This window comes from Thioalkalivibrio sp. AKL8 (assembly GCF_000380525.1).
Taxonomy (GTDB): Bacteria; Pseudomonadota; Gammaproteobacteria; order Ectothiorhodospirales; family Ectothiorhodospiraceae; genus Thioalkalivibrio; species Thioalkalivibrio versutus.
Window position 1 is genome coordinate 56,273 of sequence record NZ_AQYF01000003.1, and the last position, 54,886, is coordinate 111,158.

The window sequence follows — 54,886 nt, forward strand, 5'->3', positions numbered from 1 at the left end:
CGCGATCGGGAGCCCGCATCCACCCGGGAGGAGCTGGAACGGGCGGCGACCATCTGCCGGAAGTCGCGGCAGGCGATGACCTCGATCTTCGGCGAGGCACGCATGGGGCGCGCAGTGGACACCGAACTGGCGCGCAAGGTGGTCGAGGAGATCACCGACTCCGTGACCCGCAACTCCCGTGCCCTGGTCAGCCTGGCGCGCCTGAAGAACGCCGACGACTACACCTACATGCATTCGGTGGCGGTGTGCGCGCTGATGGTGGCGCTGGGCCGCGAACTGGGACTGGAGGACGCCGCGGTGCTGGCGGCCGGGGAGGCGGGGCTGATGCACGACATCGGCAAGGCCGCGATGCCGCTGGATGTGCTCAACAAGCCGGGCAAGCTGACCGCCGAGGAGTTTGCCGTAATGAAGCGCCATCCGGAGGAAGGGCGCCGCATCCTGCAGGCCGCCGAAGAAGAGCTCCACCCGATCACCCTGGATGTCTGTCTGCATCACCACGAGAAGATGGATGGTTCGGGATATCCCGAGGGGCTGACAGGGGATCAGATTACCCTGTACGCGAAGATGGGCGCGGTCTGCGATGTCTATGACGCGATTACGTCGAATCGCCCTTACAAGGCGGGCTGGGACCCGGGCGACTCCATCCGCAGGATGGCCGAATGGGCGAACGGCCATTTCGATCCGACCGTCTTCCAGGCGTTCGTGAAGAGCCTGGGGATTTACCCCGTGGGGTCCCTGGTGCGCCTGGAATCCGGACGCCTTGCTGTAGTCGTCGACCAGTCCGCCGGTTCGCTGCTCAAGCCGGTCGTGAAGATCTTTTACTCAACCAGCTCGGGGTGCCGGATTCCCCCGAAGGTCGTGGACCTCTCGGCGACGCACGTTCAGGAGGCTATTGCCGGGCGCGAGGACCCCACGGCATGGCCGTTCCCGGACCTGGATGAGCTGTGGTCCGGTCTGCCCGCCGGCAATGGATAAAGGAGACGCTTCGCCGCCGCCGGTGGCGGGTCGTCAGAACAGGCCGCAGGCGGGTCCTGTCCGCGCCGAGCGAACCCCGCGGATGTCCGGATGGGCCCGCAGCTCATCCATCATTTCGCTGTACAGGCCATCCGGGACATCCCGTGCAAAGGTGATGTCGACCCGGCCGCTGCGTCTCATGTTGTAGGCCGTAAAGGCGTCTGCATCGTAGTCGAACAGGATGTGGGACAGCGCATCCTCGGACGCTCGTGCCTCCGGCGTGGTCGCATGGGTGGTAGCGCAGCCGGACAGGGTTAGAGGTAGAGCGAGAACTAGGATCAGTACGAGGGGCGATAAAAGGATTTTCATGGTGGACCTCCGTGCCGGACGCGATCAAATCGGCGGTTCCCGGGTTGTGCGGCTTTCCTGCGTTACCGGGTGGGAGGTGGCAACCAGGGGCCATCATTCATCTTTGAGCTTCGCCATCAGCTTTCATTTATGTCAAAACATGAAGGAAAGCAAGGGTCGTGCGCGGCTTAAGCAGTGAGACCCCGGGGAGACGCGGATTCAATCCGCGCCTCCCTAGCCGAGCAGGCGCAGGACGAGCCGGGGTGCCAGGTTGGCCTGGACGAGGATGGCGATTCCGGCCTGCTGGAGGATCTGGGCACGGATCAGGGCGGCGACCTCGGCGGCGTAGTCGGCATCCAGGATGCGGCTGCGCGCGGCCTGGAGGTTCTCGCTGCCGATGCCCAGGTTGTCGATGGTGGACTCCAGGCGATTTTGCACCGCGCCCAGACGACCGCGCCGGGCGCTGATCTGGTCCAGGGCCTGGTCGAGTCGGGGGAGGGCGTCGCTGGCGCCCTGTGCGGTGCCCAGATCGATCCCGGCGAGGTGGCCCTCGACCGCGCGGGTGGCGGGCATGTCCAGGGCATTGAGACCGGCGTCGCCGCTGATGGTGATGGTCTCGCGTGCGGTGATGTCGAGGCGCCCATCGAAGCTGGCGGAGGCGCGGCTCGGGTCTCCGAGCTCGCGGTTGATGGCGGTGGCCAGGGCCGCGACCGAGTCATAGTCCCCGTCCGGGACGTCGATCGCCGGCCGCTCGCCGATGCGGATGCGGAAGTCGCCCGCCACCGTGAACGGGCCGCTGGCGAACAGCGCTGTCAGATCCCCCGACCGGCTGGTCGCGATCGCGCCGAGCTGGCGCGTGCCCATGCCGTCGCCGAGGTCCACGGCGAGGGTCTGCCCGGCGTTGGCACCAACCTGAAAGAACGCGGTGGGGGCGCTGCCATCGAGCAGGGTCCGTCCATTGAAGGTGGTCTGGGTAACCACCCGGTCGGTCTCGGCCAGCAACTGCCGGGCCTCGCGGTTCAGGGCCTGGCGGTCGGAGGCGGACAGGGTGCCGTTGGCCGCCTGCAGGGCCAGCTCGCGGATGCGCTGGATGTTGCCGCTCATGGAGCCCAGCCCGCCCTCGGCGGTGCGGGCCAGCCCGATGCCGTCCTGCGCATTGCGCATGGCCTGGTTCAGGCCACGAATCTGGGTGGTGAAGCGTTCGCTGATGGCCATTCCGGCGGCATCGTCGCGCGCCGAGTTGATGCGGCGCCCGGAGGCCAGGCGTTGCAGGGCCACCTGCAGGGCGCCCTGGGAAAGCCGCAGGTTGCGCTGGGCGTTGAGCGACAGGAGATTCGTGTTGATCACCTGGGCCATGTTGTCGGGTCTCACGGCCCGTCACCGGGCCTGTCGGTACCCGGTGCCATGCCGCCGGGATCATGCAGCCGAAGTTTCGCGGCTACAGTGCGTTAACGGCGGTCTTGAACCTAACTTTAGGCCCGGGAAACCCAATCATTTCCATGGTGGCCCCAACCTGTTCGGTACGCCCCATAGCGCTTGCAGGCGCTCCTCCAGGCCGCAATGGGTCACGTAGTCGGCGTAGCGTTCCGGGTGGTTGCGGTAGTAGTTCTGGTGTTCGTCCTCGGCCCGATAGAAGGGTGCAGCGTCCCGTATGCGCGTCACGACCGGTTGGTCGAAGCGGCCCGAGCGGTTCAGCTCGGCCCGTGAGGCTTCGGCGATGGCGCGCTGGGCGGCATCCTGCGGAAAGATGGCGGTTCGATAGTGGGGCCCGCGATCACAGAACTGCCCGTGGGGATCCAGCGGGTCAATACTGCGCCAGAAGGCCTCCAGGATCTCGCTGAAGCCGATGCGCTCGGGGTCGAAGAGGATACGCACGGCCTCGACGTGGCCGGTGCGCCCGGTGACCACCTGCCAGTACCCGGGATCGAGGGTATGCCCCCCGGTATATCCAAGCTCGGTTTCAAGCACGCCTTCCAGCGCATCGAAGGGTGCCTGCATGGACCAGAAGCAACCGCCGGCCAGTACCGCCTGTTCGGGTCCCTCGGCCTGTGTCAGGGCCGGCGCCGAGAACAGGAGCAGGGCGGCAAGCCAGAGCGTGCGAGCGAAGGACATGATGCCTCACGAATGCATGCGATCCGATCTTCAGACCCCGAGCCGCGTTCAAGGTGCCCGGTCCAGCGGTCGCGGGCGCCTGGATCAGTCCCTACTGGTTATCACGAGGGATGGAGGCGATGGACCAGACCCCGAACCTGGTGCCACTGCAGGACATCCGGTGGTGCTGGCCGATGATTTCTCCGCGGGAGTGGCCTACTGTTTTGGGAAAGAGCACGCTGGTATCGAGGATCTGGCCACGCGGGGTGAACTCGATGTGGCGACGACCTCGCGGATTGTGTCCCGCACGGCGTGATCCGTACTTTTCGTGGTGGGAGGGCGTCTGCGTATGCGGCGGGGATGGATGACATGACGAACCCCTTGCGGAAGGGTACGGCAACCGCCGTTGCACGCAATGTAAAAGGGCGGTACAGATTCATTGTGCAAGGAGCCAGGTAATGGATAAGCGTACACGGGCAGGGGTGTTGGCGGCCGTCCTGTCGCTGGGACTCGCGGTGTTGTTGGCTGGGTGCGGGGGAACCTTCCCGCAGCCCGGTCCGGATCCGGAATTCGACGACGGACTGAGTGCGGAGGCCCTGTTTCAGCGAACGCTTGCGGCCCACGGCGGGGACCTGCGCGAGTACCCGGGTGATCTGAATCAGGCGACCGATGGCGAGTGGGGGCGCGTGATCCAGCGCCTACAGCCGCTGGTGGCCGATGGCGAATACCGCGGCCAGGGTGAAGAGCGTTATCGCCCCGCCGATGATCTGTATGCGGTCCACTACACCGGTCCCGAGGGCACCAAGAGCGTCTTCCGCCACGGTGACGAATTCCGCTTGTACTACGATGGCGAGCGCAGTTCGGACCGCGACCGGATTCGCGCCAGCGCGATGACCACGGACGCCGGCGAGCTGTTCCACTACGGTCCGAGCTTCGTCAAACACCGGGCGACCGACATGGAGCGGCTGGCGGACCAGCGCGAGGGCGGTGTGAACTACCGCCGGGTACTGGCCACCATTGAGCCCGGGTTCGGCGAGGCGGACGAAGACCGGGTGGTGATGTGGATCCACCCCGAAACCGACCTGCTTTATCGCGTGCATGTCACCCTGAACGGCTTTGGCCCCACCCAGGGTGCCCACGTGGATACGACCTTCCTGGAGTACGCGGAGATCGAGGGGTACACCCTGCCTACGCGCTTCGAGGAACGGGTGCGCGGGCCGCTGCGGCTGTTCGTGCACGAGTGGTGGGTGACCGGTCGGGACAGCGGACGCGACTGGGCGCCTGCGGATGTCCGTGGGCCCGGTTTCTCGGGGGCTGCGGCGCCCCCCGCGGCGGACACTGCTGCACCGTAAGGGGATATGTTCGGGTGTGCCGTCATCGGCTCGCCATGAACGACGTGAGCCGACCCAGGGCCGATCTGCCGCCTCCGAATGCCCCTGCGGTTCCGGATGCGCCGGCGGTCGCCGATTGCTTGTGGGTCGCTGTGCGGCCGAGGCCTACTGGCTGGAGGTCGCGGAAGCGCTCGAATCCGCCCCCGACGGGATGTCGGACAAGCCACCTTCCTGAAGGCGCCGGACCACGGCCAGTGCCGTGCGGCGGCTGTAGTCGTGGATCTTCCAGTGATCCGGCATCCAGCCGACCAGGAAGCGGTAGAAGTCGGCCTGGGCAATGGGGAACAGCGCACGCCACTCGTGCTCGATGGCGTCGGCTTCCGTGCCCTTGCCCCGTTCGTTCAGGGCCTCGCGCAATGCCGCGAAATAGGCATCCAGCAGGTCGGCCTCCCAGTTCTCCTGTTCCCGTTCGTCCAGGCAGCTCCCGAGGAAATAGGCCACATCGCGCATGCCGCAGCCGCCCCCGACATACTGGAAATCCACGGCGGCAACGGCGTCGCCCTCTGGCGCAAAGCAGAAGTTGGCGACCTTGGCATCGCCGTGGACGAAGCTGCGGTAGCGGGCGCCGGTCAGGGCGTCGTCGAGGGCCGCTGCCGTCTCGCGAATCGCCGGGTCCTCGATGGCGGCCCATTCGTCCGGGCGGGTGGCCAGATGCCAGTAGCTGCCCTCGGGCCACAGGCCGGTGGGCTCCCGCCCCATGAAACGCGCGTGGAAGCGGGCAAGCCAGCGCAGGCAGAGCCGCGCCTCGGCGCGCGTCAGGTGGTCCCTGCGCTGCGGGAAACCGGCAGCGTCGAGGTCCTCCAGCACGATCAGGTGCTCGTCGCCGATGGTCGCGGTATCCAGACAGCGGGGCACACGGCTGGTGGCGTCGCATTGGTTGGCCCAGTCGCGGTACCAGGCCATCTCCACCTGATAGGAGCGGAGCTTGCGCTGATGCGAGCGGTTGTTGCTCCAGCCGCGCGGATGGTCCAGCTCGTCGGGGAACACGATGTGCTTGAGGATGACTGTGGGGGAGTCGCCGCCTTCAAGAAGGTAGCGCACGATCTCGCCGTAGCCGCTCCAGAGGGTCTGGATGACCGGGCCGCGCACCGCCGTGCGGGCACAGGTGGCCTGCAGGACGAAACGGGTCGCTGCGTCGGTCATCCGCGGTCGGGCAGGGCGCGACAGCTCCAGAACACGCCCAGCATCTCGAGCATGGCGGCGTCGTCGCGGGTCCAGAACACGATGTCGTCGGTGGGATTGGCGTAGCGCCCGCCGTAGGCCGTCTCGGTGGCTTGTAGTCGGGCGCGGGCCCCGTTGAAGGCCAGGACGGCCTGCTCGTCCTCGAAGGTGGCGGTGAGTTCGGGGCCGTAGGCGCAGATGTAGGCCACCTCGCGCGGGGCATCATCGCCCCGCGGCAGCGCGCTGCAGCCGGCGATCAGCATGATTCCTGCCAGTACGATTGCTAGGCGCACGCGGTGCTCTCCGGTTGGTGATGGTCCATCGTAGGGAAACACGGATCGATGTGCATGCTCGCTGCGTCGTCGCTTGGGCGCGCGAACATGGCGCGGGGAACCGCTCAGGCGCTGCGGCCCGGGTGCGCTGCGGCGGACGAAGCGGGCTCGGCGAGCATCCGTTGGCAGTCGGCGGCTGGCTGCGGGCGGGCAAACAGGAAGCCCTGCAGGGTCTGGCAACCGGCCTCCTGCAGGAAGGCTTGCTGCGCCTCGGTCTCCACGCCCTCGGCGACGGATTCGAGGCCCAGGTTATCCGCGAGGCTGAGGATGGTGCGCACGATGGCGCCCGCGCTCGACTCGGTCTCCAGGTCCGCGGTGAAGCAGCGATCGATCTTCAGCACATCCAGCGGAAAACGGCGCAGATAGGCCAGCGATGAATACCCGGTGCCGAAGTCGTCCAGGGCCACGCGCACCCCGCGCTCGCGAAACTGGCCCAAGGTGCGGATGACCTGGTCGGTATCGGCCATCAGCATGCTCTCGGTGACCTCCAGCTCCAGGGCGTCCGCATTCAGCTGGGTGTGTTCCAATACCCGGTCGATGCTGTGCGCCATCTGGCGATCCCGAAACTGGGGGGCGGCCAGATTGACGGACACGCGGACCGGTGGCAGCCCGGCCTGATGCCAGTCCCGACACTGACGGCAGGCCTCGGTCAGTATCCACTGGCCCAGTTCGACGATCAGCCCGGTCTCTTCGAGGATCGGGATGAAGGCGCCCGGCGAATGCACCGTGCCGGCGCCATCCTCCCAGCGCAGCAGGGCCTCGACGCCGACGATACGGCCATCGCCGGCCGCCACCCGCGGCTGGTAGTGGAGAAAGAACCCTTCCTGGTGATCGACCGCGCGCCGCAGTTGGCCCTCCAGCGAGACGCGTGTCCGCACGTCGTTGTTGAGCTCGCCGGAACAGAACTGGATGGAATTGCCCTCGGTGCGCTTGGCCTGGTGCATCGCGGATTCGGCGCGGCGCATCAGGTCGGACGCATCCTGGGTGTCGTGGGGATACACGGCGACCCCGACGGAACCGGGCACATAGAGCTCGTGCTCGCCAGCCTTGATGATCTGGCGCAGCGGCTCCAGCAGGCGGGTGACGGCGCCCGCGACCGAGCCGGGAGACTCCACCGGGAGCAGAGCGCCGAACTCGTCGCCGCCCAGGCGTGCCAGCACGCCACCGACCGGCAGACGGTTTTCCAGGCGCCGGGCCACATGTTGCAGGACCTCGTCGCCGGTGGCCTGGCCCATGCCTTCGTTGACGCTCTTGAAGCGATCCAGGCCGATGTGGGCCAGCACCAGTGGACGCCCCAGGCGCTCGGCATCGGCGACGGCCTGGTCGGCGCGTTCGGCAAAGCGGGTGCGGTTGGGCAGGCCGGTGAGGGCGTCGTGGTAGGTGATGAAATGGAGGTGGCGCTCCGCCTCGCGCCGTTCGGTGATGTCGTGCACCACGCCGGCCATGCGTTGGGGCCGGCCCTGGGTATCGAAGTCCACGCTCCCGCGCTGGTAGACGATGCGGACGGAGCCATCGGGGCGGACGATGCGGTGCTCGATGTCGTATTCCGGTCCTCCGGCGGTGAGGGCGTCGTCGACCGCGCGCTGCACGCGCTCGCGGTCGTCCGGGTGCACGGCCTGCATGAACGCCTCGTGGGTCGCACCCCATTGGTCGTATTCGAGGCCGAAGATGCGGAACACCTCGCTGGACCAGCGGATGCCCCCGGCGTCGAAGTCCGAGATCCAGTTGCCCAGATGGGCGATCTGCTGTGCCTCCTGCAGTTCCGCCTCGCGCCGTTCCAGCGCCTCGCGCGCCGCGCGACGCTCGGTGATGTCCTGGAACGAGACCACGGCGCCGGTAACACGGTTGCGGGCATCGAACAGCGGGGCGGCGTTGATCAGTACCGGGAACCCGTGTCCCGCGCGGCTCCAGAAATACTCCTCGCAGGCCTGCAACGGCTCGCCGGTGCGCAAGACCCGGTAGACCGGGCATTCCGTGGCGGGGAAGGCCTGGCCGTCGGGCCGGCTGTGGTGCGACAGTTCGTGCGAATTGTGGCTCAGGGCCTCGTCTTCGCTGGCGAACCCGAGCAGTTCGCAGGCCGCGGGGTTGAGAAAGGTGTAGTTGCCATCGGCGTCGATGCCGAAGACGCCCTCGGCCAGGCTCCCCAGCAGGTTCTCGCGCAGGAGTTCGCCCTGCTTGCGGTCCGTGACGTCGATTCCGAGGGTCTGAAAATGGGTGATCTCGCCGGCCTCGTTGAAAAAGGCGCGGCTGGTCCAGCGGATCCAGCGGTCGGCCCCGTCGCCGCGGCGCACCGGGTTCTCGATGGTGCGCACGGGCGCGTCGGGGGTATAGCGCAGCAGGTCGGCGCGGTTCTCGGGCTGCCGCTCTTCGGGGAGGTCATGGATCCAGCGGTGCCCGAGCAGGCTTCCGGGGCGCGCCGCGAAGTATTCGTGGTCCGCCCGGTTGGCATAGAAGATGGTGGTGTCGGGTCGATAACAGATGATGATGAAGGGGTGGTTTTCCACCAGGTCCTCGTACTGGACCTTCACCCCGGACGAATTGCTCATGCATTTCCCCTGTCGGACGCGTCCTGCTGGCCCCTTCCACCCGAACGCGTTGTCCCGAGTCTGTCAGGGGAATTCTGAAGGCGCAAACCGTATTCAAGAGGCAGATTTCAGGGGCGGCCAAGCGGCGTCAATGCGGCGCGGTTCAGTGGGGCGCGGGTACGGGCGGAGATGTCAGCGCGGGCGTTCGCGGGAATCGAGTTGATCCAGCGGGTCGTGGGCATCCTCGCGCTGGCGGACGCGTTGTTCGTGTGTCCGGGGGTCGGTAAGGGAGGGATCCGCCTGCACGTTTCGCACGACCAGGAAGGTCCATACCGTCGCAAACACCCACAGGAACAGACCGATTGCCAGCGGGAAGCCGCCGTAGCCGGAGATGCCGGCCAGGCCGGTCAGCAGGGCATAGGCGATCGACACGAGGGCGGCCGCCCAGGCAATGGCGATCGGCGCGGCGCAGCTGTGGGCGGCGGCGCCGTAGCGGTACGCCGCCACCGGCGGCAACACGATGCCGAGAAAACGGTAGAGCGCAGGTTCCCGCGCGGGTTGATGCAGGCTGGTCATGTCGATCCCTCTCTCCGGGGTGCCGCTTTCCCCGGAGTCTGGTCCGAATCCGGGATGTTTTCCACGTGGCCCAGCGACCGCTGCGCGAGGACTGGACGTGGATCACGGCCCTGGCGCTCGGCCCGGCCGCGGATGGACTGCGTTCCGGCCCCTGCGCGGGCGCGGTCCGGTTGCTATCCGTTCAGATCACCGGCGATGGGGATGGTTCAGGGCCTGGGTTCGGCGGTGTCGGCCGCGGCAATGGCGACCCGGTCGCGCCCACCGCGCTTGGCCTGGTACAGGGCGCGGTCCGCGGCCTCGACCACCTGCGTGGCGTGGCGGGTCTCGTTGGGGGTGAGGCAGCCGACCCCGGCGCTGGCGGTCAGTGTGGGGGCCACGCGGGAACTCGCGTGCGGGATCGCCTCCTCGCGGATGCGCTGCAGGCAGCGCTCGGCCAGCGCGTGGGCCGCGTCGATATCGGTGTCCGGCAGGATCAGTACGAACTCCTCCCCGCCCAGGCGTGCCAGCAGGTCCTGTTCGCGGCCGACGACGCCGGCGAGACAGGTGGCGATCCGCTGCAGGCAGCCGTCGCCGGCCGGGTGCCCGTAGCGGTCGTTGTATTCCTTGAAGTGGTCGATATCGAGCATGATGGCGGAGAGCGGGCGCTTGTCGCGCCGGGCGTGGGCCCACTCGCGTTCGAGTACGAGGTCGAACTGCCGACGGTTGGCGATGCCGGTGAGCGAGTCGCGGTAGGACAGGGCCTCCAGTTCGGACTTCAGGCGCAGCAGTTCTTCTTCCTGTTGCTTGCGCTCGCTGATGTCGAACATGAAACCGACCAGGGCCTCCACCTCGCCGTCCCTGCGCACCACGTGGACCACATCGCGGATCCAGATGTAGTGCCCGTCCCGCGTCAGCGCACGATAGTCGGCCTCGTGGTCGACCCCGGACTGCGACTGTGCCACGCAGAAGTTGACGACCGATTCGCGGTCGTCCGGGTGCATGCGCTCCACCCAGTTGTCGATGCTGACCCAGCTCTCCGGTGTCCAGCCCAGCAACGCCTCGATCTGCGGGCCGATATAGGTGAAGCGCATGGTCGCCCAGTCGATCCTCCACGGGATGGCGCGGGTGGATTCCAGCAGCGTGCGATAGACGGTGCTGTCCGGTTCCATCTCGGGGTGCGTGGTGGGCGATTCGATGCCCGGTCCCAGTGCCGTCCCTGTGTTCTCCGGCTCGTCGGCTGCGGTCGCGTTCATGGCGAATCAAGTCCTTCTTTGGGGCGCAGGCGGTATTGCGTGGTGGTTGGATTGATCAGCTGGCGGCGAGGGGCTGGATCAGCAGCTCGATCTGCGGGGAGAATGCCTCGCTGCCGAGGTTCCCGGCCGGAGTGGTGGTGCCGAAGACGCGCAGGACCAGGCGTTCGGGGGCGACCCCGGCGTTCTCCAGGCGGCGGCCCGCCGCCATCGCATCGTCCTCCGTGCCCTCCGACGAGGTGTCGGATGCGTCCATGCCGTGTCCATGCGCGATGACGGTCACCAGGCTGGCACCAAACTCGTCGAGCAGCCGGCCGATGGTATCCAGGGCGCGGGCCTGGTCGGCACCTTCCGGCAGGGTCACGCGGATACCCGAATCCTGATGATCGATCGCGCTGGGCTGTCCGGACAACTCCTGGCGCAGGCGGGCCCCCAGGACGTCCATGTAGTAGCCCAGGCGGCCGGGGTCCAGGGTTTCGTGACCCTGTTCTCTCAGGAAGACGCGTCGTTCGCTTTCGGCGCTGGACGAGCGGGCGATGTGCAGGCCCAGCGACGGTTCGGTGGGTTCCGTCGAGCGGGTTTCCGTCTCCGTCTCGGTATCCCTATCCGTACCTGCGGCCGTGTCCGTATCCGTTTCGGGCTGGCTATCGGTGTCTTCGGCTGGCGCCGTATCGGTTTCCGGCGCGGCGGGTTCGGAGGCGGGGCGGTCGTCGCCAGTGGGAGCCGGTGCATCCTGCTCCACCGGCAACAGGGCACAGCCCGAGGCCATCGCGGACAGTAACAGGGGGAGCGCCAGGATTCGGCCCGAGCGACGGGTGTTCGAAGATTGGAACATGGTCTCCTCAGTGTTGGCGGCACCAGTCGAGGAAGGCCTCGGCGGACAAGGGCCGACTGAAGTGGTAGCCCTGTCCGCCTTCCACGCCCTGCGCGCGCAACCATTCCACCTGGTGGGCCGATTCGATGCCCTCGGCGACGATCTGCAGATTGAGCGAGCGGGCCATCTCGATGATGTGGCCGATGACATTGCTGGTCACCGCTTCGTGGGCGATGGCATCGGCAAAGGTCTTGTCGATTTTTAGTGTATCGAGTTCGAAACGTTCCAGGTAGGAAAGGCTCGAATATCCTGTGCCAAAGTCGTCGATGGCGATGTGGTGGCCGCGCCGGCGCAGTTCCCGCAGGCGGGCGCGGATGGCGTCTTCGTTGAGCAGGGAGCGTTCGGTCAGCTCCAGCTTGATCGCGGAGGGTGCGACACCTGCCTCGCGCAGGGCCTTGCGCAGCGCATCCCCGAAGCGGTCGGAGGCCAGGTCGTGGCCGGTAATGTTGAGGTTGATGGTCTGCTCGGGATGCGCCCGCAGGTTGTCGCCCAAATCGCGGAGGATCGCGCGCAAGATCGCCAGGGTCAGATCGGTGGCCTGCCCGGTGTCCTCGGCGAGCGGCACAAAGACATCCGGGCGGATGGTCTCGTCGCCCTCGCGATGCCAGCGGGCCAGGGCCTCGGCACCCCGGCAACGGCCGTCGGCGAGGTCGACGATGGGCTGGTACTCGACACTCAGGCACTCGTTGGCAATGGCCTCGCGCAGCTCGCTGGCCAGGCTCAGGTGGCGGCGCAGGTAACGCAGGACCAGGAGTAGCCAGAGGGTCACCAAGAGCAGCCCGAAGATGCCCGCCACGATCAGGGTGGAAAGGTAGCGATCCCAGAAGGCCGCCAGCGGCTGCACGGCAATGATGTCGACAGGGAAGATCGTGTCCAGCGAGAAGCGGCTGACGATGCGTCCCTGGGCGCGGTCGACGCTCAGGCCAATGGGGGTGGCGGCGGGTGATGGCAGGTCGGCGTCAGCGGGATAGCGGCTCATGGGAAGGCCTTCGACCCACAGGCCGACCCGCTGCTTGTCCAGCAGGCCGGGACTGATCAACAGGCGTGGGTCGATCGCGACATCATGCTGGCCGAAGCGCATCAGGAACAGCCCCACACCGCCCACGGCGGTGTCCGCGCTCGGCCACCAGGCGACCACGCCGGTGTCGTAGATGCGGCTGGCACGCGGTGGTGTGAGGGCCTCGCCCTGGACAAACCCCGCACCGCACTGGCGTTCGGCCGCGCGCCAGTAACCGATGGCACGCACATGAGGCCGTGCGATGGCCGCGTCCTGAAGGCGTTCCAGGTGCTCCGGGGAGCAGGGTTCCAGATCCAGCTGGTTGAGGCTGTCCAGTAGTTCGCGGGCGTCTACCAGCGCGGCTTCGGTCTGTTCGCCCAGACGCTGGGAGAGTTCGGCCAGGCGCTTCTCCTCGGCGACCACGGATTCCTGCCACAGGAACCAGGCCAGGGCGGCGAGCGGCAGCAGGATGCCGAGCAGGGTCGCGGCGGAGACCGAGAGCAGGACCTTGTCGCGTCGGGTGACCATATTCACCAGGGGCCGGGATCGAACGGATTGAGAGTAGCACGGGGCGGACCTCAGGCCGGTACCCGTAATGTCACGGAGATTCGGCAACGTCTATGGTCAGAATGAGGAGTCCGTGTCGGGAGGTGTTGCCATGAACCAGGATCGGGAAGAGGGCGGAGATGGGGGCGCGACGACGGCGCACGAAACATCCGGAACGCGAATGGCGCAGGTCGTGCGCAGCCGGATCAGCATGCATGACGGTGTCACCGTCTGGTGCGACTGCTGTTCCTGCGAGGCCGAGCCGTACTGGGCGGAGGTGGCCGAGGAGCTGGGAATCGATCCGGATCCGGGCGTGGCACGTGGAGGGCGCGCCCGCGGGTCAGTCGCAGCTCCCGACTGAGTCACGGGCGCAGATGCGGCCGTCGGTCCAGATGCTGCGGCTTAGGTAAGCAGCGTCCAGCCGGGCACCGGAGAGGTCGGCATCGGTCAGGTTGGCGTGGGCGAGATTGGCATTCTCGAGGTTGGCGTCGACCAGGCGAGCCTGGATCAGGTCCGCGCCGGTCAGGTTGGCGCCAGCGAGATTCGCGCCCTCCAGTCCGGCCAGGGCGAGGTCCGCGAAACGTAGATCCGCGTCGGTCAGCCGTGCACCGTGCAGGCGCGCCCCGGCCAGGCGGGTGCTGTGAAGTGACGCGCCCGTCAGGTCGGCATCGCGCAGGTCGGCACCGGCCTTGTCACAGTAGTTCCAGTTGACCCCGGGCCCCGCGGCTTGTTCGCAGTTGGGTCCGGGGTCGCGCTCCAAGGCAATCCCGAAGGCGAGCAGCAGGCCGATGGCCAGGGTGACTGCAAGGCCACCCGCGATCCAGGGCCGCGGCCCGCGGACCCACTCACTCCAGGGCGGCGCCGGCCGTTCCAGGATCTCGGCCCATTGTTGGCGATGGGAGATCGTCGCGGGCGATTCGGGACAGCGGCGGTCCCCCTTGCGGCGTTCGCGGATCTCGGCGGGCGGGTTGTCGTCGCGCCGTTCCCGCCGGCGTTCGTCCTCGCGCAGGCGGGCCTGCTCCAGGCGTTCGCGGCCCTCCGGGGTGTGGGCGTTCTGCAACTCTTCGGGGATCAGGTGAGGGCGCTGGTCGATACGCCACCAGGTCTCGCGGTCGAGGCTGACCTGGTCATCCGGGCGCAGCCGGCCCAGGATCAGGAAGCGCCCGATCGAGCGCTGAGGGTAGGGCCCGCATACCTGATCATCGCGTCGGGTAAACCACAGCTCATGGCGTCCGTCGCCGGTTCCCGGGGGCGGATTTTTTGCGTCTGGCCGGGGATCGGGGTTATCGCTGGTCACGGTTCTTGCTGGCTTCCCTTGGCACCGCGTCCGTTACGGTGGATGCCGCGAGTATAGGGCATGGAACAGGGCTTCTGGGCACGGATTACCGGCTGGGGGCCGGGGGCTGGATGCCCCAGGTATCGAGCTGGGCGCGGAGTTCCCCGGCGGCGGGCTCCGCCTTCTCCAGGATCTCGTCGATCCGGTTGAAGTGCAGCAATCGGATGCCACCGGTATCCGGTACCAGGTAGAGATCCGGCGGGTCGAGGCGGGTCATGTGGCGGATGATGGAGCCCTGCATGATGCTGAAGCTCTTGAACAGCAGGTCGGTGATGCCGATGTCCTCGGTGGCGTTCGGCGAGCCATTGCCGGACACGTCCACGGCGATCACGTAGTCGTATTCGCCCTGCAGCAGATCATAGGGCAGCGGACTGGAGGCCCCGCCGTCGATCAGGGTCTGGCCGTCGTCGTGCCGGACCGGTTCGAACAGGCCGGGCACTGCCATGCTTGCCTCGATCGCCAGGAACAGGTCGCCCTGGTCGATCACCACGCTCTCGCCGGTGCGAAAGTCGGTGGCGACCACGGCGAAGGGGATGCGCAGGTCGTCGAAGTCGCGCGCCTCGGTGTGTTCGGCGAGGAAACGCAGGAACTCGCCCGAATCGAACAGGGCATTGCGGCCCAGGCGCAGGGGGACAAGGTCCAGCAGCTTGATCTCGGAGCGCGCCAGCCCGGTCAGGGCATCAAGCTCGGATCCGGAAAAGTCGTCGAACAAGTCGAAGATCTCGTCGGCATCGAGCCCCGCGGCGTACAGGCCGCCGATCACGGCGCCGATGCTGGTGCCGGTGATGCGGTCGGGCAGGACCCCCCGGTCGTCGAATACCTGCAGCATGGCGATATGCGCCAGCCCTCCGGCCCCGCCCGAGCCCAGCGCCAGGCCAATGGTGGGGGTGGGCGGTTCAGCGGTGTCCGCAGCCAGTGCGACCGGGGCGGTGGCCAGGAACAGGGCGAGGAAAAGGAACGACAGCCGTCTCATGGGGCGATGCGCTTCCGGGGCGTGTGGGTGTCATGCTGCTACCCTGAGCCCGAATGCACGGACGGGCAAGCAGAGGGTCGCGCATGCGGGTCAGAACAGGGAGTGGCGAGAGGGTCCCGCGCGGCTTCAAGTGGAGCTACCTCGCCTTCGTGCTGGTGCTGGTTCCGGTGTATGCCGTGGTGCACGGCTGGTTCAATTTCCTCTGGTTTTCCAATGTGGCGTTACTGGGCGGGCTGCTGGCGGCCTGGCTGGAGAGTCGCCGGATCGCGAGCATGATGCTGGTGGCCGTCGTGCTTCTGGAGCTGGGCTGGGTGCTGGATTTCCTGCTGAGCATGGCGGTCTGGGGCTGGGCCCCGCTGGGGGTTGTGCACTACATGTTCAACCCCGAGATCCCGCTGTTCGTGCGCCTGCTGTCGCTTTACCACCTGCCGCTTCCGTTCGTGCTGATCTGGATGGTCTGGCGTCTCGGGTATGACCCCCGTGCCTGGCGTTACATGGTGGGGCTGGGCTGGGTCATCCTGTTGCTGACCTTCGCGCTCGCGGATGCCGACAACAACGTGAACTGGGTGCTGGGTCCGGGTGGGCAGGTGCAGGAGTGGATGCACCCTGTTGCATGGCTGGCGGTGGTCATGGCGGTATGTTCCGGGGTGTGGTGGCTCACGCATCTGCTGTCTGCCTGGCTGTTGCCGCAGCGCAGCATCGCGCGCTGCGGGCGGGCTTGGTAGGCTGACGGGCTTCCCCCAGGCGAGGAAACGGGAGCGGAAATGATCGAGACTACGCCGGTAGAGCGGGTCGGGCTTGTCGAACCGGACACGTTCCTGCGGCAGTACAAGGCGGTCGCGCAACCGGTGATCCTGGAGGAGCTGACCCGAGAGTGGCCGGCACGGGAGCGCTGGACACCCGACTATTTTCGCGAGGTCGCCGGGGATGCCGTGGTGCCGCTGTACGACAGCCGGCCCGCGCGCGACAACGAGCATCAGCACGCCGCGTCCCTGCACATGCCGCTGGCGGAGTATCTGGACCTTCTGGAAGGGGGCGAGCGCGATCTGCGCCTGTTCTTCTTCAACCTGTTTGCCGCCCGGCCGACGCTGGCGCGCGACTTCGAGTTTCCCGACATCGGTTTGCGACTGTTCCGCAAGCTGCCCGTGCTGTTCATGGGCGGCAAGGACGCGCGCGTGCAGATGCACTTCGATATCGACCGCCCGGATATCCTGTTGTGCCACTTTGGCGGGCCGAAACGCGTACTGCTGGTCGCTCCCGAGTACACGCCGTACATGTATCACGTGCCTTTCTCATTCAGTGCGCTGGCCTCGGTGGACTTCGAGGATCCCGACTACCAGCGCCATCCGGCGCTGCGGCATGTGCGGGGCCACCTGGCCGAATTGCACCACGGGGACGTGCTCTATATCCCGCCGGGGTTCTGGCACTACGTGCTGTATGACGACATCGGCTTTTCCATGGCACTGCGGGCGTTTCCGCGTGACCTGCCGAATGTCGCGCGGATGCTGAGCAACCTGCTGGTGACGCGGACTATCGAGGGCACCATGCGCAAACTGGTCGGGCAATCCTGGAACGACCGCAACGAACGCCGCGCGGTGGAACGCACCGAACACTTTCTCGCCCGACATCCCGCGGCCTGATGGATCCAGGCACGCGCTCGCGGAGTAAGATCAGGGGGCTGGCCTTTTCTTCTTCTGCCTGGAACGAGGTGCTGCCGTGAGTGAAGCCCTGCACGTGGTCTGTCCGCATTGTGACGCGGTGAATCGAATCCCTGCGACACGGCTGGGTGCCGGCCCGAAGTGTGGCCAGTGTCATCGGTCGTTGTTCGGCCAGGATCCGCTGGAACTGACCGCCACGAACTTCCTCCGCCACCTCGAGCGTAATGAGATCCCGCTGTTGGTGGACTTCTGGGCGCCGTGGTGCGGCCCCTGCAAGATGATGGCCCCGCAGTTCCGCCAGGCCGCGGCGGACCTCGAGCCGACCGTGCGGCTGGCGAAGGTGAATACCGAGGCGGAGCCGGAGCTGGGCCGGCGGTTTGCGATCCGCAGTATCCCGACCCTGGCGCTGTTCCGCGGCGGACGCGAAGTGGCGCGCCAGGCGGGCGCGATGGGGGCGGCAGATATCGTGCGCTGGACCCAGAGCCAGGTTTAGCCGGGCAAAGGTGGCTTCGTCGCGGTCGTCAGCATCGTAGGGTGCCGACGGTAATCAATCAGCGGCTGCCCAGTTCGCGCCAGGCCTCGTGGCCGCAGCTCATGCAGTGGTATTGCGCCTCGAAATGCCCCGGCTGGTTCGCACGTTCCCGGATCGTACCGTCCTGGAAGGTGAAGCTGCGCAGGGTGCAGCGCGGGCATTTTTCGACCGGGTCGCGGGGCGCACGTGGCTCGCTGGCCGCAGGCGTGTGGGTGCCATCGGTCCTGTCGGCGGCGTCCTCGATTGCCTGATTGAGCTCCCGGGTCAACTCGGCCGTGACCCGGTGGGCGGCCTCTGTGGTGTCCTCGCGGGCCATGGCCTCCAGCTCGGCCAGACGGTCACGGATGTGCTTTAGACGGGTTTCGAGTTCGGTCACGGGCGCCTCCAGGGTGGTATGCCCAGCATAGTCGGTTCGAGTTCGACGGGGGTTAATCCAGCCGGACTACTGTACGGCCGCGGATCTGGCCCTTCAGGATCGCTTCGCCGTAGTCCGGCAGGTCTTCCAGGCCGATCTCGCTGGTGATGGCGTCGAGATCGGCCCCGGGGAGCAGAGCGGCCAGGCGCTCCCAGGTGCCCCGCCGCCGCTCGGCGGGGCACAGGACCGAGTCGATCCCCAGCAGGTTGATCCCGCGCAGCAGGAACGGCAGGACCGTGGTCTGGAGCTGCGCGCCGCCGGCCAGGCCACAGGCGGCCACCGAACGTCCGTACGCCATCCCGGCGAGTACATGGGCCAGCATGTCGCCGCCGACCGTGTCCACACAGCCCGCCCAGCGTTCGCCCAGCAGCGGCTTGGCCGGCGCGTCGGCCAGCGCCTCGCGATCCACGATGGTGCTGGCGCCCAGTTGGTGCAGGTAGTTGGCGTTCTCCGGGCGTCCGGTCACGGCGGTGACCGTGTAGCCTAGGCGTGCCAGGAGCCGCACGGCGATGCTGCCCACGCCGCCGGAGGCACCGGTGACCAGAACCTCGCCGGTGCTCGGTTGCAATCCGTGGTCTTCCAGGGCCTGCACCGCCAGCATGGCGGTAAAGCCGGCGGTGCCCGCGGCCATCGCCTGGCGCGCGCTGTAGCCGGACGGCTGAGCGATCAGCCAGTCGCCGCGGACGCACGCGCGCTGGGCGTAACCGCCCCAGTGGGCCTCGCCGACACGGTAGCCGGTCAGCACGACGGGATCGCCCGGGCGGTAGCGCGGGTCCGCCGATTCGAGCACGGTCCCGGCCAGGTCGATGCCCGGCACGTGGGGATAATCCCGCACCAGGTTGCCCCGCCCCTGCAGGATCATGCCGTCCTTGTAGTTGAGCCCCGAATAGTGAACCTGGAGCAGGACTTCGCCCGCGGGCAGGTCGTCGAGGGTGAGTGTCCGGATCGTGGCCACCGGGCCGTCGGGCTGCGGTTCCAGGAGCAGGGCCTTGAAGGATTCGGTCATGCGAATCAGCGTCTCGTCAGGGAATGCAACGGCAGCCTAACAAACGGCCGTCTTTTCTGGCGCGAAGGGCGGGGAATGTTGCTAACCTCATTGAGATGGGCGAACGGGATTGCGCGTGTTCGCCGGGCGGCGTTGCGCCACGCGCCGATTGTTTCCCGTTGCGAGGATCATCATGGCGGCAGACCCCTCCGGGTGTTTCCATTCACAGATCATTGAATACGCCCCGGTCTGGGTGAATACCCTGGATCCCGAGGGGCGGGTGACGCTGTGGAATCGGGCGGCGGAACGGATCAGTGGCTATAGCCGCGAGGAAGTCGTGGGACACGCGAGTATCTGGGAATGGCTTTTCCCCGACCCGGACTATCGCGTAGCGGTCTACGCCGAGGGGCAGGCCATCATTCACGAAGGCCGCGAGATCGCGGGCCTGGAGTCCACCATCCGCACCCGTAGTGGCGAACAGCGCACGCTGTCCTGGTATGCCCAGCGGTTTTTCGATACCGAGGGCACGCTGCTTGGGGCCAGCGTGATGGGCGAGGACATCACCGAGCGCAAGCAACTGGAACTCAGGGCACAGCACCAATACCGGTTGCAGGAGGTGGTCTCGGCAATCTCCGCGCAGTTTGCGGACCTGTCGGCGGACGCGGTGGACGCGGCCGTTGTGCAGGCCCTGCAACGTCTGGGCGAGTTCTTCCGGATGGGGCGAGCATACGTGATCTGCTTTCGCCCGGACCATGAGACGATGGACCTGGTGAGCGAGTGGTGCGCGCCCGGGGTCGCCCCCTTCCTCGACGAGATGCAAGGGATACCCATGGAGGCGCATGGTTGGGTGACCCGCCAGATTCGGCAGGGACACCCGGTGCACGTCCCCGATGTGGGTGCGCTCCCCGAGACTGCGGTGGTGGAGCAGGCCGAGTTCCGGCGCCAGGATATCGAGTCCCTGTTGCTCATCCCGTTGATCAGTGATCAGAAGGCCTTCGGGTTTTTGGGCCTTGATTCGGTGGCCCGGCACTACGAGTGGAGCCCCGAACAGATCGCCGTGCTGCAGGTGGTAGCCGATATCATCGCCGGCACCTTCGCGCGCAAGGAGGTGGAGGCGGAGCTGGCACGCCAGGCGCGGGTAGATGGCCTGACCGGCCTCGCCAACCGGCGCGAATTCGATGCCGTTCTGGAGCGCGAGTGCGGTTCGCGGCGCGAGGTGAACCTGGCGCTGTTGATGATCGATATAGACCACTTCAAGCCGTACAACGACCGCTTTGGCCACCAGCGTGGGGATGACTGCCTGCGCCAGGTCGCGGAGGTATTGCGCGCCGCGGCACACCGGCCCACCGATCTGGTGGCGCGTTATGGCGGCGAGGAGTTTGCCTGCATCCTGCCGGACACCACGCTGGAGGGTGCGCGGGCGGTCGCCGAGCGGGTGCGCCGCAAGGTCGAATCGTTGCAGCTGGGCCACCCGGATAATGTGACGGATGCGGTGACAGTCAGTCTCGGGGTATCCGCGGTCGACGGGGGGCGATCCGTGGCGCCGGAGGATCTTCTGGGGGAGGCGGACCGGCAGCTTTACCGCGCCAAGCGCGAGGGACGCAACCGGGTCTGTGCGGCGGGGCTCTGAATACCCCCGCCGGGGTTATTCAGAGCCGGCGGCGCGCGTCGGGCGTTCGCGCGGATCGGCGGAGCGGGCATCTTCGCGCTCCAGCAGGGTGACGACCGGTACCGACTCGCTGTCTTCGTTCACCAGCTGATCGCCTTCCATCCACGGTGGCGGCAGCTGCGGACGCATGTCCTGGACCTGGGCGAAATTCGGTAACTCCACCTTGGAGAACAGTTCCGCAGCGGATTCCTGCGCCAGCGGGTTTTGCAAGGTCAGCACGAAGCCGGTGGCCAGCACCAGCAGGGAAAACTGGAAGCGCTGATCGCTGTAGGTGGAACGTGAACGCAGCAGGTCGAGCATTGGATGGTCTCGCGGGAGTCTTGCCTGCATAGACAGTACGCCCGGACGAGGGTTTCCATCAAGCAGGCCCGGTGCGGAGCGGGGCTTTGAGTTGCCACCGACCCGGGTCGTGTCAGGGGCAGCCGGGGGCGTGTTGCTTCAGGATGCGCGGCGGCAGACCAGAAAGACCTCTTCGACGCCGTCGGTGGCGACCATGCCGGGGGTCAATTCGAGGGGCTTTTGCAGGCGCAGTCCCAGGGGCATCAGGAAGCGGTTGTAGACCTTCATCGCGACCGGCCGATGACGTTGCAGGAACCACATGCCGAGGTCATTGAGGCGCGAGGATTTGGGCTTCATGCCGAAGATTGCGCTTTGCTCGATCTGCAGGTGGTGGCGTTCCAGCAGTTGCGTCAGCTTGGCCGGTTCATAGCGCCGGTAGTGGCCGACGATGTCGTCGAACGGCGTCCAGTATTCCGGGTGTAGCGGGGTGGAGAGCAGTACCCGGGCCCCGGGTGCCGCCACCCGCGAGAGCTCGGCCAGGGCCGCCTCGTCGTCTTCCACGTGTTCGACGATGTCCAGCGCGCACACCAGGTCGAAGCTCTGGTTGGCGTAGGGCAGGGCGGAGATGGGGGCGGTGTGGGTGATGCCGCCCGCGCTTTCCAGTGCCGCCAGGGCCGGTGGGCTGATATCGACAAAGTGGGTGCCGGCGATCGGCAGGCGCGGGCGCATGCCGGGCCCTACTTCGAGCCGGCGGGTATGCGATTCGGCCAGGCTGGATACCAGGCTCCAGGTGTTGAAGCGCTCCGGGTGCACCAGACGCGTGTCCGCCCACAAGCCATCGTAGAAGCGCTGGTTGACGTCGCCGATGTCCGAATGTTGCTGCGGGGCAGTATCGTGGGTCACGCGGTGGCCGGGCTTGAATGGTGCGCAACAGTGTAACCAACCTGACGGGTGGTCACAGGCTGGCTGGGTAGACTCCGGGAAGCCGTTCTCGGTTTGGCGGGCGGGTCAGCGCCATCCGCTGTGTCATTCGTCGGTCTCAATGCGCCGTGAGTGGCGGCGCTGAATCCGGTGGCGCAGCGCGGCGCCCAGTAGCAACAGCACCGCCAGCGCAAACAGGGGCAGGAGGGTTTGCGGTTGCAGGGCCTCGCCGCTCGCGAGGGCGTCGGTGGTCCCGTGGATGGCGGTGGCGTACACGCCCCACTTGACGGCGAGCCCGAGCACGGCTGCCAGCAGGAAACGGCCAAGTGGAAGGCCCAGCGCGCCGCCGGCGTAGTTGACCATCGAATGGGGAAAGCCGGGGAACACGCGCAGCGCGATCTGCGTGGCGAGGCCACTGTGGCGGTGCAGGAAATCGGCCAGCCAGGCGTCTTCGCGGCGTTCGTGATCGGGATGGCGCGCCAGGCGGGCGGACACGCGGTACGCACCCCAGGCACCACTGACGCTACCTGCGAGGAGCAGACCGATTGCTAACAGGGGCGGATGGAACGGGGCGATCAACCAGAGGATGAGCGTGCCGGGCAGGGCAAAGGTCAGCATCAGGGCCATCAGGAGCACCAGCCCTGCCGTGGCCCAGGGGCCGCCCGCGACGGCATCGCCCCAGGCCAGCAGGCGGACCGGATCGCCGATCCACAGCGCGATGCCGATGCCCAGCGCGATCAGCAGCACCAGCAGGCCGCGCCCGATGTTGGCGCGGGAACAACTGTAGGGTCGGGGGCGGGGGTGCGTCATTGAGCGGGGCCTCCGGGGAGCGTCCGGCGTGATGCGGTCAGAGTAGCGGATGCGCAATCACAAGGTTCGGTGGGCAGGTCGCATCGGCGCCGCGGATCGGTACACTCGGCTCAGGCACCCGGGGAGGAGACGCGCATTGAGCAAGAAGCTGGAGAATCAGACGGCACACAAGATCCTGCGCGGGCTCAAGTCGCACTATCCGGTGTTCTACCTTCTCGGCTGGGACGAAGATCGCATGGAGCGGCTGCTGCGTTCGGTCGCACGCTCGTTCTACGGCGAAGACGGCCATCTGGAGGTCTGGTCGGCGAGTCACGGGTTTGGCGAGCACGACGACCCGAATGCACCGACGACGGACCCGGTAGCGGCAGTGGCGCGGGTGGCGGCCGGCGAGACGGATGCCCCGCGCATGGTCCTGCTGAAGGATCTGCCCATGTGGTTCGATGACAACCCGGCGCTGGTGCGCGGAGTGCGCGACCTGTACTACCACCTGAAGAAGGGACGCAACGTGGTGTTCCTCAGCTGCCCGTTGCTGAAGCTGCCGGAGATCCTGAAAAAGGAGGTCTTCCTGGTCGAGGTGGAGCTGCCATCCGAGGCCGAGGTGCTGGAGCAGCTCGAACACACCCGCGGCGCCGAGGCGCTCCCGCGCGAGCAGTTGTTCCGGGTGGCGGCGGGAATGCGCGGCCTGTCGCTCAACGAGGTCGGGCACCTGAGTGCGCGGCTGTTCCGCGGCAAGCCGCTGCCCGAGGCCGAGATGCTGGCCGAGATCCAGGAGGAGAAGGGCCAGATCCTGCGCAAGGAGAGCTGCCTCGAGTTCTATCCGCCACAGCGCTCGCTGGAGGATATCGGCGGTCTTGATAATCTGAAGGAATGGGTGCGCACACGCGCCGACCTGTTCACCGAGAAGGCCTGGAACGACAACGTCCCGCTGCCGGCCGGGGTGCTGTTCATGGGGGTGAGCGGCTGCGGCAAGAGCATGGCCGCCAAGGCGATCGCCACCGCCTGGAAGCTGCCGCTGGTGCGGCTGGACATGAGCCTGGTGCTGTCCGGCAGTTTCGGCACACCGGAATACGCCTTTGCCCGGGCCACCCGGATCGCCGAGGAGATCGCGCCGATGGTGCTGTGGGTGGACGAGCTGGAGAATGCCTTCGGTTTCGACAGTCACGCCGCGGGCAGCGCCGGCAATGTCAACATCTTCTCCAGCTTTCTCACCTGGCTGCAGGAGAAGTCGCCCCGGGTGTTCGTGGCGGCGACCGCGAACCGCATCCAGCAGCTCCCGGCCGAGCTGATGCGCAAGGGGCGCTTTGACCAGCTGTTCTTCCTCGACCTGCCGAATGTGGAGGAGCGCAAGGAGATCCTGCGCATCCACGTCGAGCGTCACGGCGGCAACCTGGAGGACTTCAACCTGAACTACATGGCGGCCAGCACCGAGGACTGGAGCGGGGCCGAGATCGAGCAAGCGGTGAAGTCGGCGCGGATCGACGCCTACCAGGAGGGGCGGGTGTTCAACCAGCGCGACGTGATCCGCAACGTCATCAACACGGTACCGCTGTCGCGGACCATGGTGGAGCAGATCCGCGAGATCAAGAGCTGGGTCTTCCAGCGCGCGATCAATGCGTCGAAGCCGGAGCCGAAGGGCGCCGCATCCGGCCCGACAAAGCCGCCCGGCTGACCGCCCGGCCTGGTTTTCCGGGCGCCGGAGAGTGGGCCCCGGGTGGCCTATACTCCGGTCAGGGGGACGCCAGAGCCGGTACGGGTCCCGGTCCCCCACGGGTTCGGATACGGGTCGCCGGTGGAGGAATGCTCATGTGGCGCAATGTTTCTTTCGCGATTGTCCTGGCGGCGGTCCTGGGTTTCGGCGGCTGTGCGACCTATCAGGGGTCGCAGGAACAGGCCGGGATGGTGATCGGCGGCGTGCTGGGGGGCGTGCTTGGCTCGCAGGTCGGCTCCGGGCGTGGCCGGACCGCGGCGATCATTGCCGGCACCCTCGCGGGCGCGGCGATCGGTGGCTCGGTGGGCCAGTCCATGGACGAGGTCGACCGGTTGAAGACGGCCCAGACCCTGGAGAGTGTGCGGACGGGTGTGCCCTCGCGGTGGGTCAACCCCGACAGCGGCAACCAGTACACCGTGGTGCCGACGCGGACCTACGAGACCACCGCCGGCCCGTGCCGCGAGTACACCATCGACGCGGTGATCGGAGGCCAGACCGAGCAGGTGTACGGGACCGCCTGTCGGCAGCCGGACGGCAGCTGGCGTATCCAGGGCTGAGTGGCGGGCCTGGTCCGCGTCTCAGACAGACGGTTCCGGGGTCGGTTGCACCGGCCCGGGCGAGTCGGCGGCGGTGTGGATGTCCTTGCAGTCGGATTCGGCTCCAGCATCCAGGGTGCGCGAGACGACGCAGTCACGCCCCTCGCTCTTCGCCTGGTAGACGGCCTGGTCGGCGACCCGGAAGAGGTCGTTCATGTCCACCTCGCGACCGCAGGGACGACTGGTCACGCCGAAGCTGGCGGTAATGGTCAGTCCGGCGGGCTGGAGTTCGCGCAGTTGCTGGCGCAGCTCCTCGGCACGGGTATGGGCATCGAACAGGTCGCACTCGGGCAGGACCAGCAGGAATTCCTCGCCGCCGAAGCGCAGGGCGACATCGACCTCGCGCCCGGTGGTACGTAGCAACTCGCCCACACCAACCAGGACCTCGTCGCCCACCAGATGGCCGTGGCTGTCGTTGATCTGCTTGAAATGGTCGATATCCAGCAGGATCAGGCTGAGGGCCATGTCCTTCTGGTTGGCTTCGGTGAAGAAGCGTGCGGCGCATTCGGCCAGGACATTGCGATTGCGCAGGCCGGTGAGGGGATCGATCATCGCCATGTCGTAGAGTTTCTGGCGCTGGCCTTGCACTTCCTCGAGCAGGCGCTTGTTCGCCAGGAGGTTGCCGATGCGGGCGCGGACCTCGTCTTCCAGCACCGGCTTGGTCACGAAGTCGTTGACCCCCAGGCGGAAGAGCTCGGCGCGTCGGTTCGGGTCGTCGAGGCCGGACATCGCGACGATCGGCAGGCTGGTCTTGTCGGGGAAGCGGTGGCGCAGGCGGCTGACCAACCCCATGCCGCTGATGTCGCCCTCGACCAGGATATCGCTCAGGACCAGATCCCAGGTGGCCTCGTCGAAGGCATTCAGGGCGGCGGAGGCGCTGCGAAAGTGCGCTACTTCCAGACCCATGCCTTCGAGGATGCGAGTCATCACCCGGGCGACGGTGGGGCTGTCCTCGACATACAGCACATGCCCCTCATGGGCGTGTTCCACCGGCCGGCCGTAGCGTGCGGCCTGGTGGAACAGGTCACGGATGTTGGTCTTGTCGTGGAGATCGGTGGCGCCGGCCTCGAAGGCCGCGCGGCGTATGTCGTGGTCCTGCTTGGTGGTCAGCAGGATCAGCGGCAGATCATGGCCGGCGGATTTGGCGCGTGCCTGGCGGCAGAACTCGATTCCGCTCATGTCGGGCAGGGTAATGGAGGCGCAGACCAGCTCAAGGTCGTCTTCCTCGATGCGGACGAGGCCCTCCGCGCCACTTGCGGCCATGATCGGCTTGTGTCCGGCGGCCAGGACCATTCGGCTCCACAGCGCCCGGAATACGCGGGAGTGGTCGACGACCAGGATCTTCATGGCGGGCCGTCCATTGGGCGGTCTCGCCGGGGCGCGGCCGTGCCCGGCGGTCGGAGCGTGTCTGCCGTCATGCTGGGTCCTGACTCCATTCAGTGATCCGCAGGCAAACCAGGATAATGCGCGTCTTCGCACCGGGCTTCAAACGAGCCGTCAAGGCGCGCTGGACAGCGCGTGCGGGCACGGGAACAATGAGGCCATCTGGCGTGCGACGAAACACTACGCCCAGGGGAAAGGAGTCCGGCATGAGCTACATGCAGCGAATGGGGAGTCTGCTGCGGTTCGGCAAGGCTGGCGAGCGGCGTACAAAGGCACGCCAGGAGGCCGCTCGCGGGCTGCGGGTGTTGGTGGTGGATGATTCGCGCACGGTGGTCGCGCTGCTCACCAGCATGCTCAAGCAGAACGAGCTGGAGCCGATTGGCGTCGGCGATGCCGAGGAGGCGCTGGCTTTGGCGCGCGAGAATCCACCGGACCTGATCTTCCTGGATATCCTCCTGCCCGGGATGACCGGGTTTGCCATGCTGCGTCAACTGCGCCGGGACCCCGCCACCGCGAAGGTGCCGGTGATCATGATCAGCGGCAACGAGGACGCGGTCGAGCAGTTCTTCCTCGATCGCATCGGCTCCGACGACTTCATGAAGAAACCCTTCGGCCGCGGAGAGGTGTTCACCCGCATCGAGCGCCTGGTGGCGAAGGGGCGTCTTCCGGCCCGCCCGACGCGCTTCTCCGGGTAGGAATCCCGGACCCGCTCTCGCGGTTCAGGCGGCCTGCCGGGCCCGCCAGTCGCCGATCTCGTCGTGCAGGCGCTGTTTTGCGTTGGCTTCCAGGAACGCGGCGTCGACGGCGTTGCGTGCCAGTTTTTCCAGGTCATCCAGGTCCAGCTGCAGGGCCGCGGCCGTGGCGCGGAAGTTTTCCCCCACGTAGCCGCCGAAATAGGCCGGGTCATCCGAGCTGATGGTGACGCACAGCCCCGCGTCCATCAGGCGCTTCAGGTTGTGTTGTTCCAGGCGCTCGAACACGCACAGCTTGATGTTGGACAGCGGACAGACGGTCAGCGGGATCTGCTCCCGCGCCAGGCGCTGCATCAGGTTGGGGTCCTGCTCGGCCTGGACGCCGTGGTCGATGCGCGCGACCTTGAGCAGGTCCAGTGCCTGCCAGATGTAGTCCGGTGGTCCCTCCTCGCCGGCATGCGCCACGGCGGGGAATCCCTCGGCCCGCGCGCGCTCGAACACGGCCTGGAATTTCTCCGGCGGGTTGCCCAATTCGGCCGAGTCCAGCCCGACTGCGTGGATGTGCTCGCGCCAGGGCAGGGCGGTCTCCAGGGTCTCCATCGCGGCCTCGGCGCTCAGGTGGCGCAGGAAACAGAGAATCAGGCGGCTGGTGATGCCGAGCTCCCGTTCGCCGTCGGCCAGCGCGCGGTGGATGCCGTCGATGACCGTCGCGAAGGGCACGCCGCGTTCGGTGTGGGTCTGCGGGTCGAAGAAGATCTCGGTGTGGCGGACGTGGTCGTCCCGGCAGCGTTCGAGGTACGCCCAGGTCAGGTCGTAGAAATCCTGCTCGGTCAGCAGGACGCAGGCGCCCGCGTAGTAGATATCCAGGAAGGATTGCAGGTCGTGAAACTGGTAGGCGGCCCGAACCTCCTCGACCGAGGCATACGGGAGCTCGACATTGTTGCGCTCGGCCAGGGCGAACATCAGCTCGGGTTCCAGGGAGCCCTCGATGTGCAGGTGCAGCTCGACCTTGGGGAGCGTGGCGATGGCGTCTTGCATGGCGGGATCCTGCGGTGTCGGGGAGGAAAGTGCGCAGAGGCTAGAACTGCCCGGGGCGCCCGACAAGTAACCGGGGTCACCCGAGGGGCGAGAGCAGTTCCTGGAAGAATCGCGCCAGCAGGCCGGGTTCCAGCCACAGCATGAAGGCGATGCCCCAGGCGCCGCCCCACAGGTGGGCGCTGTGGTTGATGTTGTCGCGGTTCTGGCGCTGGGCATAGAGCGAATAGCCGACATAGAGCGCCGCAAACACGATGGCCGGGACCGGGATAAAGAACACGAACAACAGCGACCACGGCTGCAGCAGGATGTAGGCGAACAGCACCGCGGAGACCGCGCCGGAAGCGCCCAGCGAGCGGTAGCCCGGGTCACGCAGATGGCGCAGGTGGCTGGGCAGGCTGGCGAGGACGATGGCGGCCAGATAGAACAGCACGAAGCCGCCCATGCCGATCGCGGGCACCAGCACGCGCTCCATGGCCATGCCGAAGAAAAACAGCGTGATCATGTTGAATGCGAGATGGGTGCCATCGGCATGGATGAAGCCGTGGGTCACCAGGCGCCAGTATTCGCCGCGCTGCACCGATGGCGGGTGATGGATCATCGCCTGCAACCAGCGCGGGTTCTGCCATGCGAGCAGGGAGACCGCGACGGTGGCGACGATCAGGTACAGCGTCACACTCGGTTCAAAGTTCACCGGCAACCTCCAAGGACCCGTAGCGCCAGGCCTGCAGGCCGTCGGGCCAGCCGCCCGGCGCCAGCCCGGCCTTTTGCAGCAGGGCATCGAGGAAGGTCTCGGGGTCGGGCAGTTGTTCCCAGACCGCAGGGAGGAAGGTGGCGCGGCGCGCTCCGGCCTGAACGACCAGGCCGTCCCGGCCCGGTTGTAGCTGATCCAGCAGGCCCTTGCGCTGCGCGGCCTCCATGGGTCGCGACGCGGTCAGCAGCGTGACCGAGTAGGCGAGACCGGCCAGTTCCGACGTGCGCAGCGGCGGAAAGCGCGGGTCATTGAGCGCCGCCGCGCGAGCGTTGTGCAGGACGTCCGCGGCCAGGGGCCGGTGGGCCTCCAGCGTGCCGATGCAGCCGCGCAGGGTTTCCCCTTGCTTCAGGGTGACGAAGCTGGCGCCGGGATCGGGTAGCGGGTCGGGCTCCTGTTCCAGTGCAATGGGGCGGGCGGGGGCATGGTGCGCGGCCCGCCGGATGGCATCCGCGGCCAGTTCCAGCAGGCGCTCGCGCGCCGGCGCGGGCAGGTCGATGGTGTGCGTCATTGCAGCATCCAGGCGCCGTAGCCGACCACCTGGTCGCGCGGGCCGGCGGTGTCGCCGGAGTTGCGCTGGTCCAGTGTGGTGATGGTGAGACCGCGCTGCCGCGCGAGCCGCAACAAGCCCGCCAGCGGCCGGCAGCCGCAGGCCTGTTCCGGCCCCAGCGCGTGTTCGTCCAGCTGTTCGATGGCACGGGTGGTGGCCGTGTCCAGGCGGCACGCGGTGGCATAGTCGTGGAAGTGGGAGAGATCCGAACTCACGACGATCAGGGTCTCCGGGCCGCCCCACAGCCGTTCCAGCACGCTCGCGACCTGCTCGGACGAGGCATCCCCGACCACCAGCGGGACGAGTTCGAATGTCCCCAGTGCCACCTGCAGGAACGGCAGGTGGGCCTCCAGGCTGTGTTCCGGTCCGTGGGCGATGTCCAGTAACTGGACGCCGGGCAGGTCCGCGATGGCTTCCAGGGCTTTGTGGTCCACGGGGAGGTCTCCCAGCGGGCTGCGGTAGGCCGTTGCCGTAGTGGTCGCGATGCCGCGGAAGGGCACGCGATGCGACGGACCCAAGAGGATGACGCGCTGGATCTTCCCCGCCAGGGGGCGGATGTGCGCATAGACCGAGGCCGCCACCGGGCCGGAGTACGGGTAGCCGGCATGCGGCGCGATCAGGGCCTTGGGCGGCGCCGCGTCCGCTACGAGTGGGACGGCATCGAGCAAGCGGGTGACCGTGGCGCGCAGCTCCTCGGGATCGGCAGGGTAGAACTGGCCCGCGATGGCGGGCTCGCGGATGCGGGGCTGTGCCGTCATTGGGGGGCTCCATCAAGAATTATGTTGTTGAATATTGGGATTGTGTCCTCATATTCAAGACCATGAATCACGGTCTGGACTGGATATGAACGACATCCCCGAACACGACGCATTCACCGTCCCCACGCGCTACTGGCATGCCCTGGAGGATGGCCGCGTACAGTGCGATCTGTGCCCGCGCTACTGCAAGCTGAAGCCCGGACAGCGCGGCGCATGCTTTGTGCGCGCCAATCTCGACGATGCCGTGGTGCTGACCAGCTATGGGCGTTCCTCCGGCTACTGCGTGGATCCGATCGAGAAGAAGCCGCTCAATCACTTCCTCCCGGGCAGTCCGGTGTTGTCGTTCGGCACGGCCGGCTGCAACCTGGCCTGCAAGTTCTGCCAGAACTGGGACATCAGCAAGTCGCGCGAGATCGACACGCTGGCCGATCGCGCCGATCCCGAGACCATTGCACGTGCCGCCGAGGCGCTGGACTGTCGCGCGGTGGCCTTTACCTACAACGACCCGGTGATCTTCCACGAGTACGCCATCGACGTGGCGGCGGCCTGCCGCGCGCGGGATATCCGCACGGTGGCCGTGACGGCCGGTTACATCACCGAGCAGGCGCGCGGCGAATTCTTTGCCGCCATGGATGCGGCGAACGTGGACCTCAAGGCATTTACCGAGCGCTTCTATCACAAGCTGACCGGGGCCCATCTGCAGCCGGTACTCGACACCCTGGAATGGCTGGTGCACGAGACCGCTACCTGGGTCGAGATCACCACGCTGCTGATCCCGGGAGAGAACGACAGCGATGTGGAAATCACCTCCATGGCGCAATGGGTCCGGGAGCATCTGGGGCCGGATGTGCCGCTGCATTTCACCGCCTTCCATCCGGATTTCAAGATGACCGAACACCCGCGCACGCCGATCGAGACGCTGCAGCGGGCGCGGCGCATCGCTCGCGAGCAGGGTCTGCATCACGTGTACACCGGCAATGTGCATGACACGGAGGGCCAGAGCACCTGGTGCGCGGGGTGCGGGCAACGCGTGATTGGCCGCGACGGGTATGAGCTGTCGGACTGGAACCTGACCGCCGATGGCTGTTGCAACGCCTGCGGGGCATCGGTGCCCGGGGTGTTCGAGGCGCGCCCCGGCAACTGGGGCGCCCGGCGTCAGCCGGTGCGGCTAGCCGATTTTCGGGGGGCTGATTCGCAGGGCTTGAAAAGGCCCTCTCCGCGACCTAGTTAACTCGGTAGACAGGATTTGCAACGGAGGTGATCACCATGGACCTGCAAAAGCTCAAGCCGTGGAACTGGTTCAAGCGTGAGGAGACCGCGAGTCCGGAGGTCGTGCCGGCTCGGCGCGAGGGCGCCGACCCCTTGATGCGCATGCACCGCGAGATGGACCGGATGCTCGAGGACTTCTTTGGCTCGGCCCTCGGGATGCGCGGGGGTGATGCCGCCGCCTCGCTGCTGCTCAAGCCCAGTGTGGATATCGCCGAGACCCGCAAGGCCTACCGGATCACGGTGGAGGTGCCGGGGATCGACGAGGACGCGATCGACCTGACGGTGGATGGCTACGACCTGATCATCTCCGGCGAGAAGCGCCAGGAGACCGAGGAAGATGACGCGGGCTATCATCGTGTGGAGCGGGCCTACGGACAGTTTCGCCGTATCCTCAGCCTGCCCGGGGACGCCGATATCGATGCCATCCAGGCACGGTTCAAGAACGGTGTTCTGAAGATCGACATCCCCCGGCGCAAGGATGACGCCCGGCCGGGCGTGCGCCGGATCGAGATCGGCTCCTGAGGGGGGCATCACACGGCGGCCTGCCGTGCGCTGAATGATCGCCGGGACCGCCCGACGACAAGGATGTGAGACCAGCGAATGACACGACGGATCGTGATCTGTGCGGACGGAACCTGGAATCGCCCGGAGGAGGACGTCGAGTCGGACGTGCCGACCAATGTCCTGCGCCTGGCGCGGGCCATTGCGCCCGTCGATGCCATGGGCGACCCGCAGCAGGTCTACTACGACTGGGGCGTGGGGGCCTACTACGCAAAGATCTCGGGTGGCGTGACCGGACGTGGCATCCACAAGAACATCCAGGATGCCTATCGCTACATCGTGCAGAACTACGCCCCCGGCAGCGAGATATTCCTGTTCGGTTTCAGCCGCGGGGCGTACACCGTTCGCAGCCTGTGCGGCTTGATCAACAACTGCGGGGTCCTGAAGCGCCCGGATGCACGGTTGATCGAGCAGGCCTTTCGGCACTACAAGAACACCGGCGCCAGCCATGCGCCCGAGGGCGAAGCCTCGCGTACCTTTCGCGCGAAACATGCACATCCCTCGCGGGAGATCCGCTTTGTTGGCGTCTGGGATACGGTCGGCGCGTTGGGAATCCCGTTCTCTCTGCTGGGAATGTTCGATCGTACGGACGAGTTCTACGACACCAAGCTGGGGCCCAACGTGCGCATCGCCCGCCATGCCATGGCGATCGACGAGACACGAGCCGACTTTGAGCCCACCCTGTGGGATCCGCGCCCGGGGCTGGACCTGAAACAGCTGTGGTTCAGTGGCGTGCATGCCGACGTGGGCGGCGGCTACGCCCCGGATGCCGAGGGGCGTCTCGCGTCAGAGGCCCCGCTGGCGTGGATGATCGAGCAAGCCCGGATGGCCGGACTGCAAGTGGAGGGGTATCTGCCGGATAACCTGCGCCCCGACCCGCTGGCGTCGCTGCACCGCTCGCGGCGGCACATCTATCGCCTGCGACGGCGCTATCGGCGTCCGTTGTACCAGTCGGGTCACCCGACCGAGGTGCATCCAAGTGCCCTGGAACGCTACCGGCAGGATGTCGACTACCAGCCCGGGAACCTGCGCACGTTTCTGGACGAATGGGGCTGGCCGGACGCCGACTGAATTCCCCCGGACGGAGTAAACGCTCGCGTTGGGAGGCCGGGTCTCCGTTATCCTGTAGGAATAGCAGACGGAGATTCCCTCAATGCAGCCATTTCCCTCGAAGAACGTGTTTGGCGGGGCCCTGGAGCCCTGCAGTCGCGGACCGGTCACCGGGTTTTATCGCGACGGTCGTTGTGCCACCGGCTACGACGACCAGGGCATGCATACCGTGTGCGCCGAGCTCACCCGCGAGTTTCTCGATTTCTCCCTGGCACGGGGGAATGATCTGATCACGCCGGTTCCGGAATTCGGCTTCCCCGGCCTGGAGGCCGGGGATCGCTGGTGCCTGTGCGCCGCGCGCTGGCTGGAGGCCTACCGGGCGGGGGCGGCGCCCGGGGTCTTCCTGCGCGCGACGCACGAGGAGACCCTGGCGGTGATCCCGCTGGACATCCTCAAGGAACACGCGCGCGACCCAGCTGATTGAGATGGAGGCCCTCCTCGGAGGGTCGGTAGGGGGCCGGGGTGGGCCCCGCTGAAATACAGGGAGAAGACGGATGGATCCGTACATGGTGGGGCTGACAATCGCTCGGGTCGATAACGTGGGCATGGGGAATCGGGGGGTGGCCGGTGGTTGACCGCATGGCCGTGCCCGAGATCGAACGCTTCCGGATCACGCGGACGCTGGGTACGAGTGCCCGCGACGGGCTCTATGTCGCACACGACCCGCTGCTGGATCGGCAGGTCGCGATTCGAACGCTGACCAACGTCGCGGCGGACGCTTCGACCCGCCAGGCATTGCTTGAAGATGCCCGCCGGTTAAGCCGCTTTCGACACCCGAACATCGCTCCAATCTTCGAGGCGGGGGACTACGCCGAGGGCGTCTACCTGGTGTTCGAGTACGTCGAGGGCGAGACCCTGGAGCAAATCCTGGCGCGCGGACCCTTGCCGATCGATCGCGCCCTGGCCCTGATGCGCGAGCTGCTGGATGCGGCGGCGGCGGCGCACGAGCAGGGCATCCTGCACGGGGCCTTGCAGCCGGCGAACGTGACCGTAAACCCCGAGGGGCATGCGCGCATCACCGGGCTGGGCATGGCGTTGCCCGACGTGGCCGCGCGCGGCGAGAGCCACCTGCCGGATACACCCTACTATCTGGCGCCGGAACGGCTGGCAAACGAGGCCGCGACCGAAGGGTCCGACGTGTTCTCCCTGGGGGCCTTGTTCTTCGAGATGCTGACGGGCGAGCGCGCGTTTGCCGGTGATACCCCCGCGGCGATCCGGCAGGCGATGCAGGCGGGGGCGCTGGAGCCACCCTCCGGTCGCACCGGCAATGGCGACGAACGCTTCGACGCCCTGGTACTTCGGGCCACCCGCCCGGATCCCGCCGAGCGTTTTGCATCGGCCCGCGAGTTTCGCGAGGCGCTGGTGGTGGCCGTCGAGGGCGAAGGCCAGACGGGCGACGGATCGCAGGACTTCATCCTGCGGCGGATCCGACGCAAGCCTGATTTCCCCGGCATCTCCAGCCATATCCGCGAGATTACCCAGTGTTCCGACGACACCATGAAGCGCTCGGTGGCCGAGCTGTCGAATGCCGTGCTAAAGGACTACGCTACCACGCAGAAGCTGCTTCGGCTGGCGAACTCCCCCTTTTACAGCAACTTTGGCGGCAATATCCGCACCGTTTCGCGCGCGATCGTGCTGCTGGGCTTCGAGCAGGTGCGCACGGCGGCGCTCGGGCTGGTGCTGTTCGAAAACCTCAAGGGCGGACGTCATTCCGGACGCCTGATGGAGGCGCTGGTCGGCACACTGTTCAGCGCCATGCTGGCGCGCGACCTGGCGGAACAGGTCGGCGGGGTGGAGAGCGAGCAGGCCTTTGTCTGCGCTCTGTTCCACGATATCGGCCGCATGCTGGTGTTGTACTACCTGCCGGAGGAGGCGGACGAAATCCGCATTCGTGTGGGTCAGGGTACGAGCGAGGGCAGTGCCGCCCGTCAGGTCCTCGGTATCTCCTACGAGGCCCTGGCGCGCAGCGTGCTGGAGGACTGGAACTTCCCGCGCGAGATCGTCACGTCGGTGGAACGGGCTCCCTCGGGCACGCTGCCGGCAGCGCGGGATGCCGACCAGCGCCTGCACCGCATCGTCACCCTGGCGTCGGAGATGGGGCAATGCATTACCCAGGCGGATCGCGACCAGCAGGGCGCCTTGCTCACCGATCTGCGCAAGCGCTACGAACGTGCCCTGGGCGTGGATGCCCGCGGCATGCAGCGGGCCATCAAGTCCGGGCGCGAGCACATGGATCACTTCCTGACGGTGGTCAAGCTGCCGCCGGAGGGCCGCGAGCCGCTGAACCGGCTGAAGGCGAATCTGGGTGTGCAGATCGATGACAGCGACGCGGCGGATATCGAGCCCGCGGGGGCGAGCGGCGAAGCGGCGGTATCCGCCACCGCCGATCCCGACGCACAGGCCGCGGCACTGATGGAGACCCTGACCGACATGCTGGACAGCATGGTGGGCGAGTTCGAGCTGAACACCTTGATGCAGACAACGCTCGAGACCCTGTACCAGACACTCGGTCTGCGCCGGGTAATGCTGATGCTCGCCGATCGCGAGCATCGGGTGCTGGTGGCGCATACCGCCTTCGGAAAGGATGCCGAGACGCTGTCCGGACGGCTGCGACTCACGCTTGCGGGCAAGGGCGACATTCTGTCGCTGGCCCTGGAACAGAAGAAGGACCTGGTCATCACCGACAGCCACGAGGCCTCGATCAGCCGTTATATCCCCGACGAGTTCCGCCAGGCTCTGGATGCGCGCAGTTTTCTGCTGCTGCCGCTGGCGGTGCGTGATCGTTGTATCGGGCTGCTGTATCTGGAATTGCCGGCCGGCGCCGCCGTGGAACCGACGGTCCTGCGGGCCCTGAAAGCGGTGCGCAATCAGATGGCTCTGGCCATTCGGCAGGCGCGCGACTGACGCCGCCTTCACCCGCGCACGTCCGCGGGTGGCGGCGGCCGCCGCAGTGTCGAGCGCGGCCCTCTGTCCGCCGGATTGGGCCAGCCGGTGCCGACATTTGCGAACGCCTAGCGGGTTCTGTACTAAAGCGCTGTTCCGCCTCGGGGAGCGGCGCTAAGGTAGAGGTGATGCAAAGCTGGCCGAACATCGTCGCGGCCAGATGCGACAGTTGGACAACAGTGGTATGCCTTGGGGACTGTTACAGCAGGAGATCCCGGTTTCCGACCTGCAGGTTGGTATGTACGTCAGCCGGCTCGATCGCCCGTGGCTGGAGACGCCCTATCTGGTCGAGGGGGTGCGGATTCGCTCGCAGGACGATGTCGACGAGCTCGCCCGGCATTGTGTGCATGTATTCGTTGATCTGGATAAGAGCGCGCCGGAGTCGTTGAGCCGGCTGCCACCGGCCGCGGGATCCGCGCGGGCTGCCGCGACGGCCTCGAGCCGGGCCGAGGCCGCCCAGTTCCGCGGTATGACGGTGTATCGCGATCACTGCTCGGTGGAGCAGGAGCTCCCGGCGGCAAAGGAGGCTCAGGCGATTGTCGGGCGTGTTCTGGAGCAGATCCGTGCCGGCATGGAGCGTAATCCCGGGGTCCCTCTGTCGGCGGCCCGGGAGGCGTCCGAGGCGTTGCGCGAGAGCGTGGAGCGCAACCCGGACGCCCTGCTGCTGCTGGCCAGGCTGAGCCACTCGGACGACGTGCTGTACGCCCACTCGCTCAATGTCGCGATCCATCTTCTGGCGCTGGGTCGGCACATGGGGCTGGATCGAGCCGAATTGTCGGTCCTCGGGCTGGGGGGGCTGCTGATGGATATCGGCAAGATGCAGATGCCGCGGACGCTCCTGGGGCGCCGCACGCGGCTGTCCCCGGATGAGCGGCGCGAGATTCAGCGGCACGTGGAATATGGCGAGACCATTCTGCAGTGCTCCCACGGGATCCCGGAGGGCGTGCGCGACATTGTCGCCCAGCACCACGAACGCGAGGACGGGCGTGGCTACCCACGGGGTCTGGTGGCCAACCAGATCAGTGCCTATGCGCGCATGGCGGCTATCGTGGATTCCTACGAGGAGATGCTGACGGAAGGCGGTCTGGCCGGGACCCCCTTCGAGGCCCTGAAGGAACTGCGGGAGAACGCGCGCTGGGGGCTGAATTCGGCGCTCGTGGATCAGTTCACCCACTGCGTGGGGCTGTTTCCCGTGGGCAGCCTGGTGGAGCTGGATAACGGTGAGGTCGCGATCGTGCTGAGTCACCGCCGCACGCAGCGCTTCATGCCCCGGGTGATGCGCATCCTCGATCCGTCCCATATGCCGTATCCCGACCCGTGGGAGCTGGATCTGGGGTCGCACGCGCCGGAGTCCGAGGGGGCGCGGCGCCAGATCCTGCGCGACCTTCCGGCGGGTGCCTACGGGGTCGATCCGGCGCGCTATTATCTTTAAGTAGATGCGCATTCCGTACATGGGATCCGCATCTACTGATTTCGCCGCATGGGCGTAGCCGCCGGAACTCTGCCGATGTCGAAGCTGTTGGATTATCAAGATTTTCTCCGTGCCCTGGATGGGGTTTCCCCGTGCCCGCAGGACGCCGGGGCGCAAGCAGCCGTGACCGTCATCGAACTGGAGGGGCTAAGGGACGTGGACGCGGCCCTGGGGTATGCCGCGGGAGACGAGCTGATCCGGAACGCGGGTCAGGCACTGGCCCGCGCCCTGGCGGACGGCCTGGTCGGTATCACTGGACGCCATCAGATCACCTGTGCGCAGCTGGCCGTGGCCGGGAGCGGGTTCGCCGAGCTGGCGGCCCACAAGATGCTGCGGGTGTTGAGTGAACCGTTTGCCTGTGGCGAGCGGCAGGTGCTGCTTTGGCCGCGTGCCGGGCTGGCGCTGGCGGGCCCCCGGGTGGTGCGCCCGCAGGAGTTGCTGGCCCATGCCTATGCCGCAGTTCGGCAGGCGCGGCGGGCTCGGGCGCGCCTGCGCCTGTATGCCCCGGAGGCGGCGGCAACCATGCTGGAGGGCGTGGATCTGTGGTCCCAGCTGGGGCAGGCCATCGAGGAGGGAAGCCTGCACCTCGAGTATCAGCCACAGGTCGCGCTGGCATCGGGCTGCGTGCAGTCGGTGGAAGCTTTGTTGCGCTGGGATCACCCGCAGTACGGCTCGATCCGTCCGGACACCATGGTGCGCGCGGCGGAGGGAACGGACCTGATGCCCCGGCTGACGCACTGGGTCTTCAACACGGCCCTGCGCCAGTGTGCCGAGTACCGCCAGGCCGGACTGGACGCGGGGATCTCGGTGAATTTTTCTGCCGATGACCTGCAGGAACGGGAGGTGGTGGATCTGGTGGCCCAGTCACTGGAGGTCTGGCAGGTGCCGGCGGAGAGCGTCACGGTGGAGCTGACCGAAACCGCGGTGATGGAGAGTCACGACGCCGAGGCGCGTGCGGCCCTGCACGGGATGAAGGACCTGGGCTTGCGGGTGTCCATGGATGACTTCGGTATTGGCTATTCGTCGATGGAGCGGCTGCTGCGCATGCCGCTCGATGAGCTCAAGATCGATATGACCTTTGTCCACGAACTGGTGTCCAGCCGGCCGCACCAGCGCATCGTGGAATCCATGATCGGGCTCGGCCAGAAAATGGGCTTGAGCGTGGTGGCCGAAGGCGTGGAAGATCAGGAAACCCTCGAGCGCCTGCGCGCTCTGGGCTGTGATCTGGTACAGGGTTTTTATCTCGGGCGGCCGGCGCGCCTGGCTCAATTCATGGAACAGACGCGCTCGGGCCATGGCCCGAGCGCGTTCTGAACGCGCCCACCCCGTCCTCGTTCGGCGCGCCAGCGCACCGATCCCGTAGTCCGGAAGCCTGTCGCGTGCTCCCGGGACAGGCAGTCGGTGACGTCGACCCCCGGCCCGTGGAGTGTCATCCAGCAGTGGCAAGGCGGGACTTGGCGGGCCCGTTCCCCCTGGGTGATTGCTGGATGATCATGCGCCGCGCCTGCCGGCATCGCGGGAACGCAGGTACCAGTGGATGACGATCCAGTCGTACAGGGCATGGGTGACGATCACCACCAGCAGGTTGCCGGTCAGGTGATAGAGCAGCCCGAGGTAGAGCCCGATGACGGTGGCGAACACGAAGTACAGGCGGCTGATCGAATGGGCGAGTCCAAACACAATTGCCGCGGCGACGATGGCCCACTCGGGTGACCAACGTTCGGTCAGCCAGCCCTGCAGCACGCCCCGCACCAGCAGTTCCTCGCCCACGCCGGCGAGGATGGCGATCAGCAGCACGGCGCCAGGCAGGGCGTTGCGAAAGAGCTGGTGCACGAAATCGCGGACCTGGTCGGCCAGTGCGCGGTAGGGCTCCCAGCCGCTGAGTGCGAGCGTGCCGAGCAGCATCAGCATGGGCAACACGGCAAGGGCGCCCAGCGCTGCGGCCTCCAGGCTCCAGTCGATTCGCTCGTCGAGCGGGATGCCGGCCACCCGGGCCAGGATCAGGGCGAGCGGGATCAGCGCGGCCTGAAAGGCCATCCCGGCCAGCAGCGGGTGTCGCGCGACCGCTTGACGGAAGCTCATGGGTGTTGGGCCGGGGCGTGTGGACTCATCCGCGAGAGGATGCCCGATTCCGGGGGTGGTTGTCCCGAACGGAACGGCCCCCGCGGCGCCGAGACCGGCGGGCGCGGGGGCCGGGTGGGGAGGCTGGATGGCCTGTGGTGACCATCCAGACGGCGGCCGGCGTCAGGTCTTGGCTTCCTCGATGCGGATCAGGGCCAGTTCGTGGAACAGTCCCTTCATCAGGCTGACGCACATCAGCAGCAGCACGACGACGAATGGCAGGCCGGTGCTCACCGCCCCCGCCTGCAGTGCATTGAGGGCCGCCGCGCCGCCAACCGCCAGCAGGACCCCCGCGACCACGCCCTCGGTGGTGGCCCAGAACAGGCGCTGGGATTGCGGGGCGTCGGTCTTGCCGCCCGAGGTGATGGAGTCGATCACCAGGGAACCGGAGTCCGAGGAGGTGATGAAGAACACCAGCACCAGGGCGATCGCCAGGAACGAGGTGATGGCGGTGAACGGCAGGTGCTCCAGCATCTGGAACAGGGCCAGGGAGGAGTCGGAGATGCCGTCCGCCAGGGCGCCAACGCCGTCGCGTGCCTGGGCCAGGCCGGAGCCGCCGAAGGCACTCATCCAGACGACGGTGACCAGGGTCGGCACTAGCAGTACGGCGGTGACGAACTGGCGCACCGTACGGCCGCGGGAGACGCGGGCGATGAACATGCCGACGAACGGCGACCAGGAGATCCACCAGGCCCAGAAGAAGATGGTCCAGGCGTGGTAGAAGGTCTCGTCCTCGCGCCCGACCGGGTTGCTGAGCGGGATGAAGTACTGCACGTACCCGGTGACCGTGGTGCCGATGCTGGAGAGGAATGCGAGGACGCCGCCGGCGATCATCACGAACAGCAGCAACAACGCGGCGAACACCAGGTTGATGTTGCTGAGAAGCTTCACCCCACCATGGATGCCGCGCATGATCGACAGCAGGGCGATGATGGTCACGCCGATGATGATGGCGACCTGAGTGTTCAGGCCGGAATCGATGCCGAACAGGAACTCCATGCCCGAGGCGGCCTGCTGCGCGCCGAGGCCCAGTGAGGTCGCCAGGCCGAACATGGTCGCCAGCACGGCGAGGGTGTCGATCACGTGGCCGATCGGGCCCCAGATGCGCTCACCGAGGATCGGATAGAACGCCGAACGGATAGTCAGTGGCAGGCCCTTGTTGTAGGCAAAGAATGCGAGCGCCAGGCCGACGACCGCGTAGATCGCCCAGGGGTGCAGGCCCCAGTGATACATGGTGGCCCCCAGCGCCGCCTGCCGGGATTCTTCGGTCCCGCCTTCGATCCCCAGCGGCGTGCCGAACCATTCGGTGAAGTAGCCCACCGGTTCGGCTACGCTCCAGAACATCAGACCGATGCCCATGCCGGCGGCGAACAGCATCGAAAACCAGGAAATGACCGAGAATTCCGGCTTGGCGTCCTGGCCGCCGATGCGGATGCGCCCGATGGGCAGGACGACCAGGGCCAGGCAGAACAGGACAAATATGTTGCCGGCCGACAGGAACAGCCAGTCAAAGGAGCGGCCGATCCACTGACGCGTGTTGTCGAGGTGCTCGTTGGCCTGTTCCGGAAAGACCAGGGACAGGATGACGAATACGACAATCAACAGGGCGCTGGTGACGAAGACCGGATTGTGCAGGTCCAGCCCAAGCGGGTTGATGTTCTGATCACCGATCTCGTGCTCGGTGTCGTATTCCGCTTCCAGTTCCTTTTTCTGCTCTTCGAGATCGTGCGGATTCTCGCTCACCGTCTTCTCCTCGCTTCTTGGTCTTGTATGGCGGCCACACCAACTGCCGCGGTGGCAATCTCGTTGAGTAAAGACCGGCAATCGGCGGATTGCAAAGGCCGCGGCCGGTTCTTGTTGTGCCGGCGTAAGAAAACACTGATCAGTGTTTCCCTAGCGGCGCGGGGCCTCACAAAGCGCGCGCACATGGGCCGCCGCACTTCGGCCCAGGGCCGGGAGGGCGTAGCCGCCTTCCAGCATCGAGACCAGACGCGCGCCGGCATACCGCGCGGCGATGCGGGTGAGTTCGTGGGTGATCCACGAAAAGTCGTCCGCGTCGAGGTTCAGGCCCGCGAGGGCTTCGTCCCGATGCGCGTCGAAGCCAGCCGAGACGAGCACCAGTTGGGGGCGGAACTGTTCCAGTGCCGGCAACCAGTCGTGGCGGACCGCCGCGCGGAACTGCGCCCCGGTCGTGCCGGCGGCAAGCGGGGTATGTATCAGATGGTCCCGTTCGGCTCGCGGCGTGTCCGGGTAGAACGGGTGCTGAAAGCTGGAGCAGTAGAGCACTCGGGGATCATCCCGGAAGATGTCCTCGGTGCCGTTTCCGTGGTGCACGTCGAAATCGGCGATGGCCACGCGCGACAGCGCGTAGTGCTCCAGGGCATGCGCAGCGGCCACCGCGATGTTGTTGAACAGGCAAAAGCCCATCGCGCGTTCGCGTTCGGCATGATGGCCGGGCGGACGGATGGCGCAGAAGGCATTGTCCACGTCCTCCTCCATGACGGCCCGCACGCCCTCGATGCCGGCCCCGGCGGCGCGCAGGGCGGCCTGTAGCGAGTGTTCGCCCATGGCCGTGTCCGGGTCCAGCAGCGCGTGATGTCCTAGGGCGGGGGCGTTGGCGCGAATGCGGGCGACGTGCGTCGGGGTGTGCACCCGCTGGAGCTGCGCATCGGTGGCTGGCGGGGCATCCAGAAGGTGCAGGCCTTCCATCAGGCCTTCGTCGAGCAGGGCGTTGCGAACGGCGTGCAGGCGGTCGGCCCGTTCCGGGTGGTGGGGCCCCGAGTCGTGCAGCAGGCAGTCGGGATGCGAGATATACGCCGTATGGGTCACGGGAAAGCCTCCGCGCGATCATCTCCAGGGAGTATAGGTGCATGCGGAGTACGTGTGCGGTGGCCGCGCGGCCGCCGGACCTTTACCGTGGTACCGACGATGAACCACCCGTGCAGAGGGGAACCGCATGAAGGCCTTGTTGATTGATCCAGAGCAGCAGACGATCGAAGCCGTGGACATCGAAGGACGCGACGACATCGCCCGGCTGATCGGGTACGACACGCTCGAGTCCGACGAGATCGGGCCGGATGGTGATCGCCTGTTCTTCGACGAAGAGTGCTTCCTGCGCGGAACCACCGGGCGCTTTCAGATCGACAGCGTGATCCCGGTTTCCGGCAAGGGGCTCGTGGTTGGCAGTGACGACGATGGCGCGACCCTTAAGGACGTCGCATCCGATCTGGAGTCCATCCGGGGCCGGATGAAGTATCTCTAGGGCGAGCTCAACGAAGCTGGCTGTCCTTGGAGGCCCGCCGGTTGTAGGGGCTGGTGGCCTGCTGTGCCGCGTCCTCCGCCTCCCGGCAGCCTAGGCACAGGCGCACGCCCGGCAGGGCCTGGCGCCGGCCTTCGGGAATCGGCGCCCCGCATTCCTCGCATTCTTTCAGACCTTCCCCGGTGGGAATCTGGCTGCGCACCCGTTGCAGGGCGTCCTCGACCGTGTTGTCGATCTGCTCCTGCTCCGCACCGTCTTTTGCCCATCCGCCTGCCATCGCGAGGCCTCCGCCCGTGGTCAACAAGACTGAGACCGGCGCAACCGGGCCTGAAGTTCCCGTCGCGCCGCCTTCGAGCCGTATTGGCGAGGCGGGCTATCCGTGTCCGAACTCGCGGGCGACGTAGTCGATGTCCTTGTCGCCACGACCGGAGAGGTTGGCCAGGATCGTCGTGCCGGGGTTCTCGCGGCCGTGCTTCATGGCCCAGGCGACGGCATGGGCGCTTTCCAGGGCCGGGATGATCCCCTCGGTGCGCGAGAGCTGGTAGAAGGCATCCAGGGCCGCGTCGTCGTTGATGGCGTGGTAGGCGACGCGCTGGGTGGTCTTGAGGTAGGAGTGCTCGGGGCCGACGCCGGGATAGTCCAGCCCGGAGGCGATGGAGTGGACCGGGGCCGGGTTGCCCTCCGCGTCGGCCAGCAGCATGCACTTGAAGCCGTGGATCATGCCCGGCTTGCCGTAGGTCATGGTGGCGGAGTGCTCGCCGAGCTTGGTGCCGCGCCCTAGCGGCTCCACGCCGTTGAGTTGCACCTGGGCGTCCTCGATGAAGCCGGCGAACATGCCCATGGCGTTGGACCCACCGCCGATGCAGGCGACCACGTGATCCGGCAGCTCGCCACCGCTCATCTCCAGGTACTGCTCGCGGGCCTCGATGCCGACCACCGACTGGAAGTTGCGCACCATCAGCGGAAACGGGTGCGGCCCGACCACGGAACCGATTGCGAACAGGGCCTCGTCTGCCTGCGACAGGTAGGACTGGAAGGCGGAATCCACGGCCTCCTTCAGCGAGCGACCGCCGAAGGAGACCGGCACCACCTGGGCCCCCATCAGTTTCATGCGGGTCACGTTGGGCGCTTCCTTGGCGATGTCGATCTCGCCCATGTGGATCTCGCATTCCATGCCGAAGTAGGCCGCCGCAGTGGCCAGCGCCACGCCGTGCTGGCCGGCCCCGGTCTCGGCGATCAGCTTGCGTTTGCCCATGTGCTTGGCCAGCAACGCCTCGCCCATGCAGTGGTTCAGCTTGTGCGCGCCGGAGTGGTTCAGGTCTTCGCGCTTGAGATAGATATGCGCGCCCACCGAACGGCTCAGGTTATGGGCGTAGTACACCGGCGTCGGGCGCCCCTGATAGTGCTTGCGGATGTAGCGAAGTTCGTTCAGGAAATCGCCGGAGCGCGCCAGGGTCCGATAGGCGTGGTTGATCTCGGCGAAATGCGGTTCCAGCTCCGGCGGCAGGAAGGCGCCGCCGAATTCGCCAAAGTAGCCTTCCGGGTTGGGGTAGTCCTTGAGATACGACATGGGCGGTCTCGGTGCCAGGTTGGTGGGCCGGGTGGAAGTGGCCGTTGGGTCGGACAGGGTTTCGTGACCCGGCACGACCGGGTTGGGTCCATATCATCCGTTCCCCGAACCCGATTGCCAACCCGGGCGGATCCCGGTCCGCGTCGTCCTACGCGGAAAAGGGCAGGTCGTTATAGCGGATTACGCGGTCCAACTGGGTCGCGTCGAGCTCGAGGCCGTAGTCCTGCTGCAGACGGGTGTGCAGCTCGGCGGCGGTGGTCGGGGGCGGGTCCATCTCGCGGGTGAACTGGCCGACGTCCTCGATGACGGCCCAGGGGTAGAGGATCCAGCGCCACTCCTGCACGGCCTGACTGTGGAAATCGGCGGGGCACTGGGTGCTGGCCTTTTCATGCAGCACGGCGGTGCGCACGGCGGCCGGCTCGAAGCCCTCCAAGTGGGGGCGGGCGGCCACCAGGGTGTCGCCGGAGTCGTTGACGTCGTCCACCAGCAGGACCTGTTCACCGCGCACATCTCCGGCCAGCGGGACCGTCACCGCCGCTCGCTGTTTTTCACGCGCCCCCGAGGTGTAGTGTTCGACCTTCAGGCTGAGCAGCTTGTGCACGTGGAGGAAGTCGCACAAAAAGCGCGCCGGCATGAATCCGCCGCGGGCGATGGCCACGATCGTGTCCGGCCGAAAGTCGCTGGCCCGTATCTGGCGTGCCAGGTCGTCGGCGGCGCTGACCACCTCCTCGACCGAGATCAACTGCACGGGCATCTTGCCGGGTTCAGCCATGCTCGGCGATCTCCACGCCCGCTGCCTTCATCTTCGCGCGCGCCTCCGTGCCGCCCTGCGGCGAAATCGGCAGCGAGGCATAAGGGATCAGGTGAACGTCAAATCCTTCCTCGCGTGCGCCCAGGGCGGTTGCCGCAACGCATACGTCCAGGGCCAGTCCGCCCATCCAGATGCGTTTCACACCCCGGTTGCGCAGTTCGCCCGCCAGCCCGGTCTGGTCGAAGGCGGAGTACTGGTCCTGGTCGAAGCGTACCCCCGTGGTGACCTTGACGGTGCCGGCCGGCAGGGCCAGATCGGCGTGGAAGCGTGCCCCGGGCGAATCCTGCAGGCAGTGCGGGGGCCAGGGCCCGCCTTGTTCCACGAAGCTCGCATGCCCGGCTGGGTGCCAGTCGCGCGAGGCATACACCGGAATATCCAGCGCGGCGGCCGCCTCCAGCCAGCGGTTGAGTACCGGGATCACGGTATCCCCGTGCTCGATAGCCAGCGCGCCGCCGGGGCAGAAATCGTTCTGTACGTGGATCACCAGCAGGGCGTCGCCGGCTTGCAGGTGATTGCGCGGATCGTCAGTCATTTGAGTGGTCTCCGTCTCCAGTTTCGGACGTTCGACCCGATGCGGCGTAGCGGGCCTGGATGGTGCGGGTCACTGCATCCTGGTGTGCCTGCAGCGCGGGACTGATGGCTACGGGATACGGCGTTTCGGCGGGCTCGATGGCGCGGATCCCGGGGGGCAGTTGTTCCAGCTGCGCCCGGGCATATTCGCGCAGTGTATCCAGGTCACGAGAATGGCCCGGCAGGCGCTGGCCGTCACGCATCACGGGCTGCAGCAGCGGCTCCCCGGGCTGGGTCTCGTCCTGGCGTCCGATGGTGTCGCCCGCGAACCGGTTGCCTTCCCGGCGGCGATAGATCTGCTTGGCACCGGGCAGGATGGGCTTGCCGCTGGAGAGCTTGAGACGCCCTTCGCCGGCGTATTCGGCCAGCTTGTAGGCAATGTCCAGGTCGGGGGCATCGGGGGCAATGCCCATGCTGGTGCCGACCCCGAAGGCATCGATCGGTGCGCCGTGTGCCAGTAGCTCGGCAATCAGGTGTTCGTCGAGCCCGCCGCTGGCGAAGATCCCGACCTGTTGCAGGCCCGCTTCATCCAGCATCCGCCGCGCCTGGTGGGCCAGTTCTCCCAGGTCGCCGGAGTCGAGGCGGACGGCGTGTACGCGGAAGTCATCGCCCAGCTCACCGCTCAGCTCGATGACCCGGCGCACCCCTTCGAGGGTGTCGTAGGTATCGACTAGCAGCACCGTTTCCGGATAGAGACGGGCAAAGGCGCCGAAGGCCTCGGCTTCGTCATGGTGCGCCTGGATGTAGCTGTGGGCCATGGTGCCACTCACCGGTACGCCGTACTGCTTGCCCGCCAGTACATTGGAGGTGCTGGCGACGCCCGCGACATGGAAGGCGCGTGCCCCCTTCAAGGCAGCATCCAGCCCGTGCATGCGGCGCGCCCCGAAATCGACCACCGGCCGCCCGTCGGCCGTGGCCACCAGGCGGGCGGCCTTGCTGGCCTGCACCGTTTGCAGATGAATCTGGTTCATCACCAGGGTCTCGATCAGCTGGGCCTCGGGGAGTGGCGCGGTGACCTCGAGGATGGGCTCGTTGGCGAAGACCGGGGTCCCCTCGGGCACGGCGCGGACCGTGCCGGTGAAGCGGAAAGCCTCCAGCCAGCGCAGGAACCGTTCGGAGAAGCGGTCGAGGGCGGCCAGGTAGTCGAGATCCGACGGCTCGAAACGGAGGCCTTCGAGTTGTTCCAGCACCGTATCGAGTCCGCAGGCCAGGAGATAGTTGCGCCGTTGCGGCAGGCGGCGTACGAACAGGCTGAAGACCGCTGGCTCGTACAGGCCTTCTTCGAAATAGGCCTGAAGCATGGAGAGCTCGTAGAAGTCGGTGAAGAGCGCCAGGCCATCGTCGTTTGGGGTTGCGCTGCGCCCGGCCGCGATCATGCGGTCAGTTCCTCCAGGATCCGGACGTGGATGTCGTGATCATCCTTGGTGTGCAGCACGAAGCGGACATGGCCGACGGCATCCAGTCTGGGCGTGGCGGCGATCACGGTTTCCAGGGCGATGCGCGCGGCTTCCTCGACGGGGTAGCCGAAGGCCCCGGTGGACAGCGCGGGAAATGCGATGCTGTAGGCCCCGGCTTCTTCGGCGCGGGTGAGGGCGTTGCGATAGCAGGCAGCCAGCAACCGGCTGGCCGGTTCGTCGTGCCCGTAGACCGGTCCCAGGCAGTGGATCACGAAGCGATTGGGCAGGTTGTGGGCATCGGTCAGTACGGCCTGGCCGGGCTCGATCGGGGCCAGGGGCTGGCATTCACGCTCCAGGCCGGGCCCCGCAGCGCGGTGGATGGCCCCGGCCACGCCGCCGCCGGGCCGCAGCCAGGCGTTGGCGGCATTGACGACCGCGTCCATGTCGCGCTGGGCGGCGATGTCGCCCATGGTGCATTCGATGGTGACGCCGCGAACCTTGACGCGCATGTGTCTCTCCCGTGCTGAATGGTCTCGGCTACTACGGCCCTTGTCTCAAGCATAGGGTACGCATTCCGGTCAGGTGAACCGGCGACCCGTGCTTATCTAGCGATGCGGTCGCGCACCTCCGCGGTCAGTTCCAGCGAGCGCCGGCGCGCCGCATGGTCGAAGGTGGAGGTGGTCACGATCAGTTCGTCGGCGCCGGTCTGCTCGAGAAACCGGCGGATCTCGTCTTCGACCGTATCCGGCGCGCCAACCGCGGAACAGGCCATGGTCTGTTCGACGATCGCGCGTTCGGCGCGGTCGAGGCGTTCGCGGTAGCCCTCGATCGGCGGCTGGATCGGTTCGGGCCGACCCCGCCGCAGGCTGACAAAGGCCTGTTCCATGGAACTGGCCAGCGTCCGCGCCGCGGCGTCGGTGTCGGCGGCATACACGTTGTAGCCGAGCATCGCATAGGGGCGATCCAGCCATGCGGAAGGCCGGAACTGGCTGCGGTACAGCTCCAGTGCGTTCATCAAATGCCCGGGGGCGAAGTGCGAGGCAAACGCATACGGCAGGCCCATCTGCGCGGCCAGCTGGGCACCGAACAGGCTGGAACCGAGGATCCAGACGGGCACGTGTTGGCCGGCGCCGGGGATGGCGCGGATCACCTGGTCCGGCTGGGGGTCGTCGAAATAGCCCAGCACCTCGGCGACGTCACGCGGGAACTGGTCCGGGTCGATATCCGGGGCCCGGCGCAGGGCGCGCGCGGTGGTCGGGTCGGTGCCGGGTGCGCGCCCCAGCCCGAGGTCGATGCGGCCCGGGTACAGCGCGTTCAGGGTGCCGAACTGTTCGGCGACCACCAGCGGGGCGTGGTTGGGCAGCATGATACCGCCGGCGCCCACCCGAATGCGCTGTGTGGCGGCTGCCACCTGGCCAATCACCACCGCCGTGGCTGCGCTGGCGATGCCGGGCATGTTGTGGTGTTCCGCCAGCCAGTAGCGCTGGAAGCCGAGGGCCTCGGCGTGTTGCGCAAGATCGAGGGTGTTGTGCACGGCGTGGGTGGCGTCCCCGTCAGCGGTGATCGGGGCCAGGTCGAGTACGGAAAAGGCAGTCATGTGCCTGATTGTACCGACCTGCTCGATCCGTGCAGACGTGGGCGATCCCGATGGGGTCTATAGTCGAAGGAAGACACTGCGGAGGGTGCGCCATGAGTATCCCCAGGACCCTGAACAACTTTCTGGACGAACATGCGGTGACCTACCAGCTGGTGCCCCATCCGCATTCGAATTCGGCCAGCCGCACGGCCGAGGCGGCCCATGTCCCGGGCGACGCCGTGGCCAAGGCGGTGTTGCTGGTCGAGGAGGATGGACAGTACCGATTGGCCGTCGTGCCGGCCACGCGCCGCGTAAAATTGGGGCAGTTGCACCGGTTGTTGGGCGAGCACGTGGGCCTGGCTACCGAGGACGAGGTGGCCAGCGTCTTTGCTGACTGCGAACGCGGCGCAATCCCCGCTCTGGGTGCCGCTTACGGGCTGGAAACCCTGCTTGATGACAGTATGCTGGAACCGCGCAACGTGTATTTCGAGGCTGGCGATCACGAGTCGCTCGTCCGGCTGCGCGAAACGGATTTCCTCCATCTGCTCGGCCAGCCGCGGCGGGGCCAGTTCAGCGCCCACATCTGACGCCCGCTCCATCGGCGTCTCACGCGTGGGTCGGATCGATCTTGCAATGCCATATCGTCTACCGTCAGCCTGAGTTCGTTGCGACAACTGGGTGACGACGATGGATCCGTTTCTGGAGATGGCGCTCGACGAAGCGCGTACGGGGCTGGGCGAGGCGGGGATCCCGATCGGGTCGGTGCTGGTGCACCGGGGCGAGGTGATTGGGCGCGGGCACAACCGGCGGGTGCAGCAGGGCAGCGCGATCCTGCATGCGGAGATGGATGCGCTGGAGAACGCCGGCCGGCAGTCGGCGCAGGTGTATCGCGAATGCACGCTCTATACCACACTCTCGCCCTGCGCGATGTGTAGCGGCGCGATCGTCCTCTACGGCATTCCGCGAGTGGTGATTGGGGAGAACGAGTCGTTCCTGGGGGAGGAGGCGTGGTTGCGCGGTCACGGCATCCAGGTGGACGTGGTCCAGGACCCGGGCTGCCGCGAACTGATGCGTTCGTTTATCGAGACGCACCCCGAGCTGTGGCACGAGGACATCGGCCACTGAGCCTGATAGCCGGCGCAAGAGCCGCGCCCCGGCGTGTCCCTCAGCGTCTCCTTCAGGGTGTCTCGAGCCGCTGCTGATCGGCGTAGGGGTAGTCGCTGGCCTCCAGGTTTTCCTGAAAGGTCTCCAGGCGTTCCACGGCGAGGTCCGTACGGTTGAACTGGGCGATGTGGAACAGCGCATCGCCCTCGTTGATCAGCGGCAGGTTGAGCTGACCAATGATGATGCCGGAGGCCGGGGCGAGGATCTCGGTCTCGGTTTCGCCAAACGGGTCGGAGATGATCGCCAGGCGGGTCTGGTCGCGGACCACGCGGTCCCCGTGGCGCACGAAGGTGCGCAGGATGCCGCTTTGGGGCGCGCGGACCCAGCCGCTGGTGCGCGCCATGATGGGTTCCTTGCGCGGGCGCCGGCGTACGGCCGGCAGCATGCCCAGATGGCGCATCACCTCGATGATGCCGTGCACCCCGCCGCGGATGGAGAGCTCGTCGAAGCGCAGGGCCTCGCCGGCCTCGTACAGCAGGATGGGGACTTCCCGTTCCGCGGCGGCCTCGCGCAGGGAGCCGTCGCGCAGGGCCGAGTTGAGAATCACCGGGGCCCCGAAGGCGCGCGCCAGATCGAGGGTCTCGGCGTGATCGAGGTTGGCGCGGATCTGCGGCAGGTTGGAGCGGTGGATGGCGCCGGTGTGCAGGTCGATGCCATGGGTACTGTTCTGCACGATTTCGCGCATGAACAGGCGCGCAACGCGAGCCCCCAGTGAGCCCTTCTGCGAGCCGGGGAAACAGCGGTTCAGGTCACGCCGGTCGGGCAGGTAGCGGCTCTGGTTGATGAAGCCGTGCATGTTGACCACAGGGATGGCAATCAGGCTTCCCTTCATGCGCCGCAGGGCCGGGACTTTCAGCAGGCGGCGGATGATCTCGACGCCGTTGATCTCGTCGCCGTGGATGGCGGCGCTGACAAACAGCACGGGCCCTTTGCGCCGACCGCACAGCACCTGTACCGGCATGTTGGTCGGGGTGTGGGTGTACAGCGCTCCCAGTTCCAGTTCCACCGTGCGCCGCTCGCCGGGGCGGACGGTGGTGCCACCAATGGTGATCGGCTTGTTGCGCAGCGACCGGGGTATGCCGGGCATCAGGGCGCCACCGAACAATGTGCAAACGCACGCGCGGGTCGTTCTTGCGTGCGGTCCACCCGCTGCGAGTGACGTGTAGCCTTGCGACTCGAGGACACTAGCCGCTCCCTTTGGTCTTCGTCCGGTTGGGCTTGGCGTTCTTCTCGATGAACTCGATGATCATGCCCGCCACGTCCTTGCCCGAGGCATTCTCGATGCCCTCCAGGCCGGGCGAGGAGTTCACCTCCATCACCACCGCGCCATGGTTGGAGCGCAGCAGATCCACGCCACAGACGTTCAGGCCCATGACCTTGGCCGCGCGTACCGCGGTGGCACGTTCTTCCGGGGTGATGCGGCACAGGGAGGCGCTGCCGCCGCGGTGCAGGTTGGAGCGGAACTCGCCGTCCTTGGCCTGGCGCTTCATCGCCGCGACCACCTTGTCGCCGATCACGAAGCAGCGGATATCCGAGCCCTTGGCCTCCTGGATGTATTCCTGCACCAGGATGTGCTGCTTCAGGCCCATGAAGGCCTGGATCACGCTCTCGGCCGCCTGCTTGGTCTCGGCGAGCACCACGCCCAGCCCCTGCGTGCCTTCCAGCAGCTTGATCACGCAGGGCGCGCCGCCCACGGTCGCCAGCAGGTCATCGATGTCGTCCGGCGAGTGGGCAAACCCGGTCACCGGCAGGCCGATGCCGCGGCGCGAGAGCAACTGCAGGCTGCGCAGTTTGTCGCGCGAACGCGAGATGGCCACCGACTCGTTCAACGGGTAGACGTTCATCATCTCGAACTGGCGCAGGATGGCGGTCCCGTAGAAGGTGATCGATGCCCCGATCCGCGGGATGACCGCGTTGAACTGGTCGAGGATGTCGCCCTTGTAGTGGATCTGCGGGCTGTGCGCGGTGATGTTCATGTAGCAGCGCAACGGATCCACCACACGGACCTCGTGGCCGCGCTGTTCGGCCGCCTCGACCAGGCGTCGGGTGGAATAGAGTTTGCTGTTGCGCGAAAGGATGCCGAGTTTCATTCAGGCGCCTGCTGGGCTGTAGGGATTTGCGGTCGGTGGCTGGCGACAAACGAGGCCTGGGGATCGACAAGAAAGCGACCGCGCATGGCCTCGCGGCCGAGCAGCATGCGAAAGAGCATGGTATCGCGGCTGGTCAGGGAGAGTTCAACTGGCAGTACTACGGCACCGAGTTGCACCCGGGTGGCGATGAAGTAGCGCTCCCCGGTGTGCCCGCCGGAATCCGTCACCTTGCGGACATCCAGCACCGGCGCCTCGCACCACATTTCGGTCTCGGTATCGTGCTGGTGGGGGTGGATGCCGAAGCGCACCCAATCATGGTCATCACGCGTGAAGGGTTCGATCTGGAAGGTATGCAGCGCGGAACTGCGGGCTCCGGTATCGACCTTGCACTTGATCGCGGGGATGCCGAGGTCGGGCAGGCCGACCCATTCGCGCCAGCCGAGGATGGGCCGGTCGCGGATGTCGGGTGAGGTCTGGCTGGAAGGGGACGGGCGATCCACGTCGGCTCCCGGAAAGGATGGAAGCCTCACTATAACCAATCGCCCGCCCGGCGCGAGTGAACCTCAGCAGGGTTGCGCCCGTGCGGCGGGGATCGAGCAGATGCTCAGTCCTCGGCGATGGCCGCGTTGGTCAGGTTGTCCAGCGCGTTGCTCATGGTATCGAGGATGTCATCGCGGTCCTCGATACCGTGGCGTTCGGCCATCCATTCCGGATCGTTGTAGGCGAGCCAGGTCTGGCCGTCTGCGTCGGTCCACGCCAGCGCCTTCATCGGCAGGTCGATGCCGGCAGTCTGCTGGCTGGTGAACAAGTGGCTGCCGAGCGCCGGGTTGCCGAACATCAGGAGTTCGGTCGGGCCGAGTTCGATATCCACGCCGTCCGCCTTGGCGGCGTGGTCCCAGCGCAGGGCGACGCCGATATCGTTGGCTTCCAGGGCATTCTCCAGCCGATCCAGGGTCTCGGAGGCGGAATGCGGGCTGGCCTTGGCGATCATCCCGGGTACGTCGGCGGCCAGCGCCGGGGCCGCGATCAGGGCCAGGGGCAACAGCGCGGTCAGTAGCGTCTTCTTCATGACAAAGTCCTTGTGCAGTAATGGGTGCGTCGAGCGAGTGGCGACGATCGACCGGGTGGTTTCGTCATCACGTCCGGAAAAGGTAGACGACCCATGCAGAATTTTCAGCGACCGGTCCACGGAAGCGTGATCGGGTCGTGGGACAACGCCCGTGCACGGTGTTCGGCCCTGGGTGGCCGAACACCGTTCGAGGATTACTGCATCAGCAGATAGCCTTCGTGCTGCAGTTCGATGATCTCGGCATCGGCCATCGGTACGACGTTCACGAAGCCATGCACGTCTTCCACGTCGATGCCGCGCAGGCGCGCCGAGGCCTCGCACATGCGGAACTCGATATTGCCGGACTGGGTGAGGGAGCGCGCGCGGCGCATCAGTTCCTCGTGCTCGCCAAACTCGTCGCGAGTGAAATACGGGACCTCGGCACCGTGCAGCACCAGGACGATGTGCGATTCGAACGGGTCCGCCTCGTAGACGTTGTTCAGCATGCTCACGCGGTCCAGTACGCCCTCCAGCTCGCTGGGGCTGCTGGTATACACGTCGTAGACCACCTTGCGGGGTTCGTACTGCCGGTCCATCTTTTCGGCCGAGCCCCAGGGCAGGTTGTCGTCCGCGCCGGCCACAAGCGGCGTGGCCATGAGACTGGCGGCGGCCAGCAGGATCAGCAGAAGACGGGTCAGTGGGTGGTTGTTTCGTTTCATGGGGGACTCCGATTGTTGCAGTAGATCGTGTGAGGTTGACGGTCTCGCCCGCCAAAGCGTTCCCCGGCAGGTGGACTTTACATCCGGGTTTCCGGCCCCTGGCTGCGCAAAACGCGCTCGAGGATGGATTCCATCGCAAAGGTGATGCGCCGGCCCAGGGTCTGCGGGCGGTGATAGGTCAGTTCGAAGACGTCCGCCTCGCGGGTCAGCTCCAGCAGCAGATCGTCGCTGGTGCGCAGTTCGTCGGCCAGCCCCATCTCGCGGGCCTGTTCGCCGTACCAGTGTTCGCCGGTGGCGACCTGGTCCAGGTCCAGTTGCGGGCGGTAGCGGGCGAGAAAGGTCTTGAACAGCTCGTGGGCCTCTTCCAGTTGTTCGCGGAATTTCTTGCGGCCCTCGTCGGTGTTCTCGCCAAGCATGGTCAGGGTGCGCTTGTATTCGCCTGCGGTCAGCAGTTCGATGTCGATATCGTTGCGCGACAACCAGCGGTGAAAGTTGGGGATCTGGGCGACCACGCCAATCGAGCCGAGCACCGCGAATGGCGCGGCGACAATGCGGTGACCGACCGCAGCCATCATGTAGCCGCCGCTGGCGGCGACGCGGTCCACCGCCACGGTCAGGTCCAGCCCGGCTTCGCGCAGGCGTGCCAGCTGGGCGGCCGCGAGCCCGTAGGAGGGCACCAGCCCGCCGGGGCTCTCCAGGCAGACGATGGCGCGGTCCTGTTCCGGTCGCGCCATGGTGAGGATGGCGGTGACCTCCTCGCGCAGGCTCTCGACGCTGGAGGCGCGGATATCACCGTCGAAGCGCAGGACGTACACGCGCGAGCGTTCGGCATCCGCCTCGCGGTCGGAACGGGTGCCACCGAGCTTGTCGGTCTGTTCGGTTTCGGTTGTGGCGGTCGAGTCCCCCATCCCCTTGCGCGGCAACTTGCGTGCGGCCCAGTGGCGCAGGCGTTCCACCCGCCCGCGGCGGCGCTCCACCGCCCGGCGCACGGTCTTCTCCATCCGCTCGAAACGATCGTTCAGGCGTTTGACGTGCAACCGGTCCGGCTTGCCCTCGCGCGACCGGCCGACCAGGCCGGCGATCGCACTCAACACAATGAGCCCGGCGATGACGGCCGTGGCGGCCTTGGCGA

At 66.9% G+C, this 54,886-nt stretch carries 58 protein-coding genes and 1 pseudogene (2 of these 59 cut by a window edge); 20 read left to right on the top strand and 39 right to left on the bottom strand.

Going from position 1 to position 54,886, the window contains the following annotated elements; all coding sequences use genetic code 11:
• Positions 1-975 carry the 3' portion of an HD-GYP domain-containing protein gene (locus G335_RS0101555; protein WP_018175719.1) on the top strand. The gene continues 267 nt to the left of window position 1, outside the view, so the window shows 975 of its 1,242 coding nt (coding positions 268-1,242); its start codon lies beyond the left edge, outside the window; it ends in the stop codon at positions 973-975.
• 33 nt (positions 976-1,008) lie between these two features.
• Here the strand turns inward: G335_RS0101555 and G335_RS0101560 are convergent, their stop codons facing one another.
• The 4 genes and pseudogenes from G335_RS0101560 to G335_RS14450 all read right to left on the bottom strand — a co-directional run.
• A complete protein-coding gene (locus G335_RS0101560; RefSeq protein WP_017941067.1) occupies positions 1,009-1,323 on the bottom strand; it encodes a hypothetical protein in 315 nt (104 codons plus the stop codon).
• A 213-nt stretch (positions 1,324-1,536) separates the two neighbouring features.
• On the bottom strand, positions 1,537-2,658 hold the full coding sequence (locus G335_RS0101565; RefSeq protein ID WP_018175720.1) for a flagellin: 1,122 nt from the start codon (positions 2,656-2,658) through the stop codon (positions 1,537-1,539).
• A gap of 135 nt (positions 2,659-2,793) precedes the next feature.
• Positions 2,794-3,414 carry a peptide-methionine (S)-S-oxide reductase MsrA gene (msrA, locus tag G335_RS0101570; RefSeq protein ID WP_018175721.1) on the bottom strand — a complete coding sequence of 207 codons (621 nt, stop codon included), beginning with the start codon at positions 3,412-3,414 and terminating at the stop codon, positions 2,794-2,796.
• 145 nt (positions 3,415-3,559) lie between these two features.
• Positions 3,560-3,759, bottom strand: a pseudogene (locus G335_RS14450) (hypothetical protein); the annotation flags it as partial.
• A gap of 92 nt (positions 3,760-3,851) precedes the next feature.
• On the opposite strand from G335_RS14450, the gene G335_RS0101580 reads away from it, so the two are divergent.
• Positions 3,852-4,745: a hypothetical protein gene (locus G335_RS0101580; protein WP_018175723.1), complete on the top strand. Its 894-nt coding sequence runs from the start codon at positions 3,852-3,854 to the stop codon at positions 4,743-4,745.
• A gap of 144 nt (positions 4,746-4,889) precedes the next feature.
• Here G335_RS0101580 and G335_RS0101585 read toward each other — a convergent pair whose 3' ends face one another.
• The 7 genes from G335_RS0101585 to G335_RS0101615 form a co-directional block, all read right to left on the bottom strand.
• Positions 4,890-5,927 (bottom strand): phosphotransferase, encoded by a 1,038-nt coding sequence (locus tag G335_RS0101585; RefSeq protein WP_018175724.1) that lies wholly within the window; start codon positions 5,925-5,927, stop codon positions 4,890-4,892.
• On the bottom strand, positions 5,924-6,208 hold the full coding sequence (locus tag G335_RS0101590; protein ID WP_018175725.1) for an MliC family protein: 285 nt from the start codon (positions 6,206-6,208) through the stop codon (positions 5,924-5,926). The genes G335_RS0101585 and G335_RS0101590 overlap by 4 nt, the downstream gene beginning before the upstream one ends.
• A gap of 134 nt (positions 6,209-6,342) precedes the next feature.
• Positions 6,343-8,823 (bottom strand): EAL domain-containing protein, encoded by a 2,481-nt coding sequence (locus G335_RS0101595; RefSeq protein WP_018175726.1) that lies wholly within the window; start codon positions 8,821-8,823, stop codon positions 6,343-6,345.
• A 171-nt stretch (positions 8,824-8,994) separates the two neighbouring features.
• Positions 8,995-9,378: a hypothetical protein gene (locus G335_RS0101600; RefSeq protein ID WP_018175727.1), complete on the bottom strand. Its 384-nt coding sequence runs from the start codon at positions 9,376-9,378 to the stop codon at positions 8,995-8,997.
• Positions 9,379-9,584: 206 nt separating this feature from the next.
• Complete coding sequence (locus G335_RS0101605) at positions 9,585-10,610, bottom strand: sensor domain-containing diguanylate cyclase (RefSeq protein ID WP_018175728.1); 1,026 nt, start codon at positions 10,608-10,610, stop codon at positions 9,585-9,587.
• Between the two features lie 55 nt (positions 10,611-10,665).
• Positions 10,666-11,442, bottom strand: coding sequence for a hypothetical protein (locus tag G335_RS0101610; RefSeq protein ID WP_018175729.1), 777 nt, complete (start codon positions 11,440-11,442; stop codon positions 10,666-10,668).
• A 7-nt stretch (positions 11,443-11,449) separates the two neighbouring features.
• The gene (locus G335_RS0101615) at positions 11,450-13,006 is read right to left on the bottom strand and encodes an EAL domain-containing protein (RefSeq protein WP_018175730.1); all 1,557 of its coding nucleotides are present in this window, start codon (positions 13,004-13,006) and stop codon (positions 11,450-11,452) included.
• Between the two features lie 199 nt (positions 13,007-13,205).
• On the opposite strand from G335_RS0101615, the gene G335_RS0101620 reads away from it, so the two are divergent.
• Positions 13,206-13,385, top strand: a complete 180-nt coding sequence (locus tag G335_RS0101620; protein WP_018175731.1) for a hypothetical protein — start codon at positions 13,206-13,208, stop codon at positions 13,383-13,385.
• Here the strand turns inward: G335_RS0101620 and G335_RS0101625 are convergent.
• Together G335_RS0101625 and G335_RS0101630 are read right to left on the bottom strand one after the other, a co-directional pair.
• Positions 13,365-14,321 (bottom strand): pentapeptide repeat-containing protein, encoded by a 957-nt coding sequence (locus G335_RS0101625; protein ID WP_018175732.1) that lies wholly within the window; start codon positions 14,319-14,321, stop codon positions 13,365-13,367. The genes G335_RS0101620 and G335_RS0101625 overlap by 21 nt on opposite strands.
• An 85-nt stretch (positions 14,322-14,406) precedes the next feature.
• Entirely contained in the window at positions 14,407-15,333 is a 927-nt protein-coding gene (locus tag G335_RS0101630; RefSeq protein ID WP_018175733.1) for a patatin-like phospholipase family protein, read from the bottom strand.
• A gap of 149 nt (positions 15,334-15,482) precedes the next feature.
• On the opposite strand from G335_RS0101630, the gene G335_RS0101635 reads away from it, so the two are divergent.
• The 3 genes from G335_RS0101635 (at position 15,483) to trxC (ending at position 17,484) form a co-directional block, all read left to right on the top strand.
• Entirely contained in the window at positions 15,483-16,058 is a 576-nt protein-coding gene (locus tag G335_RS0101635) for a hypothetical protein (protein WP_018170095.1), read from the top strand.
• 39 nt (positions 16,059-16,097) lie between these two features.
• Entirely contained in the window at positions 16,098-16,973 is an 876-nt protein-coding gene (locus G335_RS0101640; protein ID WP_018170094.1) for a cupin-like domain-containing protein, read from the top strand.
• 76 nt (positions 16,974-17,049) lie between these two features.
• Positions 17,050-17,484: a thioredoxin TrxC gene (trxC, locus tag G335_RS0101645; RefSeq protein WP_026304746.1), complete on the top strand. Its 435-nt coding sequence runs from the start codon at positions 17,050-17,052 to the stop codon at positions 17,482-17,484.
• Between the two features lie 58 nt (positions 17,485-17,542).
• On the opposite strand, the gene G335_RS0101650 is transcribed toward trxC, so the two are convergent.
• Both G335_RS0101650 and G335_RS0101655 read right to left on the bottom strand, forming a co-directional pair.
• Positions 17,543-17,899 (bottom strand): hypothetical protein, encoded by a 357-nt coding sequence (locus G335_RS0101650; RefSeq protein WP_018144230.1) that lies wholly within the window; start codon positions 17,897-17,899, stop codon positions 17,543-17,545.
• Positions 17,900-17,951: 52 nt separating this feature from the next.
• A complete protein-coding gene (locus G335_RS0101655; protein ID WP_018175735.1) occupies positions 17,952-18,944 on the bottom strand; it encodes an MDR family oxidoreductase in 993 nt (330 codons plus the stop codon).
• 172 nt (positions 18,945-19,116) lie between these two features.
• Here G335_RS0101655 and G335_RS0101660 point away from each other — a divergent pair, with 172 nt between their 5' ends.
• On the top strand, positions 19,117-20,553 hold the full coding sequence (locus G335_RS0101660) for a diguanylate cyclase (protein WP_018175736.1): 1,437 nt from the start codon (positions 19,117-19,119) through the stop codon (positions 20,551-20,553).
• A 15-nt stretch (positions 20,554-20,568) separates the two neighbouring features.
• Here the strand turns inward: G335_RS0101660 and G335_RS0101665 are convergent, their stop codons facing one another.
• The 3 genes from G335_RS0101665 to G335_RS0101675 form a co-directional block, all read right to left on the bottom strand.
• A complete protein-coding gene (locus G335_RS0101665) occupies positions 20,569-20,892 on the bottom strand; it encodes a hypothetical protein (RefSeq protein WP_018175737.1) in 324 nt (107 codons plus the stop codon).
• A gap of 138 nt (positions 20,893-21,030) precedes the next feature.
• On the bottom strand, positions 21,031-21,774 hold the full coding sequence (locus tag G335_RS0101670; protein ID WP_018175738.1) for a class I SAM-dependent methyltransferase: 744 nt from the start codon (positions 21,772-21,774) through the stop codon (positions 21,031-21,033).
• Positions 21,775-21,897: 123 nt separating this feature from the next.
• On the bottom strand, positions 21,898-22,602 hold the full coding sequence (locus G335_RS0101675) for a TVP38/TMEM64 family protein (protein WP_018175739.1): 705 nt from the start codon (positions 22,600-22,602) through the stop codon (positions 21,898-21,900).
• Between the two features lie 136 nt (positions 22,603-22,738).
• Between G335_RS0101675 and G335_RS0101680 the strand changes: the two genes are divergently transcribed.
• On the top strand, positions 22,739-24,271 hold the full coding sequence (locus tag G335_RS0101680; RefSeq protein ID WP_018175740.1) for an AAA family ATPase: 1,533 nt from the start codon (positions 22,739-22,741) through the stop codon (positions 24,269-24,271).
• 134 nt (positions 24,272-24,405) lie between these two features.
• Entirely contained in the window at positions 24,406-24,867 is a 462-nt protein-coding gene (locus G335_RS0101685; RefSeq protein ID WP_018175741.1) for an RT0821/Lpp0805 family surface protein, read from the top strand.
• Positions 24,868-24,888: 21 nt separating this feature from the next.
• Here G335_RS0101685 and G335_RS0101690 read toward each other — a convergent pair whose 3' ends face one another.
• Entirely contained in the window at positions 24,889-26,253 is a 1,365-nt protein-coding gene (locus tag G335_RS0101690; RefSeq protein WP_018175742.1) for a diguanylate cyclase, read from the bottom strand.
• A 242-nt stretch (positions 26,254-26,495) separates the two neighbouring features.
• Between G335_RS0101690 and G335_RS0101695 the strand changes: the two genes are divergently transcribed.
• Positions 26,496-26,984, top strand: coding sequence for a PleD family two-component system response regulator (locus G335_RS0101695; protein WP_018144221.1), 489 nt, complete (start codon positions 26,496-26,498; stop codon positions 26,982-26,984).
• A gap of 24 nt (positions 26,985-27,008) precedes the next feature.
• Here the strand turns inward: G335_RS0101695 and G335_RS0101700 are convergent, their stop codons facing one another.
• The 4 genes from G335_RS0101700 to amrB form a co-directional block, all read right to left on the bottom strand.
• Positions 27,009-28,019 (bottom strand): adenosine deaminase, encoded by a 1,011-nt coding sequence (locus G335_RS0101700; protein ID WP_018175743.1) that lies wholly within the window; start codon positions 28,017-28,019, stop codon positions 27,009-27,011.
• Between the two features lie 76 nt (positions 28,020-28,095).
• Entirely contained in the window at positions 28,096-28,710 is a 615-nt protein-coding gene (locus tag G335_RS0101705; protein WP_018175744.1) for a rhomboid family intramembrane serine protease, read from the bottom strand.
• Complete coding sequence (gene amrA / locus G335_RS0101710) at positions 28,700-29,278, bottom strand: AmmeMemoRadiSam system protein A (protein WP_018170083.1); 579 nt, start codon at positions 29,276-29,278, stop codon at positions 28,700-28,702. The genes G335_RS0101705 and amrA overlap by 11 nt, the downstream gene beginning before the upstream one ends.
• Positions 29,275-30,075, bottom strand: a complete 801-nt coding sequence (gene amrB / locus G335_RS0101715; protein WP_018170082.1) for an AmmeMemoRadiSam system protein B — start codon at positions 30,073-30,075, stop codon at positions 29,275-29,277. The genes amrA and amrB overlap by 4 nt, the downstream gene beginning before the upstream one ends.
• A gap of 85 nt (positions 30,076-30,160) precedes the next feature.
• Between amrB and amrS the strand changes: the two genes are divergently transcribed.
• From amrS to G335_RS0101750, 7 genes are all read left to right on the top strand, one after another.
• Positions 30,161-31,306 (top strand): AmmeMemoRadiSam system radical SAM enzyme, encoded by a 1,146-nt coding sequence (gene amrS / locus G335_RS0101720; RefSeq protein WP_018175745.1) that lies wholly within the window; start codon positions 30,161-30,163, stop codon positions 31,304-31,306.
• Positions 31,307-31,341: 35 nt separating this feature from the next.
• The gene (locus G335_RS0101725) at positions 31,342-31,866 is read left to right on the top strand and encodes an Hsp20/alpha crystallin family protein (protein WP_026304747.1); all 525 of its coding nucleotides are present in this window, start codon (positions 31,342-31,344) and stop codon (positions 31,864-31,866) included.
• A 78-nt stretch (positions 31,867-31,944) separates the two neighbouring features.
• Positions 31,945-32,976 carry a DUF2235 domain-containing protein gene (locus G335_RS0101730; RefSeq protein ID WP_018175747.1) on the top strand — a complete coding sequence of 344 codons (1,032 nt, stop codon included), beginning with the start codon at positions 31,945-31,947 and terminating at the stop codon, positions 32,974-32,976.
• Between the two features lie 82 nt (positions 32,977-33,058).
• The gene (locus tag G335_RS0101735) at positions 33,059-33,439 is read left to right on the top strand and encodes a DUF2237 family protein (RefSeq protein WP_018144213.1); all 381 of its coding nucleotides are present in this window, start codon (positions 33,059-33,061) and stop codon (positions 33,437-33,439) included.
• 155 nt (positions 33,440-33,594) lie between these two features.
• Complete coding sequence (locus G335_RS0101740; protein ID WP_018170078.1) at positions 33,595-35,919, top strand: HDOD domain-containing protein; 2,325 nt, start codon at positions 33,595-33,597, stop codon at positions 35,917-35,919.
• A 223-nt stretch (positions 35,920-36,142) separates the two neighbouring features.
• The gene (locus tag G335_RS0101745; protein WP_051080056.1) at positions 36,143-37,390 is read left to right on the top strand and encodes an HD-GYP domain-containing protein; all 1,248 of its coding nucleotides are present in this window, start codon (positions 36,143-36,145) and stop codon (positions 37,388-37,390) included.
• A 75-nt stretch (positions 37,391-37,465) separates the two neighbouring features.
• Positions 37,466-38,743 (top strand): EAL domain-containing protein, encoded by a 1,278-nt coding sequence (locus G335_RS0101750; RefSeq protein ID WP_018170076.1) that lies wholly within the window; start codon positions 37,466-37,468, stop codon positions 38,741-38,743.
• Between the two features lie 177 nt (positions 38,744-38,920).
• Here the strand turns inward: G335_RS0101750 and G335_RS0101755 are convergent, their stop codons facing one another.
• From G335_RS0101755 to G335_RS0101765, 3 genes are all read right to left on the bottom strand, one after another.
• On the bottom strand, positions 38,921-39,511 hold the full coding sequence (locus G335_RS0101755; protein ID WP_018170075.1) for a CPBP family intramembrane glutamic endopeptidase: 591 nt from the start codon (positions 39,509-39,511) through the stop codon (positions 38,921-38,923).
• 162 nt (positions 39,512-39,673) lie between these two features.
• Positions 39,674-41,293, bottom strand: a complete 1,620-nt coding sequence (locus G335_RS0101760) for a BCCT family transporter (protein ID WP_018170074.1) — start codon at positions 41,291-41,293, stop codon at positions 39,674-39,676.
• Positions 41,294-41,443: 150 nt separating this feature from the next.
• A complete protein-coding gene (locus tag G335_RS0101765; RefSeq protein WP_018170073.1) occupies positions 41,444-42,379 on the bottom strand; it encodes a histone deacetylase family protein in 936 nt (311 codons plus the stop codon).
• Positions 42,380-42,506: 127 nt separating this feature from the next.
• Here G335_RS0101765 and G335_RS0101770 point away from each other — a divergent pair, with 127 nt between their 5' ends.
• The gene (locus G335_RS0101770; protein WP_018170072.1) at positions 42,507-42,812 is read left to right on the top strand and encodes a hypothetical protein; all 306 of its coding nucleotides are present in this window, start codon (positions 42,507-42,509) and stop codon (positions 42,810-42,812) included.
• 7 nt (positions 42,813-42,819) lie between these two features.
• On the opposite strand, the gene G335_RS0101775 is transcribed toward G335_RS0101770, so the two are convergent.
• The 7 genes from G335_RS0101775 to G335_RS0101805 all read right to left on the bottom strand — a co-directional run bounded on the left by G335_RS0101775 (position 42,820) and on the right by G335_RS0101805 (position 48,754).
• Positions 42,820-43,086, bottom strand: a complete 267-nt coding sequence (locus G335_RS0101775) for a DksA/TraR family C4-type zinc finger protein (RefSeq protein ID WP_018170071.1) — start codon at positions 43,084-43,086, stop codon at positions 42,820-42,822.
• A 96-nt stretch (positions 43,087-43,182) separates the two neighbouring features.
• Positions 43,183-44,379 carry a tryptophan synthase subunit beta gene (trpB, locus tag G335_RS0101780; protein WP_018175749.1) on the bottom strand — a complete coding sequence of 399 codons (1,197 nt, stop codon included), beginning with the start codon at positions 44,377-44,379 and terminating at the stop codon, positions 43,183-43,185.
• Between the two features lie 148 nt (positions 44,380-44,527).
• Positions 44,528-45,151, bottom strand: a complete 624-nt coding sequence (locus G335_RS0101785) for a phosphoribosyltransferase (protein WP_018175750.1) — start codon at positions 45,149-45,151, stop codon at positions 44,528-44,530.
• Positions 45,144-45,722, bottom strand: a complete 579-nt coding sequence (locus tag G335_RS0101790; RefSeq protein ID WP_018175751.1) for an isochorismatase family protein — start codon at positions 45,720-45,722, stop codon at positions 45,144-45,146. The genes G335_RS0101785 and G335_RS0101790 overlap by 8 nt, the downstream gene beginning before the upstream one ends.
• Entirely contained in the window at positions 45,715-47,136 is a 1,422-nt protein-coding gene (locus G335_RS0101795) for a nicotinate phosphoribosyltransferase (protein WP_018175752.1), read from the bottom strand. Before G335_RS0101795 ends, G335_RS0101790 begins: the two co-directional genes overlap by 8 nt.
• A complete protein-coding gene (locus G335_RS0101800) occupies positions 47,133-47,666 on the bottom strand; it encodes a macro domain-containing protein (protein WP_018170066.1) in 534 nt (177 codons plus the stop codon). The genes G335_RS0101795 and G335_RS0101800 overlap by 4 nt, the downstream gene beginning before the upstream one ends.
• Positions 47,667-47,758: 92 nt before the next feature.
• On the bottom strand, positions 47,759-48,754 hold the full coding sequence (locus tag G335_RS0101805) for an LLM class flavin-dependent oxidoreductase (protein ID WP_018175753.1): 996 nt from the start codon (positions 48,752-48,754) through the stop codon (positions 47,759-47,761).
• Between the two features lie 92 nt (positions 48,755-48,846).
• Between G335_RS0101805 and G335_RS0101810 the strand changes: the two genes are divergently transcribed.
• Together G335_RS0101810 and G335_RS0101815 are read left to right on the top strand one after the other, a co-directional pair.
• Positions 48,847-49,320, top strand: a complete 474-nt coding sequence (locus G335_RS0101810) for an aminoacyl-tRNA deacylase (RefSeq protein WP_018144198.1) — start codon at positions 48,847-48,849, stop codon at positions 49,318-49,320.
• A 100-nt stretch (positions 49,321-49,420) separates the two neighbouring features.
• Complete coding sequence (locus G335_RS0101815) at positions 49,421-49,858, top strand: nucleoside deaminase (RefSeq protein ID WP_018175754.1); 438 nt, start codon at positions 49,421-49,423, stop codon at positions 49,856-49,858.
• Positions 49,859-49,910: 52 nt separating this feature from the next.
• Here the strand turns inward: G335_RS0101815 and G335_RS0101820 are convergent, their stop codons facing one another.
• The 6 genes from G335_RS0101820 to sohB form a co-directional block, all read right to left on the bottom strand.
• Entirely contained in the window at positions 49,911-50,984 is a 1,074-nt protein-coding gene (locus tag G335_RS0101820; protein WP_038034714.1) for a succinylglutamate desuccinylase/aspartoacylase family protein, read from the bottom strand.
• Between the two features lie 97 nt (positions 50,985-51,081).
• Complete coding sequence (rimK, locus tag G335_RS0101825) at positions 51,082-51,987, bottom strand: 30S ribosomal protein S6--L-glutamate ligase (protein WP_018144195.1); 906 nt, start codon at positions 51,985-51,987, stop codon at positions 51,082-51,084.
• Positions 51,984-52,487 carry an ATP-dependent zinc protease gene (locus G335_RS0101830; RefSeq protein ID WP_018175756.1) on the bottom strand — a complete coding sequence of 168 codons (504 nt, stop codon included), beginning with the start codon at positions 52,485-52,487 and terminating at the stop codon, positions 51,984-51,986. The genes rimK and G335_RS0101830 overlap by 4 nt, the downstream gene beginning before the upstream one ends.
• A 104-nt stretch (positions 52,488-52,591) precedes the next feature.
• The gene (locus G335_RS0101835; protein ID WP_018175757.1) at positions 52,592-53,056 is read right to left on the bottom strand and encodes a DUF302 domain-containing protein; all 465 of its coding nucleotides are present in this window, start codon (positions 53,054-53,056) and stop codon (positions 52,592-52,594) included.
• A 194-nt stretch (positions 53,057-53,250) separates the two neighbouring features.
• Positions 53,251-53,754, bottom strand: a complete 504-nt coding sequence (locus tag G335_RS0101840) for a DsrE family protein (protein ID WP_018175758.1) — start codon at positions 53,752-53,754, stop codon at positions 53,251-53,253.
• 77 nt (positions 53,755-53,831) lie between these two features.
• A protein-coding gene (sohB, locus tag G335_RS0101845; RefSeq protein WP_018175759.1) for a protease SohB crosses the window boundary here: on the bottom strand, positions 53,832-54,886 show its 3' portion. The gene runs 31 nt beyond the window's last position; 1,055 of the gene's 1,086 nt are visible here — the last part of the coding sequence; its start codon lies beyond the right edge, outside the window; it ends in the stop codon at positions 53,832-53,834.

Excerpts from the sequence above, each read along its gene's own strand:
- G335_RS0101560 (WP_017941067.1), bottom strand. The coding sequence starts at position 1,323 with ATGAAAATCCTTTTATCGCCCCTCGTACTGATCCTAGTTCTCGCTCTA.
- G335_RS0101565 (WP_018175720.1), bottom strand. The coding sequence starts at position 2,658 with ATGGCCCAGGTGATCAACACGAATCTCCTGTCGCTCAACGCCCAGCGC.
- msrA (WP_018175721.1), bottom strand. The coding sequence starts at position 3,414 with ATGTCCTTCGCTCGCACGCTCTGGCTTGCCGCCCTGCTCCTGTTCTCG.
- G335_RS0101580 (WP_018175723.1), top strand. The coding sequence starts at position 3,852 with ATGGATAAGCGTACACGGGCAGGGGTGTTGGCGGCCGTCCTGTCGCTG.
- G335_RS0101585 (WP_018175724.1), bottom strand. The coding sequence starts at position 5,927 with ATGACCGACGCAGCGACCCGTTTCGTCCTGCAGGCCACCTGTGCCCGC.
- G335_RS0101590 (WP_018175725.1), bottom strand. The coding sequence starts at position 6,208 with ATGCTGATCGCCGGCTGCAGCGCGCTGCCGCGGGGCGATGATGCCCCG.
- G335_RS0101595 (WP_018175726.1), bottom strand. The coding sequence starts at position 8,823 with ATGAGCAATTCGTCCGGGGTGAAGGTCCAGTACGAGGACCTGGTGGAA.
- G335_RS0101600 (WP_018175727.1), bottom strand. The coding sequence starts at position 9,378 with ATGACCAGCCTGCATCAACCCGCGCGGGAACCTGCGCTCTACCGTTTT.
- G335_RS0101605 (WP_018175728.1), bottom strand. The coding sequence starts at position 10,610 with ATGAACGCGACCGCAGCCGACGAGCCGGAGAACACAGGGACGGCACTG.
- G335_RS0101610 (WP_018175729.1), bottom strand. The coding sequence starts at position 11,442 with ATGTTCCAATCTTCGAACACCCGTCGCTCGGGCCGAATCCTGGCGCTC.
- G335_RS0101615 (WP_018175730.1), bottom strand. The coding sequence starts at position 13,006 with ATGGTCACCCGACGCGACAAGGTCCTGCTCTCGGTCTCCGCCGCGACC.
- G335_RS0101620 (WP_018175731.1), top strand. The coding sequence starts at position 13,206 with ATGGCGCAGGTCGTGCGCAGCCGGATCAGCATGCATGACGGTGTCACC.
- G335_RS0101630 (WP_018175733.1), bottom strand. The coding sequence starts at position 15,333 with ATGAGACGGCTGTCGTTCCTTTTCCTCGCCCTGTTCCTGGCCACCGCC.
- G335_RS0101640 (WP_018170094.1), top strand. The coding sequence starts at position 16,098 with ATGATCGAGACTACGCCGGTAGAGCGGGTCGGGCTTGTCGAACCGGAC.
- G335_RS0101655 (WP_018175735.1), bottom strand. The coding sequence starts at position 18,944 with ATGACCGAATCCTTCAAGGCCCTGCTCCTGGAACCGCAGCCCGACGGC.
- G335_RS0101660 (WP_018175736.1), top strand. The coding sequence starts at position 19,117 with ATGGCGGCAGACCCCTCCGGGTGTTTCCATTCACAGATCATTGAATAC.
- G335_RS0101665 (WP_018175737.1), bottom strand. The coding sequence starts at position 20,892 with ATGCTCGACCTGCTGCGTTCACGTTCCACCTACAGCGATCAGCGCTTC.
- G335_RS0101675 (WP_018175739.1), bottom strand. The coding sequence starts at position 22,602 with ATGACGCACCCCCGCCCCCGACCCTACAGTTGTTCCCGCGCCAACATC.
- G335_RS0101685 (WP_018175741.1), top strand. The coding sequence starts at position 24,406 with ATGTGGCGCAATGTTTCTTTCGCGATTGTCCTGGCGGCGGTCCTGGGT.
- G335_RS0101690 (WP_018175742.1), bottom strand. The coding sequence starts at position 26,253 with ATGAAGATCCTGGTCGTCGACCACTCCCGCGTATTCCGGGCGCTGTGG.
- G335_RS0101695 (WP_018144221.1), top strand. The coding sequence starts at position 26,496 with ATGAGCTACATGCAGCGAATGGGGAGTCTGCTGCGGTTCGGCAAGGCT.
- G335_RS0101700 (WP_018175743.1), bottom strand. The coding sequence starts at position 28,019 with ATGCAAGACGCCATCGCCACGCTCCCCAAGGTCGAGCTGCACCTGCAC.
- amrA (WP_018170083.1), bottom strand. The coding sequence starts at position 29,278 with ATGACGCACACCATCGACCTGCCCGCGCCGGCGCGCGAGCGCCTGCTG.
- amrB (WP_018170082.1), bottom strand. The coding sequence starts at position 30,075 with ATGACGGCACAGCCCCGCATCCGCGAGCCCGCCATCGCGGGCCAGTTC.
- amrS (WP_018175745.1), top strand. The coding sequence starts at position 30,161 with ATGAACGACATCCCCGAACACGACGCATTCACCGTCCCCACGCGCTAC.
- G335_RS0101725 (WP_026304747.1), top strand. The coding sequence starts at position 31,342 with ATGGACCTGCAAAAGCTCAAGCCGTGGAACTGGTTCAAGCGTGAGGAG.
- G335_RS0101730 (WP_018175747.1), top strand. The coding sequence starts at position 31,945 with ATGACACGACGGATCGTGATCTGTGCGGACGGAACCTGGAATCGCCCG.
- G335_RS0101735 (WP_018144213.1), top strand. The coding sequence starts at position 33,059 with ATGCAGCCATTTCCCTCGAAGAACGTGTTTGGCGGGGCCCTGGAGCCC.
- G335_RS0101740 (WP_018170078.1), top strand. The coding sequence starts at position 33,595 with ATGGCCGTGCCCGAGATCGAACGCTTCCGGATCACGCGGACGCTGGGT.
- G335_RS0101745 (WP_051080056.1), top strand. The coding sequence starts at position 36,143 with ATGCCTTGGGGACTGTTACAGCAGGAGATCCCGGTTTCCGACCTGCAG.
- G335_RS0101750 (WP_018170076.1), top strand. The coding sequence starts at position 37,466 with ATGTCGAAGCTGTTGGATTATCAAGATTTTCTCCGTGCCCTGGATGGG.
- G335_RS0101755 (WP_018170075.1), bottom strand. The coding sequence starts at position 39,511 with ATGAGCTTCCGTCAAGCGGTCGCGCGACACCCGCTGCTGGCCGGGATG.
- G335_RS0101770 (WP_018170072.1), top strand. The coding sequence starts at position 42,507 with ATGAAGGCCTTGTTGATTGATCCAGAGCAGCAGACGATCGAAGCCGTG.
- G335_RS0101775 (WP_018170071.1), bottom strand. The coding sequence starts at position 43,086 with ATGGCAGGCGGATGGGCAAAAGACGGTGCGGAGCAGGAGCAGATCGAC.
- trpB (WP_018175749.1), bottom strand. The coding sequence starts at position 44,379 with ATGTCGTATCTCAAGGACTACCCCAACCCGGAAGGCTACTTTGGCGAA.
- G335_RS0101785 (WP_018175750.1), bottom strand. The coding sequence starts at position 45,151 with ATGGCTGAACCCGGCAAGATGCCCGTGCAGTTGATCTCGGTCGAGGAG.
- G335_RS0101790 (WP_018175751.1), bottom strand. The coding sequence starts at position 45,722 with ATGACTGACGATCCGCGCAATCACCTGCAAGCCGGCGACGCCCTGCTG.
- G335_RS0101795 (WP_018175752.1), bottom strand. The coding sequence starts at position 47,136 with ATGATCGCGGCCGGGCGCAGCGCAACCCCAAACGACGATGGCCTGGCG.
- G335_RS0101800 (WP_018170066.1), bottom strand. The coding sequence starts at position 47,666 with ATGCGCGTCAAGGTTCGCGGCGTCACCATCGAATGCACCATGGGCGAC.
- G335_RS0101805 (WP_018175753.1), bottom strand. The coding sequence starts at position 48,754 with ATGACTGCCTTTTCCGTACTCGACCTGGCCCCGATCACCGCTGACGGG.
- G335_RS0101810 (WP_018144198.1), top strand. The coding sequence starts at position 48,847 with ATGAGTATCCCCAGGACCCTGAACAACTTTCTGGACGAACATGCGGTG.
- G335_RS0101815 (WP_018175754.1), top strand. The coding sequence starts at position 49,421 with ATGGATCCGTTTCTGGAGATGGCGCTCGACGAAGCGCGTACGGGGCTG.
- G335_RS0101820 (WP_038034714.1), bottom strand. The coding sequence starts at position 50,984 with ATGCCCGGCATACCCCGGTCGCTGCGCAACAAGCCGATCACCATTGGT.
- rimK (WP_018144195.1), bottom strand. The coding sequence starts at position 51,987 with ATGAAACTCGGCATCCTTTCGCGCAACAGCAAACTCTATTCCACCCGA.
- G335_RS0101835 (WP_018175757.1), bottom strand. The coding sequence starts at position 53,056 with ATGAAGAAGACGCTACTGACCGCGCTGTTGCCCCTGGCCCTGATCGCG.
- G335_RS0101840 (WP_018175758.1), bottom strand. The coding sequence starts at position 53,754 with ATGAAACGAAACAACCACCCACTGACCCGTCTTCTGCTGATCCTGCTG.